This window comes from Exilibacterium tricleocarpae, from assembly GCF_007004655.1.
GTDB lineage: Bacteria > Pseudomonadota > Gammaproteobacteria > Pseudomonadales > Cellvibrionaceae > Exilibacterium > Exilibacterium tricleocarpae.
Map to the genome: position 1 here is coordinate 57672 of NZ_ML660107.1, position 57671 is coordinate 115342.

The 57671-nt window shown below is 54.5% G+C and carries 50 protein-coding genes (2 of these 50 cut by a window edge); 31 read left to right on the top strand and 19 right to left on the bottom strand.

Going from position 1 to position 57671, the window contains the following annotated elements:
* The 6 genes from FKG94_RS23970 to FKG94_RS23995 all read left to right on the top strand — a co-directional run.
* Positions 1 to 509 carry the 3' end of an MFS transporter gene (locus FKG94_RS23970; RefSeq protein ID WP_179957793.1) on the top strand. It extends 832 nt beyond the left edge of the window, so the window shows 509 of its 1341 coding nt (coding positions 833-1341); its start codon lies off the left edge, out of view; the stop codon is at positions 507 to 509.
* A 103-nt stretch (positions 510 to 612) separates the two neighbouring features.
* On the top strand, positions 613 to 1425 hold the full coding sequence (locus FKG94_RS23975) for a GntR family transcriptional regulator (protein ID WP_142929492.1): 813 nt from the start codon (positions 613 to 615) through the stop codon (positions 1423 to 1425).
* 159 nt (positions 1426 to 1584) lie between these two features.
* Entirely contained in the window at positions 1585 to 1731 is a 147-nt protein-coding gene (locus tag FKG94_RS29650; protein WP_142929493.1) for a PEP-CTERM sorting domain-containing protein, read from the top strand.
* Positions 1732 to 2033: 302 nt separating this feature from the next.
* Entirely contained in the window at positions 2034 to 2657 is a 624-nt protein-coding gene (locus FKG94_RS23985) for a hypothetical protein (RefSeq protein WP_142929494.1), read from the top strand.
* 695 nt (positions 2658 to 3352) lie between these two features.
* Positions 3353 to 4771, top strand: a complete 1419-nt coding sequence (locus tag FKG94_RS23990) for a hypothetical protein (RefSeq protein WP_142929495.1) — start codon at positions 3353 to 3355, stop codon at positions 4769 to 4771.
* 1 nt (position 4772) lies between these two features.
* Positions 4773 to 5054 (top strand): hypothetical protein, encoded by a 282-nt coding sequence (locus tag FKG94_RS23995; RefSeq protein WP_142929496.1) that lies wholly within the window; start codon positions 4773 to 4775, stop codon positions 5052 to 5054.
* A 204-nt stretch (positions 5055 to 5258) separates the two neighbouring features.
* On the opposite strand, the gene FKG94_RS24000 is transcribed toward FKG94_RS23995, so the two are convergent.
* Positions 5259 to 5843, bottom strand: coding sequence for a hypothetical protein (locus tag FKG94_RS24000; protein ID WP_142929497.1), 585 nt, complete (start codon positions 5841 to 5843; stop codon positions 5259 to 5261).
* Between the two features lie 702 nt (positions 5844 to 6545).
* Between FKG94_RS24000 and FKG94_RS24005 the strand changes: the two genes are divergently transcribed.
* Together FKG94_RS24005 and FKG94_RS24010 are read left to right on the top strand one after the other, a co-directional pair.
* A complete protein-coding gene (locus FKG94_RS24005; protein ID WP_142929498.1) occupies positions 6546 to 8054 on the top strand; it encodes an alpha/beta hydrolase domain-containing protein in 1509 nt (502 codons plus the stop codon).
* Between the two features lie 311 nt (positions 8055 to 8365).
* Positions 8366 to 9538, top strand: coding sequence for an acetyltransferase domain-containing protein (locus FKG94_RS24010; RefSeq protein WP_142929499.1), 1173 nt, complete (start codon positions 8366 to 8368; stop codon positions 9536 to 9538).
* A 1694-nt stretch (positions 9539 to 11232) separates the two neighbouring features.
* Here FKG94_RS24010 and FKG94_RS24015 read toward each other — a convergent pair.
* The gene (locus FKG94_RS24015; RefSeq protein WP_142929500.1) at positions 11233 to 13749 is read right to left on the bottom strand and encodes an esterase-like activity of phytase family protein; all 2517 of its coding nucleotides are present in this window, start codon (positions 13747 to 13749) and stop codon (positions 11233 to 11235) included.
* A 256-nt stretch (positions 13750 to 14005) separates the two neighbouring features.
* On the opposite strand from FKG94_RS24015, the gene FKG94_RS24020 reads away from it, so the two are divergent.
* From FKG94_RS24020 to FKG94_RS24030, 3 genes are all read left to right on the top strand, one after another.
* Positions 14006 to 16213 carry a 5'-nucleotidase C-terminal domain-containing protein gene (locus tag FKG94_RS24020; RefSeq protein ID WP_142929501.1) on the top strand — a complete coding sequence of 736 codons (2208 nt, stop codon included), beginning with the start codon at positions 14006 to 14008 and terminating at the stop codon, positions 16211 to 16213.
* Positions 16214 to 16330: 117 nt separating this feature from the next.
* Positions 16331 to 17146, top strand: coding sequence for an AraC family transcriptional regulator (locus FKG94_RS24025; protein WP_246125379.1), 816 nt, complete (start codon positions 16331 to 16333; stop codon positions 17144 to 17146).
* A gap of 102 nt (positions 17147 to 17248) precedes the next feature.
* Positions 17249 to 17719 (top strand): DUF3291 domain-containing protein, encoded by a 471-nt coding sequence (locus FKG94_RS24030; RefSeq protein WP_142929503.1) that lies wholly within the window; start codon positions 17249 to 17251, stop codon positions 17717 to 17719.
* A 469-nt stretch (positions 17720 to 18188) separates the two neighbouring features.
* Here the strand turns inward: FKG94_RS24030 and FKG94_RS24035 are convergent, their stop codons facing one another.
* On the bottom strand, positions 18189 to 18923 hold the full coding sequence (locus FKG94_RS24035) for an ABC transporter permease (protein WP_218943625.1): 735 nt from the start codon (positions 18921 to 18923) through the stop codon (positions 18189 to 18191).
* Between the two features lie 134 nt (positions 18924 to 19057).
* Here FKG94_RS24035 and FKG94_RS24040 point away from each other — a divergent pair, with 134 nt between their 5' ends.
* Together FKG94_RS24040 and FKG94_RS24045 are read left to right on the top strand one after the other, a co-directional pair.
* The gene (locus FKG94_RS24040) at positions 19058 to 20389 is read left to right on the top strand and encodes a DUF1800 domain-containing protein (protein ID WP_142929504.1); all 1332 of its coding nucleotides are present in this window, start codon (positions 19058 to 19060) and stop codon (positions 20387 to 20389) included.
* 2 nt (positions 20390 to 20391) lie between these two features.
* Positions 20392 to 21582 (top strand): DUF1501 domain-containing protein, encoded by a 1191-nt coding sequence (locus tag FKG94_RS24045; RefSeq protein ID WP_218943626.1) that lies wholly within the window; start codon positions 20392 to 20394, stop codon positions 21580 to 21582.
* A 175-nt stretch (positions 21583 to 21757) separates the two neighbouring features.
* Here the strand turns inward: FKG94_RS24045 and FKG94_RS24050 are convergent, their stop codons facing one another.
* Complete coding sequence (locus FKG94_RS24050; RefSeq protein ID WP_142929505.1) at positions 21758 to 22972, bottom strand: winged helix-turn-helix domain-containing protein; 1215 nt, start codon at positions 22970 to 22972, stop codon at positions 21758 to 21760.
* Between the two features lie 83 nt (positions 22973 to 23055).
* On the bottom strand, positions 23056 to 23928 hold the full coding sequence (locus tag FKG94_RS24055) for a LysR family transcriptional regulator (protein ID WP_142929506.1): 873 nt from the start codon (positions 23926 to 23928) through the stop codon (positions 23056 to 23058).
* Positions 23929 to 24245: 317 nt separating this feature from the next.
* Between FKG94_RS24055 and FKG94_RS24060 the strand changes: the two genes are divergently transcribed.
* The 3 genes from FKG94_RS24060 to FKG94_RS24070 are packed head-to-tail and all read left to right on the top strand — an operon-like array spanning position 24246 to position 26048.
* Complete coding sequence (locus FKG94_RS24060) at positions 24246 to 24524, top strand: hypothetical protein (RefSeq protein ID WP_218943628.1); 279 nt, start codon at positions 24246 to 24248, stop codon at positions 24522 to 24524.
* Between the two features lie 31 nt (positions 24525 to 24555).
* The gene (locus FKG94_RS24065) at positions 24556 to 25179 is read left to right on the top strand and encodes a 2-hydroxychromene-2-carboxylate isomerase (RefSeq protein ID WP_142929507.1); all 624 of its coding nucleotides are present in this window, start codon (positions 24556 to 24558) and stop codon (positions 25177 to 25179) included.
* Positions 25179 to 26048, top strand: coding sequence for an NAD(P)-dependent oxidoreductase (locus tag FKG94_RS24070; protein WP_218943629.1), 870 nt, complete (start codon positions 25179 to 25181; stop codon positions 26046 to 26048). The genes FKG94_RS24065 and FKG94_RS24070 overlap by 1 nt, the downstream gene beginning before the upstream one ends.
* 245 nt (positions 26049 to 26293) lie before the next feature.
* Here the strand turns inward: FKG94_RS24070 and FKG94_RS24075 are convergent, their stop codons facing one another.
* From FKG94_RS24075 to typA, 7 genes are all read right to left on the bottom strand, one after another.
* Positions 26294 to 26761, bottom strand: a complete 468-nt coding sequence (locus FKG94_RS24075) for a GNAT family N-acetyltransferase (protein ID WP_142929508.1) — start codon at positions 26759 to 26761, stop codon at positions 26294 to 26296.
* Between the two features lie 223 nt (positions 26762 to 26984).
* Positions 26985 to 27386 (bottom strand): DUF5713 family protein, encoded by a 402-nt coding sequence (locus FKG94_RS24080; RefSeq protein WP_218943630.1) that lies wholly within the window; start codon positions 27384 to 27386, stop codon positions 26985 to 26987.
* Positions 27387 to 27530: 144 nt separating this feature from the next.
* On the bottom strand, positions 27531 to 28025 hold the full coding sequence (locus FKG94_RS24085; RefSeq protein ID WP_142929509.1) for a macro domain-containing protein: 495 nt from the start codon (positions 28023 to 28025) through the stop codon (positions 27531 to 27533).
* A 104-nt stretch (positions 28026 to 28129) separates the two neighbouring features.
* The gene (locus FKG94_RS24090; protein ID WP_142929510.1) at positions 28130 to 28474 is read right to left on the bottom strand and encodes a hypothetical protein; all 345 of its coding nucleotides are present in this window, start codon (positions 28472 to 28474) and stop codon (positions 28130 to 28132) included.
* 50 nt (positions 28475 to 28524) lie between these two features.
* On the bottom strand, positions 28525 to 29505 hold the full coding sequence (locus tag FKG94_RS24095; RefSeq protein ID WP_218943631.1) for an MBL fold metallo-hydrolase: 981 nt from the start codon (positions 29503 to 29505) through the stop codon (positions 28525 to 28527).
* Between the two features lie 138 nt (positions 29506 to 29643).
* A complete protein-coding gene (locus FKG94_RS24100) occupies positions 29644 to 30276 on the bottom strand; it encodes an HD domain-containing protein (RefSeq protein WP_218943632.1) in 633 nt (210 codons plus the stop codon).
* A 67-nt stretch (positions 30277 to 30343) separates the two neighbouring features.
* Entirely contained in the window at positions 30344 to 32152 is a 1809-nt protein-coding gene (gene typA, locus FKG94_RS24105) for a translational GTPase TypA (protein ID WP_179957794.1), read from the bottom strand.
* Positions 32153 to 32449: 297 nt separating this feature from the next.
* Here typA and FKG94_RS24110 point away from each other — a divergent pair, with 297 nt between their 5' ends.
* Entirely contained in the window at positions 32450 to 32707 is a 258-nt protein-coding gene (locus FKG94_RS24110; protein WP_142929512.1) for a DUF4404 family protein, read from the top strand.
* 100 nt (positions 32708 to 32807) lie between these two features.
* Here the strand turns inward: FKG94_RS24110 and FKG94_RS24115 are convergent, their stop codons facing one another.
* The 5 genes from FKG94_RS24115 to thiI all read right to left on the bottom strand — a co-directional run bounded on the left by FKG94_RS24115 (position 32808) and on the right by thiI (position 37844).
* Positions 32808 to 33290, bottom strand: a complete 483-nt coding sequence (locus FKG94_RS24115) for a methylated-DNA--[protein]-cysteine S-methyltransferase (protein ID WP_142929513.1) — start codon at positions 33288 to 33290, stop codon at positions 32808 to 32810.
* Between the two features lie 139 nt (positions 33291 to 33429).
* On the bottom strand, positions 33430 to 34911 hold the full coding sequence (locus tag FKG94_RS24120) for a DNA-3-methyladenine glycosylase 2 family protein (RefSeq protein ID WP_142929514.1): 1482 nt from the start codon (positions 34909 to 34911) through the stop codon (positions 33430 to 33432).
* A gap of 101 nt (positions 34912 to 35012) precedes the next feature.
* Positions 35013 to 35666 carry a DUF4124 domain-containing protein gene (locus FKG94_RS24125; protein ID WP_142929515.1) on the bottom strand — a complete coding sequence of 218 codons (654 nt, stop codon included), beginning with the start codon at positions 35664 to 35666 and terminating at the stop codon, positions 35013 to 35015.
* Between the two features lie 224 nt (positions 35667 to 35890).
* Entirely contained in the window at positions 35891 to 36352 is a 462-nt protein-coding gene (locus FKG94_RS24130; protein ID WP_142929516.1) for a hypothetical protein, read from the bottom strand.
* A gap of 16 nt (positions 36353 to 36368) precedes the next feature.
* Positions 36369 to 37844 (bottom strand): tRNA uracil 4-sulfurtransferase ThiI, encoded by a 1476-nt coding sequence (gene thiI, locus FKG94_RS24135; protein WP_142929517.1) that lies wholly within the window; start codon positions 37842 to 37844, stop codon positions 36369 to 36371.
* A gap of 446 nt (positions 37845 to 38290) precedes the next feature.
* Here thiI and glnA point away from each other — a divergent pair, with 446 nt between their 5' ends.
* Positions 38291 to 39697: a glutamate--ammonia ligase gene (gene glnA / locus FKG94_RS24140; protein ID WP_142929518.1), complete on the top strand. Its 1407-nt coding sequence runs from the start codon at positions 38291 to 38293 to the stop codon at positions 39695 to 39697.
* A 104-nt stretch (positions 39698 to 39801) separates the two neighbouring features.
* On the opposite strand, the gene FKG94_RS24145 is transcribed toward glnA, so the two are convergent.
* Positions 39802 to 40998 carry a GAF domain-containing sensor histidine kinase gene (locus FKG94_RS24145; protein ID WP_142929519.1) on the bottom strand — a complete coding sequence of 399 codons (1197 nt, stop codon included), beginning with the start codon at positions 40996 to 40998 and terminating at the stop codon, positions 39802 to 39804.
* Between the two features lie 92 nt (positions 40999 to 41090).
* Between FKG94_RS24145 and FKG94_RS24150 the strand changes: the two genes are divergently transcribed.
* The 7 genes from FKG94_RS24150 to FKG94_RS24180 all read left to right on the top strand — a co-directional run bounded on the left by FKG94_RS24150 (position 41091) and on the right by FKG94_RS24180 (position 50059).
* Positions 41091 to 41651, top strand: coding sequence for a DUF4124 domain-containing protein (locus FKG94_RS24150; RefSeq protein ID WP_142929520.1), 561 nt, complete (start codon positions 41091 to 41093; stop codon positions 41649 to 41651).
* A gap of 301 nt (positions 41652 to 41952) precedes the next feature.
* Positions 41953 to 43038, top strand: coding sequence for a nitrogen regulation protein NR(II) (glnL, locus tag FKG94_RS24155; protein ID WP_142929521.1), 1086 nt, complete (start codon positions 41953 to 41955; stop codon positions 43036 to 43038).
* On the top strand, positions 43031 to 44449 hold the full coding sequence (glnG, locus tag FKG94_RS24160) for a nitrogen regulation protein NR(I) (RefSeq protein WP_142929522.1): 1419 nt from the start codon (positions 43031 to 43033) through the stop codon (positions 44447 to 44449). Before glnL ends, glnG begins: the two co-directional genes overlap by 8 nt.
* Before the next feature lie 290 nt (positions 44450 to 44739).
* Positions 44740 to 45345 carry a carbonate dehydratase gene (gene can, locus FKG94_RS24165; RefSeq protein WP_142929523.1) on the top strand — a complete coding sequence of 202 codons (606 nt, stop codon included), beginning with the start codon at positions 44740 to 44742 and terminating at the stop codon, positions 45343 to 45345.
* Positions 45346 to 45398: 53 nt separating this feature from the next.
* A complete protein-coding gene (locus tag FKG94_RS29655; RefSeq protein WP_142929524.1) occupies positions 45399 to 45794 on the top strand; it encodes a GFA family protein in 396 nt (131 codons plus the stop codon).
* 573 nt (positions 45795 to 46367) lie between these two features.
* Positions 46368 to 48056, top strand: coding sequence for an O-antigen ligase family protein (locus FKG94_RS24175; protein WP_246125381.1), 1689 nt, complete (start codon positions 46368 to 46370; stop codon positions 48054 to 48056).
* 2 nt (positions 48057 to 48058) lie between these two features.
* A complete protein-coding gene (locus tag FKG94_RS24180; protein WP_142929526.1) occupies positions 48059 to 50059 on the top strand; it encodes a hypothetical protein in 2001 nt (666 codons plus the stop codon).
* Between the two features lie 124 nt (positions 50060 to 50183).
* Here the strand turns inward: FKG94_RS24180 and FKG94_RS24185 are convergent, their stop codons facing one another.
* Positions 50184 to 51656 carry a receptor L domain-containing protein gene (locus tag FKG94_RS24185; RefSeq protein WP_142929527.1) on the bottom strand — a complete coding sequence of 491 codons (1473 nt, stop codon included), beginning with the start codon at positions 51654 to 51656 and terminating at the stop codon, positions 50184 to 50186.
* A gap of 876 nt (positions 51657 to 52532) precedes the next feature.
* Between FKG94_RS24185 and FKG94_RS24190 the strand changes: the two genes are divergently transcribed.
* The 6 genes from FKG94_RS24190 to FKG94_RS24215 form a co-directional block, all read left to right on the top strand.
* Positions 52533 to 52949 (top strand): nuclear transport factor 2 family protein, encoded by a 417-nt coding sequence (locus FKG94_RS24190; RefSeq protein WP_142929528.1) that lies wholly within the window; start codon positions 52533 to 52535, stop codon positions 52947 to 52949.
* On the top strand, positions 52927 to 53256 hold the full coding sequence (locus tag FKG94_RS24195) for a DUF6665 family protein (RefSeq protein ID WP_142929529.1): 330 nt from the start codon (positions 52927 to 52929) through the stop codon (positions 53254 to 53256). Before FKG94_RS24190 ends, FKG94_RS24195 begins: the two co-directional genes overlap by 23 nt.
* A gap of 34 nt (positions 53257 to 53290) precedes the next feature.
* Complete coding sequence (locus FKG94_RS24200; RefSeq protein ID WP_142929530.1) at positions 53291 to 53773, top strand: GNAT family N-acetyltransferase; 483 nt, start codon at positions 53291 to 53293, stop codon at positions 53771 to 53773.
* Positions 53766 to 54122, top strand: coding sequence for a hypothetical protein (locus FKG94_RS24205; RefSeq protein ID WP_142929531.1), 357 nt, complete (start codon positions 53766 to 53768; stop codon positions 54120 to 54122). Before FKG94_RS24200 ends, FKG94_RS24205 begins: the two co-directional genes overlap by 8 nt.
* A gap of 8 nt (positions 54123 to 54130) precedes the next feature.
* Positions 54131 to 54562, top strand: coding sequence for a DUF1801 domain-containing protein (locus FKG94_RS24210; RefSeq protein ID WP_179957795.1), 432 nt, complete (start codon positions 54131 to 54133; stop codon positions 54560 to 54562).
* A gap of 329 nt (positions 54563 to 54891) precedes the next feature.
* Positions 54892 to 57671: the 5' portion of an EAL domain-containing protein gene (locus tag FKG94_RS24215; protein ID WP_142929532.1), read on the top strand. 148 nt of this gene lie beyond the right edge of the window; 2780 of the gene's 2928 nt are visible here — the first part of the coding sequence; its start codon is at positions 54892 to 54894; its stop codon lies off the right edge, out of view.

Here is a 57671-nt window from a genome sequence, read left to right on the forward strand (position 1 = left end):
TCTTAAGTGGTTTGATCGCGGTGGCGGGGTGGGTAAAGTTAAGCGCCTTAACGAGTAAGCATATAGCTCTTATTATCGCTTCTTTGTACAGCGCATTGGGAACCATCTTGTATCTCCTGGTTGACAAAGAAGAGTCGCTGGCAGCACTTTTTGGACTCAGTGCCGTTTTGGGGGCCGGTTTTACTGCGCCTCAAGTCTTGGTCCGCTCAATGTTGGCTGACATAGTTGACCAAGAACAACTGCGCTCAGGCCACAACCGCTCGGGGCTGTATTTTTCCATGATGTCGACAGTTTTCAAGCTGGGTGGTGCGATGGCGGTAGGCCTGTCATATTTTGTGCTTGAGCAGGTAGGATTCGATCCGGCGGTGGCGAACTCCCCGAATGCTGTCAATGGACTCTTATTGACCTTTGTGGGCATTCCGTCCTTCATGTCGTTGTTGACGGCTGCCTGTATGTTGAAGTATCCACTGACTAAAGATGTGCATGAGCGTATTCGTGAAGTGCTGTAGCTGCCAATGGAGTTTCGAGCTCTTAACTAATAGGTTAGTTAAAAAGAAAAGTCATTAGCTGTACAAAGGCGTCCAATTTTGCACTTTGCTATTTTCGGGTACAATGGCTGTCGTGCATTCAACTATTACCCTGGGCGAGTTGTTTATGGATACTTTGGGAGCTGAACCTGGCCAGATATTTCCGCCTTTTGACGAGGGTGAGAAGCTTAAAGGATCAGAAAGTTTGACGCAATCCCAAACTGCATTGGCGAGGCTGCGCAATTTGATACTCAGTGCTAAAGTTGAAGCCGGCAGTAAATTGCGAGCAGCCGCATTGGCTGAACAACTGGGGGTTTCCCGAACGCCCATAAGAAATGCGCTGGCGGTACTTGAATCTGAAGGTTTGGTCGATTACTCAAGCAATTGCGGATATACGGCTCGAGAATTCGGATTGCGGGATGTCCTGGATGCTATCGAGGTTCGCGCCGGCTTGGAGGCAATGGGTGTTCGCATACTGGCCGAACGAGGGTTTCCCGAGGAAATGCAGAATTTTGCCTTGCAGCAAGTTAAAGCAGGGCGAGACCTCCTGGAGAGAGGTGAGTGGCCTGCTGAGGCGGAGACCGCCTGGTACAATCATAATTACAATTTTCACCGTACGCTGGTTCTCGCTACAAATAATCGCTATTTGCGCAATACCATTACGGCCACTTTGATTATTCCGACACTGGGTGACAGTTTAAAGGTTTCTGCGTTTGGTATTAAAGGCGACTTTCCCTCACAGGACTTCGAGGGAGTTCCCGGGCATATTTGGGAATCTCAAGTTCACCACGAGCGGTTGCTAAAGGCCATCGGTAATAGCGACGCAGTGCGAGCGCAGAATATTATGCGGGAGCATGTGCTACTGAGTCGAGATAGGGTTGCGGCTGGATTTGAATAGAGCCTGTAAATATCGACATCGGATCAGATGTAGTCAGGAATAGGTTTCGACAAGGTCGTGCAGGCCGAATTGTGGTGGTGATTACACTATTGCCGTGGGCGGCGATGATTTTGGCTTCGACGGCACCTGCGACTATTCGACGGCACCTGCGATTATAAGATGCAGGTGAAGATACCCGAGCCGGGTTCACTGTTGCTGCTCCTGTCCGGCGTGCCCGCGCTCGTGCTGAAACGACGCATGGGCAGGTCCGCCAGTAGTAGGGCGGCCTTCCCAATGCACTCTGCGGGCTCGGCGCCTACAGAGTGACATTTCCCACCAATCGCTATTTGCCGCCGACGTCAGGACACCAGTTTGGCGCAATCCCTGCCGGGCAATTTATCACCGGCCATGATTCTTCGCACTCCGGATACTGTACATCGCTGAAACTGTGACGGAGGTCTCACTTTTGGCACGGTGATTTTCCCGCCAATTACGGTAATGTATAGAGAATAAGAAAACACTGCCTTTATAATTTTGTGATCTAATAATTCAAAAAGGCATTACTGAATGAATGCAGGTATCGGCGCTGCGAAATGTCGAAGTAGCGTTCTTATTGCGGGGGGTTACCTATGTCGACAGTGATGAGTCCATCAACACAGCAGAATCATTCTCCGGGTCTCGCGACCCTGGTAAAAGACCTCGCCCGGGACCTGGTCGGCGAGGGCGGCAATATCCTGGACCTCGGCCCCCCAGCGTCCGGAGCTGCTCGGGCATTTCTCAATCTCAAGTGTAAGTGCCATGTGGAAGACCTGGTGGAATACCTGGAGCAGGTCTCCCGCGATGATCCCGCAGCCAATCAAAAGTTGAATGATCATCTGCTGCCAAAACCCGAGGGGCTTAAATTCGACCTGGTCCTGGGTTGGGATATTTTCAGCTTCCTGGCTTTCGACACCATAGCCTCTCTGATGGCCAGGCTCAGCCCTCACTTTAAACAGGGCACGGTGTTGTACATCCTGGCTTATACCGATACGACGGCCCCCATCAAACCTAAACGCTTCAAAATGCTCGAGGACTTCAGCTGCCGCACAGCGGGTGACGCCTACCGGGTGAACGCCATCAAGCCCCACTCCGGCGCCGAGTTGCTTGAGTATATGCAGGAATTCTCCCTGCGCGGCAAGCTGATTGAGTCAGAGACAATGGCGGACAATATTACCGAGGTATTGTTGACGTTTGACCCGTCTCTATCTCAGTGACACCTGGCGCAGCGCCCCGGCGGCAGCACTGCGAGACTTTTACACCCTGGTGTGTAATGACTTGGTTATAACAATTCATGCAAATCATTTGGATACTTTACGCAGTGATAAAACACGCCCACAAAGCCTCAAGCAACTGCAATGAGAATACAGACCTATAGTCTACCGCGTTAGGGTACAAAGGCTCACCTATGGAGACGCTAAGAACGAGCTGTCCGCCCGGCAGTAAAAAATTCAATCCAGTAATAGACAACCCACTTAGCCGAAACCCGGTAAATCTGAGACGGAGCGGCAGTCAAAACCGTCTCGCTCAAAAAGTAAGCGCCATACTTTCATTACTGCAGCTCCAGAGCGCGATTCAAACTGTTGACTCACACCATCACTTATATTTAAGCTGGGTTTTTCTGCCTGAAGTGACCCTCTAAGCCCTTCATTAACGGGCCAGAACACCATCCTATATGATTGGCAAAAGCGTCAAAAATAGGGTATAAGCAGATCGCTAGAAGCCATTCAAATCCGAACAGTGGTTCCACCTGTTTTTCAGATAGCTGTAAGACTCAAAAATCATACAGAGTGAAAAGTTGTAGTCTCCAGGTAGGTACATCTAGACAGTCAGTCTGTCAAAAACCTGCTGTTAACGTTTAGTAGAGTAATACAACAATATCGCCACTTGTGATCAGCAAAAGGAGCGTAAATTGAAAACTGGAATCACACTACTCACCGCTCTCTTGCTGTGTGCTGTCAAAACGTTTGCCAGTGGGTTTGACAACAACACAATGGTGAAAATAGGAGATTACAATAACAACGGACTAAAAGATTTTTATATTAGACAACAACCAAAAATAATTATTCTGCATGGTGAAATTGCCACTCCCATCATACTACCCACCGCAGTGAAAGACTTTGTCTTGGCGAACAATGGCAACGGCACCTTTACCATTATCGGAGATCTTTCAAATCAAGACAAACAAGCCATAAAGGATTGGCCGCTCTCTTCTGTAGATGTGTTTATAGGTGACTTTAATGTAGATGGCAGTTTTGATTTAAATCTTAGAAACATCTCCACAGATATCGCTGGAGCAATGGATCAGATTATCTACGCAGGCCCAACTAACAATTCGGCACCGATTGGCATTCGGGCGCTAGATACTGAGTTCCAAAATTATTTTAGTCAAGTCTACGAATGGATACTCGACGAAAATTACTTTGAAAATACCGCTATCGAAAATGGTTGGTACGACTACCAGGGCCAACTAAGAACCGGCTGGTGGGGAATTGAATATATTAGCTTTTACTATATATATGGTGACGGCAAACCTTTTTTGGATGACAATGATGACCCAAAAGATCCCGGTAACAGACCGGCATACTGTGAAGATTTCTCAGATTTCTGTCGCTACAATTTAGATCGCGAGATTTGGCAAGTATACGGCACATACCTTTATAATATCAGGGTTATTTTTGATTATAGTCATTTTAACCAAGACGCAAGAAACACCACCACAGTGCTTGGGAGGTTGCTGCAAAGCGACGAAGACCAAGCTAATACTGCGGATGTAGGACAACTTGAAACCACTGCCGAAACGATTTTACAAACCACTATAGAATTGCCTACGCCTGGTGAGGTTGTTGAAATACCAACAGCCATTCCTATTCCTGGCGATTCCGACCGCCCTGATAGATTCAGACGTCCCAAACTTGGGTGGTTGGGTTATTATCTATTTTTGTTGGATCTGGCGGAGTGGGCTAACAAGCGTGCAGCAGAAAACCGCATGGTCTATCATTATACTAATGCAGTAGGTCGACAAAAAATTATTGACTCGGGTGAGATTATAAACCTTAACACTCCAATTGGAGGAGATGTGTATTTTACGTACCTTGCTTATCCCAATAGTGAGGTCGCAATGGAGCTCTTAGCCTTGTGCGGTGCACCTAGAGTTGGTTTTTTTGCTGTTAAGCAAGCGAACATTCCCGACTTAAGTTTATTTACACGTGTCACGCCATTTGATTGTGAAGATGGCACTCACCCTAACGGTGGCGGCTGGGAGGCTACAGCAGCATCACCCGTTAATGCACGTCCTATTCGTTTTATACCGATTGCCGAAAGATTTTAATATGGGAAAATGTAAATTCTTGGTACTTGTCGACTATCAACACGGTGGCTGCGGGTTTATTGTTTATGCAAAGTCCCGGGACGAACTGGAGAAAGCGCTGAAAATACATAGCCCTGATCGAGGCATCATGCTCATCGATAACAATATTGATGAGCATCCATTGGTTAAATACCTTGGTAAAAATATCGATGTGTATGATTTGGACAAACCATCTGGCTTATTGCAAATTTGTATTACACAATCACAGCGCTACTTTTCCGATAGCAAAATAGTTATACCATAGTCCTGACAGGCAGCATGTTTACTTTTCTAAGATACTGAGAGATAAAAGCGGTGTTTAACGCTATCATGAAAAGGAGTCGTGGTGCTTGCTTTTGATCAGTCGGGTCTGTGAGTTTGACTGCCGAGAGTAGAGATGGTGAGGAAAAACGCAATTAAGGGAGGAAAGCGTTGTTCGTCACCGCCTAAAAAGCAAGCATTACGCCCCCTAAAAAAGCGACCACCCTGTACCGGCTTTCGAATCGATCTCCCGCCGGCGGGCATGACCGAGTTCGCGTCCCACCCGTTTTTTGCCAGCCCTGGCAAGTGAATACAAATCACCCTGCTTGAAACGCTCTGCCAACATAAAAAAACCATAGGCATGGGCGACATTGCGGATACCTTCCGGCCCCTGCTCATAGATATAGGCCAGCGCCAAAAGCGGGTAGTATTCATCCTCCTGCATCGCCCTGAGACAGTGCTTCTCCGCCCGCTTGAAGTTCTGCGCGGCGTGCATCAGCCAAAACTCACAAACCCGCAGGTGGCTGGGTTCGATAAAGTCTTTGGCCGACATAAAATAATGTCGCGCCTGTTGCACATCGGCAGCGGTTCGATCGGCATTGTAAAAAAGCCGGCGGGCCAGTGTCAGGGCAGACTCGGGATCATCTCTAATGCTGTCGGCCGACGGTTGCAATTCTCCCTCGACAGGCACTTCGTCGCTGTCGGCCATACTCGGTGCAATCCACACCATAAGCGCTATCGCGATCGCCTGGATAATAGTTGACGCAATCGTTTTCTTGTTATTCTCGACCATTTTATTGCTGCTCGTATCGGTTTATTCTGTTTGTTAAAGAGACGCTTTGTTAAAGAGGCGCTATTGAAACAACTGGAGTTAACAAGAGACAGAAAACCCACAGTATCGACAAAGTTCAAAAGGTTTGGACTTATGACTCTATCGTAACGATTCTAGCGTCCGAACTTTTTTTTCACTATGCAGTAAACGCGATTTTTCCAAGGCATTTTTCTGTAGGACGGCTACTGGATTTTAGCGTTATCGCAATCGCAAATAAGACAGTGGCAGAGCGATCGCCAGCCGACAGCATGCAGTTTGCTGCGTACCGGAGACAACATAGAACGCTCAACAAAGTGTTACGTTTTCTCAAAAGACCCGCACTAATCATCGTATGCTTTAGACATAACTTTTTGATCTGCCCAACCTCGATGCGCTGGGGTTACCATGGACGTTGAACAAACCCGGTGGCAGGGTCAAATTGATGGGTTGAACCAACCCTTCGACAATGAACCGGGTTGGCCGGAGCCCACCGCAGAACCCGTCCCGGCACTGACAATGGCACGTATTCACCGCGATAGTTACAGGGATTTTGGTATCATCCCCTAAACCTCAGTCCAGACGCGGACAGTGAACCAGTCGCCTCGCATCGACGTAACATCTGACCAGCGACTCAATAGCAATCGGACCCGCTTGCGGTAAGGGTACCGGCTTGGGGCTTCAATAATGAAAACAACGCCAGCAACCGTGCGGCCGCTGTTTCTCGCCATGGTACTCCTGATCGGCGCCATGAATTCGATCACCAGCCTTGCAGATCCGCACGACAGCGTCCGGGTCGAGGCACCGATGGCGGCACAGGGCGATATATTCTCCCCCGGCGTGAGAGGGGTACCGGCGACCTATGTGGAAGAAGAGTTTCTGTTGTCCGGCAGCGCCACCCTGTTTACCTACCGCAACAACCCGCCACTGGGTCCCACCGATCTGGTGCCGCAACAGGCAGCCGTGCCCTTTAAAACCCGCGCTATTGTCCGCCGGCCGACACAGCCCCGGCATTTCAACGGCGCCGTTGTCATCGAGTGGTGGAACTCGACCGCGGGCTTCGACACCGCCCCGGTCTGGGACGCCTCCGCCGACTACTTCACCGGTCGCGGTTTTATTTACGTCGGTATTACCAACAGCACCACGGCCATCGATTTTCTGGCCGGCGGCTGCCGCCTGCTGGGTGTGGCGCCACCGGCCTGCGGTACCCGCTACCAAACGCTGTCGCTGCCCGAGAACGGCCTCGCCTATGAGATGGTCAGCCAGATCACCAACCTGCTGAAAAGCCGTGCGGCGGAAAATCCCATTCCCCGCCGCTATACCGTGCGACGCACCTACCACGCCGGGCAGAGCCAGCAGGGCGGATCGGTGGTGACCTATGCCAGCGCCTTTCATATACCGGCCACCGACGGTTATTTTATCCAGGCGGCGGTAAACCCGCGGCCCATCAACTTCGGTATCAATTGCAACGCGCCCGGCGCACCACCTTTCCCCGCCTGTACCCCGGGACTGCAGGGTGCCGATGCCCTGGTGCGCACCGACCTGCCGGTGCCGGTGGTGCAGGCCATTACCGAAACCGACGTGGCGGTGTTGTTCGGCACCAGCGGTCGTCAACCCGACACGCCCACCTACCGTTACTACGAAATGGCGGGGGTGGCGCACCTGACCGCACACAAAAATATCGAGTTGTTGCCGGCGGGCCTGTTGGGACCCGATCCCGTATTTATCGAGGACCTGTGCGCCCGACCTATGAATACCACCGCGGACGGTCCGGTGCTCGGTTCCTATCTACTCAACGCCATGTGGAACAATCTGGAGAACCAGGTGCGCCGCGGACTGCCGCCGCCATCCGGTAAGCTGCTGGACACCCTGGATGAACGCACCATCAACAGAGACACGTTCGGCAACGCCCGCGGCGGCCTGCGCCTGCCCAACCTGGATGTTCCCGTAGCCGGCTATCTGCCCACTAACGCGGTGGCACCGAATCTACCGTCGCCGCTGCAAAACTCGGCACGTCTGGCCTGCACGCTGGCCGGCAGTTTCACACCCTTTGACGAAACGCTGCTGGCGCAGCTCTACCCAAGCCGCCGGCAATTCGCCAAACCCTTCTTCCTGAACACTCTGTCACTGCTGTATCGCCGCTTCCTGCTGCCGGAGGATGCCATCGCACTGCTGCAGGACAACCTTGAGCCCTGACTTATGGAATCTCAGCACATATCCTGTCAGGTCTGTGCAGCGGACCTGTCGGACCTCTGCGGCTGACCCGTCGAACCTCCGCATTGGCGCGACTTTTGCGCCAAACTATGACACAGTCCATAATTGGCGCCACGCTGTAGCGCCAAGCGACCGTGCAACCGTTACATTAACGGCGAACAACGACAGCACAGGTCCGCCGCAAACCCAATAATGTCGCTCGAAACAACATAACCATTCACCGGGAAAGAAAACGTTCGACGTGGCTTCCCTGTCATGCTGACAAACTGAGACAGAAAGGAATGCAACTTTAGATGACAAACCAAGGAGAAAAAACCGCGCTGAGGTTTGCATCCATCGACTGGTTACGCGGGTTTGTGATGATACTCATGGCGCTGGACCACGTCAGGGATTATTTCACTCATACCACCACCGACCCCATGAGCGATCCCAATACCGGCGCCTCGCTATTTGCCACCCGCTGGATCACCCATTTATGCGCACCGGCCTTCGTGTTGCTGTCGGGTATTTCCATCGGCCTGATGGCCAACCGTATGCCTGCGGCGCAACTTAGCGGTTTTCTGCTGACCCGTGGAATCTGGCTGATCTTTCTGGAAATGACGGTGGTGACCTTCGCCTGGGAATTCAATCTGATCAACGATCCCGCCGGTATTATCTTGCAGGTCATCTGGGCCCTGGGGGTGGCCATGATCGCCATGGCGATGCTGATTCACCTGCCGCGCCTGGCGGTGCTGGTCATCGGCCTGCTGGTGATCGTTGCCGGCCCGCAACTCGATACCGTGTTTCCCCCCGCGACCATTCCGGCAACCGATCCGCTGTGGATGGCGCTGCACCGGCAGATATTCTGGCAGCTCGGGGATGCGGTGGTAATCGTCGCCTATCCGGTTTTGAGCTGGGTCGGGGTGATGGCCTGCGGCTATGTGCTGGCAGATATTTTCACCTGGCCGGTCAAGCACCGCCAGCGGTTCCTGATCTACATGGGCTGCGGGCTGCTGATGATCTTTACCGTTTTCCGCGGCCTCAATATCTACGGCGACCCCAACCCCTGGCAGGTGCAGGCGGACTTCGGTCAAACCCTGATGAATTTCCTCAACGTCAGTAAATACCCGGCGTCGATGCTGTTTCTGTCGGTAACCCTGGGGATCAACTTGATGTTGCTGGGCTTTATCGAGACCCGGCGCTCCCCCCTGCACAACGCCGTTGTCACCATTGGGCGGGTGCCGCTGTTCTACTATGTGCTGCATATCTACCTGATTCATATGCTGGCCCTGATAACCGGTGTCGCCACGGGCGGGCAGGTGAGTGATTGGCTGGTAAGCTCGTTCAATAAACCCGCGGGGTTCGGCTACGACCTGTGGGTGACTTACCTGGTCTGGGTTGCCGTAGTGGTCATGCTGTACCCGGCGTGCAAATGGTTTGCCGCCGTCAAGGCGCGCCGGCGGGACTGGTGGCTGTCGTATCTTTAGATTATCCAAACCAACCCACCCGATCGGGTGATTGTTTTTATTCTGCTATTTATCAATATTTGTCGTTGACTATCGAAGAAAACCTTTCTCGCTTTATGTTATGGCATAGAGAGGACATTTTTCTGGTATTGGGAAAACCTCTGTCGAAGGCGGTTTGCATTTCAGCCTTTTAAAAACCACTAAGTATTGCTTCTTTGATATGGCAGGCTCCAGGCATGCACAGGCGCCTGGATTGTGCAATCAGTGCCAGGTCTGGGGAGCTGTCGGCGACCACAACTGTATTGACACGTCCAAAACCTGCTTCAGCTTTGGTGACGATGAGTGGACGTAGCAAGCCTCACTGGCGCAACTCTATCTGCAACAAACCGGCGGCACCCTCATGCAACCGGCCGCTGTGCAATCAACGCCGGTTCATTCAATGCTAAATCCTTGAGCGTGGAAACAATCAATAACTCGAGACAATGGCGCCTACCGGTACATCGGCACACCTTTGCCAGGTAGACACAACTCCCGCGGCAGGACACCATAAAATATCCGATCGGCAGCAGTGCACACGCCTGTTTTTCGAGTCAATGTAACCGGCGATACTGCAAAGGGATCGTCAGCCAGGTTGCACGCAGTTACCAGAGTCTTCTCCGGGTTCTGTCACCCCACTTTGTAAATCATGGAACTAACAAACTTCTCTAAACACCTTACTAAAAAAGATTTTAAACAAACTGTAGAGGAAGATGCATGGACCCGTATAGACCAACATCAGGTTATTACCCCCCATCCAGCAGCAGAACCAGAGCCGGCCACGACAATCGCAGCAGTGGTCCATCACGCTCACAACGTAACCGCCGTCCCAGTTCTCCGGGTTCAGCAAGACCGGAACTGTTAAGGCGTCTATCGTCCCGCACTCAAGCCCCATCCTACCCGACGACAAGCGTCAACCCTTACTATGCTCAAGGGACAGCAACCTCCAGTTACAGAGTAGATCGAGAGATGTTATTTGATAACATGGGGGACCCCAGCACCCAGACTGACTATTACCACGGCACCAGCAGTAGCAGTGCGCAAGATATTATAGAACATGGTTTCGATCCCAGCCGCGCGCAACCGGGCTTGGGCGCCGCTGCTGGTAGCACCTATTTCCAGGAGACGGCACGTGGACGTAGCCATTTCACAACATCTAAACCAGACGCAAAGAATAATGCCCTCACCGTTGCTAACTTCAGGGGCGAAGCACCAGCAACTCTAAAAGTCTCTTACAATGACCAACAAGCAGAGTTTATGAGGATGAGGCGAGACCAGTATATGCCTGACGACTTTTCATGGAGGACGGACAAAAGACTGCCTAAGTCCCATGTCATGACGGCATCGCCGGGTGGAACACCGCCGAGAGATGCACCTCCCCTTTTATCAGCAGGGGGATACGATAGCGATTCCAGTGATGAAGAGTTTGTCGACGCCCAGGGGAGGCCCTTCCGCAGGAGATAAGTGCATATTGGCCTGCATAGACCAATTTCAGCTTATTGCCCCCATACACAGTAGCAGCCAAACAACCTGGCCGCGGCGGTCGCCCACACGGCAACCGCCGTTCCAGCGCCAGAGACCACTCGAATCGGAGAGAAGGGACAACAAACCTGAGTAAAAAAACCTCGAAAGGCGCCACTGCGCCGCTTTCGAGGTAATGACTATCCGGAGGGTTGTACTTAATTCAGAATGTCGCCCAGATTAATCAACTGGGTTTCACCGCTGTTGTCATCGACACCGTCGTTGTCGTTGACGATCAGGACATCACCGTTTGCCAGCACCGCCGAGCCTTCAATTTTCTCGGCAACCAGGCCGCCGGCAGCAGTCAGGTCGTCCATCAGATCATCGACCAGGGTTTTGCTGACCGTGCTGCCGTCGGCCAGGTCCGTTACATCAAAACGGTAAAGCCTTTTTATGGCGGCATCGGGCCCGCCCTGGTTGTCCCGCTCAATGACCAGGAATTGCCCGTCGCCCAGCGACGTCAGATCGGACAGGCCCACCCAACCGCCGTTTTGCGAGGCCGCCGGCTCCAGCGGGTAAAACAGAAAACGCCAGGTCTCGGCAGTCACATCGTAGATGCCGATACGCGGATTGGCTTCACCGTTCCAGGCACGCTGGAAAGCGACATAGGCACTGCCGTTGTATTCGGCAATACCTTCGAAACCGAAACGCAATTGCACTTGGTTTAATGCGTCGGGCAGCGTCACCACCTCCTCAATCACACCGGTGCGGTCCGTTTTAATAATGAAATTCAAACTGTTGACCGGGCGACCGGCATCGCCGACCGTGCCGGCACCCTCAGAGGCAATCCAAAAGCCGCCGTCGCTGGCAACAGCAATACCCTCGGGATCGAGGTTGACGGTGCCGTCGGCATTGATCAGCGCGTCCAGGTCCGCCTCGTCGAACACGTCAATGCGGGCGGCATCGTCGGCGGCGACGGTGGGATCATCCAGGTCGGCGGCGGCAATACCGGCAAGCACATCATTGGCATCGGTGATAACGGTTTGCGCCGCCAGGCGCGCGGGCCTCCAGTTCAGGTCCAGGGTAAAGATGCGACTGCGCTGGTAGAAACTGTCCTGTACGGTGTAGACAATATTGTCGTCAGTGGCACTCGCCGCCAACCCGGACAGCGCACCCCAGGGTATCGGCGTCTGGTCGGCCCGGTCGACCGAGGCAATGGTGGGATAAGCCGGAACCGCATCGGTATAGGCATAGATATTCAGTACAGAGCGCAGCTTCTTGTCAACGCGGTCATCCTCTTCGCTGGCAGCTACCAGCAGATTGCGCGCCGGGATGGTTTTTACACCCTCGGGGGCGGCGGCGGCCGGCAGAACCTGCTTGAAAACCGGGTTGGCGGGGTCGGCAATATCGTAGACAAAAATCAAACTCGACCGCTCCGACGCGACAAACAGGTAGTGGTCGCTGCCGTAGGCGCCGAAGTCCACATTTTCCGGCTCGTTGCCCTTGTTGCCGGAACGCCCGTCCGGATAGTGCCCAAAGCGCACGGTGTAATGGTCGAGACTGTTGCCGGACTCGTGCACCACATCGCCATCGGTATTGAACACTGTAAACCCGCGGCTGCCGCCGTCGAGATCACCCTCGTCAGCGGTGGCAAACAGCACATTGGAAAGCCAGGTAACACCATCGGGTTCGCGGGGAACCGCATCCAGCGCTTCACTCAGGGAAATCAGCGCCGGGTCTTCCTCAGTGGCGTCGATAGCGGTCAGGTCCACGGTACCGGCACTGAAGTCGTTGACAATACTGCCATCGGCCATATCCACCAGTACGATGTGGTTATTCTCCTGCAGCGTTACCACGGCGATATTGGCGCTGTTGATATCGACGTATTCCGGCTCCGGGTCACCGGCAAACAGATCGGCGATACCGGTCAGAGAAACGGTGGCGGTGGTCCAGTCCGCCGGCGCGCCGGCGAGCGAGACACGCACCAGACTACCGGCCGGCAACTGCGGCGGTGCGCCGTCGCCGAGGTCTTCGTCGCGTTCGTTTTCGATCACCACGGCGGCATAGGCGCCGTCCGGACTGACGGCAATGGCGTCGGGCTGGCCGCCCAGGGCAATCGTCTCGACAATCGTGCGAGTGGCAATATCGACCACCGCCAGTTCGCCGGACACATTGACAAAGTCCGGCGATGTATTGACCGCCGCCAAGGCGTAGTCACCGACTACCGCCACTGACGTGGGCTCCCCGCCCAGCGCCAGTAAACCCATACCCTGCGGACTGGCCGGATCGGTGATATCGACAAAGCCCAACTGCCCTTCCGGGCTGTCGGTGTAAATCAAGGTCAGGCCATCGGTGCTGGCGGCGACGATTTCCGCCGCGGTTTCAGTATCCGTATTACAGTTGGCGTCGAGTTGCCGGCACACGGGGAAAGAGGCGATACGGTTGAAGAATTTTTCCGCACCGGCTGCGCAAACGTAAGACGTTTCGGTCACCTCGTCGGTATCGAGACGACCGTCACCATCGTTATCCACACCCGAGTCGATACGCACACCCCCGTAGAAGCATTGCGCGCTACCGGTAGCCAGATTGGTTTGCACCACCAGACTCGCCGGCCCATCGGCGCCATCCTGACCGTCTTGCCCGTTGCTGCCGTCGCGACCGTCATCGCCGTCACATGCGCTCAGTAACAGTGACGCTGCAATGGCCACCGCCATCCCTTGTTTCCTAAACTGCATCGATCTACCTCCCCACAAACACTCTATATGTTTAAAAACATGACAAACCAATCATGTTCGTGCCTATAGGTGACAGCCGTGTGACCGAGCCATGTCAGATTTATGAACGAATGATTAAGCTAAAGCGGTGACAGTGAGTTTTTGTCGCACGAATCTATTCATATTTCTGTCACGGCATTTTCATAACGCCTTCATACAACACCTTCATAACTTGGCCATTTTTTATCGATGGCAAAATACAGTAGAGGAGATTTACATGAACAAGTGGAAACTAGCGGCGCTGGCGGCCTCCACCAGCCTGGTCCTGGCAGGCTGCGACCTCGATGGCGACGATGGCGACGACGGTTTCAGCAGTCTGGTCAATCAGACTGCGGTAGCCGCCGGCGATAACAATTGTCCCTTCGGCGGCGTGCGTATCGACTCGGGCGTGGACACCGACCGCAGCGGCACCCTTGAAGCCGCGGAAATTACCGAAACAGAATTCGTCTGCACCACGGGCTCATTCGAACTGCAACTGCTGCACTTCGCCGACGTTGACGGCGGCCGCGGTATTATCAATAACGCCACACGCTTCTCCGCGATTGTCGATAAGTTTCGCGACCAGTACGACAACACACTGTTGCTGAGTTCCGGCGACAACTGGATTCCGGGCCCCGAATACAATGTCGCCAGCGACGCCGCGCTCGCCGACGTACTGGGTGTGACCGGCACCGGGCGCGCGCATGTCGCCTATTTAAACGCTTTAGGGGTCCAGGCTGCCGCGCTCGGTAACCACGAGTTCGACCTGGGTACCGAAGCAGTCGCCGGTGTGCTGGCCGCTGAAACCAACGATGGCCAACTCTGGCCCGGCACACAGTTTCCTTACCTTTCGGCCAACCTAGACTTTTCTACCGACCCCGAGCTTGCGGGTCTGATAGGCACCGATGGCGCCGCCAATACAGCACTTGCCAATCAACTGGCGGCGAGCACCGTTATCCATGTAAACGGCCAGCGTATCGGTGTCGTGGGCGCGACCACACCGACCCTCGACAATATCTCCTCGCCCGGCGATATCACCATTGCGCCGGCCGACGCCGGCGATATCGAGGCGCTCGCAGCGCAAATCCAGGCCGATGTCGACGCGCTGACGGCGCGGGGCATCGATAAGATTATTCTGCTGGCCCATATGCAGCAGCTCACTGTAGAGCTAGTGCTGGCGACCTTGTTACGCGATGTCGACATCATTGTCGCCGGCGGTTCCAATACCATTCTCGCCGATGGCAACGATCGGCTGCGCGACGGCGACACCGCCGCCGCAGAGTATCCGGTGCAATTGGCGAGCGCCGCCGGAGAGCCAGTGCTGGTGGTGAACACCGACGGCGACTACACCTACCTGGGGCGCCTGGTGGTTAACTTCGACACCCGCGGTGTGCTGATCACCAGTCTGCTCGACGACAGCGTCAATGGCGCCTACGCCACCGACGAGATGGGCCTGGTGGAAAACGGGTTGGCAATCAGTGACGCCATCGATGAGGTAGCGGCCATCTCCGACGCTCTCAACGGCGCCCTGGCGAGTCGGGCCGGCAACGTGTTGGGCCTGACCTCGGTTTACCTCAACGGCGAGCGCGGTTCGGTGCGCACCGAGGAAACCAATCTCGGCAACCTGAGCGCCCAGGCCAATCTCGAATACGCCCAGGACACTGACAGCAGCGCGGCGATTTCGATTAAAAACGGCGGCGGCATTCGCGCGCCCATCGGGTTTTGCAGCATCCCGCCCGGTGCCACCGGCGAGGATGCGCTGGAGTGCAACCCACCCGCCGGCATACCGGGCATTAACAATCCGGGTGAAATCTCCCAGCTCGATCTCGAGATTGCGCTGAGCTTTAACAACTCCCTCAGCCTGGTGACATTGACCGGCGCCCAGCTCAAGGAGATTCTCGAGCACGGCGTCGCGGCCACGGCCGCCGGCGCCACACCCGGGCAGTTTCCGCAGGTAGCGGGCATCCGCTTCAGTTTCGATCCGAGCCGGACCGCGCAAACCGTGGACGACTCGGTCAGGCCGCCCGTCGTGGCAAGCGCCGGCTCGCGCATTCGCAATCTGGTGGTGCTTGACGATAACGGTGCCGACGCCGGTGGCAGTGAAGTGGTAGTCGTGCAGGACGGCGTGCTCAATCCCGCCGCCGCGGCGCAGACCTTCCGCGTGGTGACACTCGGCTTTATCGCCGGCGGCGGCGACAGATATCCGTTCCCCGCCGATGCCGGCGCCAATGTGGTGGACCTCAGGCAATCGGGCGTGCAAACCGGCTTTGCCACCTTTGCCGACGACGGCACCGAGCAGGATGCACTGGCGGAATACCTGAACGCTAACTTCCCGGCCGATGCCGACGCCGGTACCCCCGCTTACGATGAGGCCGACACCGAGGCAGAGGACGACCGCATTATTCAAAACCTGTCGGTGGTAGCCGCCGACACCGTCTTGGATTGATCTGTCCAGGCGCCTTTAGCCAGACCCCGCCGGGCGGCGGGGTCACTGACGGCTTGGGTTTGATTGCCCCGGTGAGGTAAGCTTAACAGCACCCGAGGCAACCGGACCCAGCCAGTGATGATCAACAAAGTCTACCGTCCCTCGCAACTTCCCTACCTGGAAGGTCGCTACGCACTGGACAGCAACAACTGCTATCGACGTCACAGTCACCCGACATTCTCGCTGGGTGTTGTCGAGCAGGGACGGGGGCGTCACTACCAGGAACACCGCACCCAGCCGATCGGACCGGGGGCGGTAGTTGCCATCAACGCCGATGTCGTCCACAACTGCAACCCCTACGCGAACCAGAACTGGGGCTACCATATGCTCTATATCGAGTGCGACTGGCTGGCGGCGCTGGCGCGGGATATCGGCGCCGCCCATGGCAGCCACCCCTCGAGTGCGCCAATGTGGCAACCGGTGGCCTACGATGCGGACCTCTACCGTGATATTGTTGCGCTCAATTACCAGTTGAGCAGCGGCGCCGACGCGCTGGATACCCAAACCCGATTGGTAGACCTGTTAGGTCGATTGCTTCACAACCAAAACCATCGCCGCGGCCGCCCCGAGCCGCCGGCAAGCCATCCCGCCATAATGCGGGCCCGCGACTACCTGCACGACAACACCCATCGCAGTGTCACCCTGGAGGAACTGGCAGGCATTGCCCAGCTCAGTCCCTACCATCTGATCCGCCGGTTCAAGCGGGAGATCGGTTTGCCGCCCCACGCCTACCAGGTCAATGTAAGGGTCAATAGAGCCAAGCAATTGCTGCGGGAGAAGATGTCAATCGCGGAGGTGGCCGCCGCCACCGGCTTCAGCGACCAAGCCCACCTGCAGCGCAATTTTAAGAGCCACACCGCGATGACACCTGCCCAGTATCGCAACGCTCATTGAAGTCCGCACCGATCCGCCAGACTGCTACGCCCACTACACTAAGCGGCTGCAAACGCAATTTTATTCAATACGCCGGTGGCCGGCCGCCGCTATACTAGGCTCATGAATACAGCACAAAATCATTATCATCTCGCCCAAATCAACGTCGGGCAGCTACTGGCACCGCAAGATGACCCCCGGCTAGCCGAATTCGTCGACAACCTGGATCGCATCAACGCGCTGGCTGAACGGTCACCCGGTTTTATCTGGCGCCTGCAGGATGACAGTGGCAACGCCCTGTCTTACCAGGCGTTCGATGATCCCGAGCTGCTTTCCAACCTGAGCGTGTGGGCTGACGTGCAGTCGCTGCGCAGCTTTGTCTATCACACGCAGCACAAAGCGTTTGTTATGCGTCGCAAAGAGTGGTTCCACTTGCTGGGTAAACCGTATCTGGCACTGTGGTGGATTCCGGCGGGCCATATCCCCACACTGCAGGAAGGCGTGGAAAGATTGAAACTGCTGCGCGAAGCCGGCGCCACACCAAAGGCGTTTAATTTTTCGAAAATATTCTCGCCTGAAGAAGAAATGAGTTAATCAGTGCACAAAAAAGTGTATGAAATTCGACTTCGCCAGAGGGTCCCGACAAAAACATTAACCCTGTTCAAGGCACAATTCTGATTCGTAGGTTTCCGATAGTCTTTTTTTAACTTGCACTATTGGTCGGTTACTCCGGAGAGGGAGAAGCACGCTATCCCGGCCGGTTCACGCCGGGGGTAACTGTGTCAGACCTCTCGATAGCGGTACATCTGCGGCCTGGAGCTGCTTGCCACAACCCCAGTTGAGGGACGCCTGCAACTTAGCAACTTAAGCCCATGTCGTCGGGTTTATACAACGCAGCAAATTTTATTAAGTTGCTAAGTTGCAGGCGTCCCTCGAGGCGCACACTGAAGTCCCGTGTCAGCGGTAGAGTGTAGTAGCAAGCAGTGTCCGACGGCAAAGGTCTTTGTTTCGGAAAGCTGAAAATACCCCGTGCCGAGTGGCGCTGAGCATCCAACAGCAAAACTCAACCACTGGCCTCACCGGCTTTCTCAATTTCATTACCCCGCCCCAACCACCAGAGATACAAAGCAGCCCCGATACCGGCGCTGCCAAGCAGCATACACATCACCATTATCTGGTAGCGCACGGCGATCAGCGGCGATACGCCGCTCAGTATCTGCCCGGTCATCATGCCCGGCAGCGATACCAGTCCTACGGCCAGCAGACTGTTGATCTGCGGCAGCATGGCAGAGTTAAACGCCTGCCGGCGCGCCCCGATATAGACCTCGCCGCGGTCGATTTCAGCACTGAAACGCTCGGCGGCCAGGCTCACCGCGTTCATACCGCTGGCATACACCATTCCCGCCAGCGGAATCAAGGTGCTGGGTAAATGCCAGTCCGCAGTGCCGAGCACCAACCCCATAACCAACGCCAGGTTGAGACTGCCACCACCGCCGATACCCAACAGCGCCGCCTGCCAGTGGCGTTTGCCGCGTTCGGACACAGGGCGCAGTGCTATGGCCGTCGATACCGTAATCATCAACAGCAATACCGCCAGTGACAGGGGCCTGGCATCCTGCGCAAACACATACTGCAAGGCGTAACCCACCAGTAGCAGTTGCAATACCATGCGCGCACTGGCCACAGCCACCTGGCCGGCGCCGCCGAGCCAGCGGGCGTAGATCATCGCCACCACCACCACCGGAATCAGCGCAAAACTCAAGTCAAACAGCGTCAAAGTCTGCAGCGAAGAGCCCATCGGGTTCACCGTCTTTCCACCAAATCGACGGGCACAATGGCGCCCGGGCAGAGCCCTGTCAACCATCGGCGCAGCCGTGCGTTAGGATAGTGAAAGCCACCTTAGCAATCTCTGCGAGCGGGGACCCTCGCCTTATGACATATCTGGCCACTATCGCCGCCAACCGCTTTGGTCTGGGCGCCCGGCCCGGGGAAATAGCCGCCGCTCAAACCGACCCCCGGGGCTGGCTGCTGCGACAAATCGGCAAACCGCCACTCGATCCTAACCAGCCGGGCGCAGCCGCCGCGCTGGCACAACTGGCGCTGTTTCGGCAGGCTAAACAGGCGATAAAAAAAGACGGTAACAAACCCGATACCCCCCCGCGTCGCCCCCTGGCCCGGTCCTTCGCGGCGCAGGTGGGCAACACACTGGAAAGCGCTATCGGCAGCGGTGACAGCCTGGCCTGGCGCCTGCGGGAATTTTTCTCGAATCACTTTAGTGTCAGCAGCCGCGGTGCGGCGCTGCTGGCCCTGGCGCCCACCCTGGAACACGAAGCGATCGCCCCACATGTGTTCGGCAAATTCGAGGACATGCTACTGGCCGTCAGCAGTCACCCGGCGATGCTGGTTTACCTCAACAACGAACGCTCCTTCGGCCCGGATTCGATGATCGGCCGGCGCAACAGGCAACGCGGTCTCAACGAAAACCTGGCCCGGGAAATCCTGGAGTTACACACCCTCGGGGTGAACGGCGGCTACGACCAGCAGGATGTGATCGAACTGGCCCTGGCCATTAGCGGCTGGAGTATTACCCGCCCCCGGGAACCAGAGCCCAGGGGCTTCGTCTTTCGCACCCAGGGCCATCAACCGGGCGCCAGGAGAGTATTGGGCAAGACCTATGCTGAAGCCGGCCTGGCGCAGGGAAAAGCCGTTCTCACGGACCTCGCCCGCCACCCTGCCACCGCCCGTTTTCTGTCGCGTAAACTGGCGCAACACTTTGTCAGCGACAAACCGGCACCGGCGCTGGTCGAACAGATGACGCGGCGCTGGCAGGCCAGCGGCGGCGATCTGGGCGCCGTCATCACCGAACTGATCAACCACCCGGCCGCCTGGGAACCCGAGCCGCAAAAATTCAAGACACCGCGGGAATTCCTTATCTCCGCCTGCCGCGCCACCGGTGCCGCCGGCTGGCAGGCCCGGGAATTGATCGGCGCGCTGGAGCTGCTGGGTCAACGCCCGTTCAATGCCGGCTCACCGGCCGGCTACGGCGACAGCGAGAGCGCCTGGGACGGCGCCGATGCACTGTTGGCACGCATCGACTGGGCGGCCCGCTTCAGCGGTCGCCTGGGGCTGGATGCTGAGCGACTGGCACACAACAGCCTGGGCGCGGCACTGACCCCGGCCACCCGCACCGCCATCGAGCGCGCCGAGAGCCGCACCCAGGGTATCGCCCTGCTGTTGATGAGTCCGGAATTTCAAAGGAGATAAGTGTGAAAAACATCGCCGATTATCCGTCACTGAAAAGGCGCGGCTTCGTGAAACTGGCCGGTAGCGGGCTGGCGCTGTGGCAGTTGCCGGCACTGGGCCTGGCGGCAACCAAAGCGCCGGCCCCGAGGCCGAAAATTGTCTGGCTGTTGTTGCGCGGCGGGCTGGACTCGCTGCACGCAGTGGTGCCGGCATTCGACGCCGGGCTGATGCAGCAGCGCCGCAGCCTGGCAGAGCCCTTGGTCGATAAGTTACTGCCGCTCGAACGCGGTTTCGGTCTGCACCCGGATCTGAAATTCCTGCACGGCCTGTATGTAAAACGCCAACTGGCCCCGGTGGTAGCGGTGGCGACACCCTATCGCTCCCGCTCGCATTTTGAAGGCCAGGATGTGTTGGAAAGCGGGCTCGCCCCGGCTGATCACGACAGCGGCTGGCTCGCCCGCGCCCTGTCGGCCTATCGCGGTGAGGGTCTGGCTATTGCCCGCTCGCTGCCGATCGCGCTGCGCGGAGAAGCGGCGGCAAGCACCTGGTACCCCGACCACCTGCCGGGCGCCGATAGCGACCTCTACGCCCGCCTACTCAAGCTGTATGAAAACGACGTGCGCCTGCACCAACGCCTGCAGGAGGCGCTGGAGACCCGCGCCAAGGTCGGCGATCTCGCCGGCAGACGGCGACCGCGCTTGCAACACCTCGCCAAAGCCTGCGCCACCCTGTTGGCCGCCCCCGGCGGCCCCGACTGCGCCATGCTCGAGATGGGCGGTTGGGACACTCACAACAACCAGCCCGGACGCCTCAGCCAGCAGTTCGGGCAGCTCGATGCCGGGTTACAAATCCTGTGTGAACACCTGGGCCAAACCTGGCAGCAGACCCTGGTGGTGATCGCCACCGAATTCGGCCGCACCGTAAAAAACAACGGCACCCGCGGCACCGACCACGGCACGGCTTCGGCCCTGCTATTGGCCGGCGGGGCGCTGCGCGGCGGCCGGGTACTGGGGGAGTGGCCGGGACTGGGAGAGAAGGATCTTTACGAGGGACGCGACCTGATGCCCACCTCAGATATGCGCGCCTGGACCGCCGCCTTGTTGCAACAACACTGGCAGATTCCACAGACGCAACTGGCAGCGGTCTTCCCCGGAGCCAAGCCGGTGGGCCTGACTCTGACGGAGGGTGTGTTGAAGCCGAAGGTAAAAGTTTAATAGCATGGTATTAATGGGTTTATCGGCTATATCTGTGCAAGTTTTCCCAAGCAAATGGCTTGAAAGGACAAGTAGTGAAAAAACCCCGCACATTGGCTTAGCCGGATTTCCACTGAAGCAAAAACAACTGGCAGCCGCTAAGATCAAAGGTCCTGGTTGCCTCAACACCTTGGTATCACCCTAAAGACCTCAGCGCACTGCACAAATGTTGGGTTAGATATTTTGGATGGACGTTAGTCACAGACACTGTATCACATTGTTGAAAATGACAGAACTGTGTGACGGCGTTTATAAATGCAGTAGTAACTGCGTCCTCATCAAAACTGTGTTGTTCAAAATATAATGATTTGATCTCTAACTGACGACTTTTTCGATGGGCCTTACAATCCATTCGCCCAATAAACTCATCACGATAAAGTAGTGGCAGGCAAAAGTAACCATACCGGCGTTTAGCTGCGGGCACATAACATTCTATCTGATAATCGTAGTGAAACAGCGCTTTGAGCCGTTCGCGCTGGATGACGCTGTTGTCAAATGGCGAAAGAATCAACATCCGGCTGTTCAACCGGGGAAAAGGTCGTTCAAGCGCACCCGTTTGCAATACAAATACTTCGCCGTTGCTCACTCGCACTTGTTCTAAATCTCGCTGCACCAACCTCTCGTTTACCAGGGCTTTAACCGCTTTGCGCAGCTCAGCATTGCGGCGTCGATAGGTCAAGCCTTTGAGTGAAACAAGCCCATGGCAGCGCAACTGTTGGTCTACAATATACGCCGCAAATTCTTCCACGCTGGGCGGTTGTGAATTTATATGGGATGGTAACACCCGCTCGGTTAGATCATACGTTTTTTGGAAACCTTCGCGATCGCTAACCATTAAATCGCCTTCCATATACAACTGTTCGAGTGCCTTTTTGGCAGGCTTCCAGTTCCACCAGCCAGCACGTTTTGCGCCACTAGTTTCTATATCCCGGGATCGTATTGGGCCATCAGAGCGTATGCGGGCCAATAGTTCACGCATAAGCTTCTTATCAGGGGTTCTGTACCAATGGGTTTGGCCGCTTTTAATGGCGTGTTTGTAGGGTAAGGAAAAGCGAAAATCTGCGCTGGGTAGAAAAGCCGCCGCGTGTGCCCAATACTCAAAAATATCTCCATCGAGCAACATCTGATTTGTCATGGCTGGTTCGAACTTAGGCACTCTGGAGTGAAAAACATGATGGTGCGCTCGCTCCACCACCGATATGGTGTCGATTTGCACATAGCCTATATGGTTAATCGCTTTACGTGCGCCCGGCAAACCACGTCCATAGGGCTGGGTCTGCAGCAGACCTTGTGCAGCCAAGGCCAAGCGGCGTAAACGCGCCAGCTCTTTTGGATGTTTAATTTCAATCATGACCATATCTGCCTGATGCTTTGCCCGTCGGAAAATTGTGCGCGGAAAGTTGGCTCGATCCAAATAAGGAAGTTAACGGTTGGTCATTCTCCCCGAAGTTGTTCACTGGCGACTGACTTTACTATTCGGGAAAGATCGCAAGCCGCGGGGGTTAGCGCTGAATGTTCGATTTGAGCGACAAACATCTTTGGCAAACTTGGTAGATCGACGATTTCATTCAGCTTAAGAAATGGTTTTGGCGTTTGATACTCTGTTCTCACAGTCACTCCCAGGCCAGCCGAAATGGCTGCCCAGATACCCGCTAAACTCGGTGTTGTGAGTGCGAAACGCCACAACCGATCAGCTTTTTCAAGTGCCTCTATCGTATGTTTACGAAATTCGCATGGAAAGTTAAAAGCCACTATTGGAACAGGTGCGCCATCTTTTACCAGATCCGGGTCGGCAGGACCTGCCCAAACCATATCCATCTCAGCGATAAGATCGCCACAATCATTGTTGTACTCCGGTGTAAACAGTAGCGCAATATCCAACTGCGCTAATCTGACTTCTTCCGCCAGTGCATAGTTTCGGCCAATATGTGCTTCAACATGGACATTGGGATGTTCTTGCACAAACAGTTGCAGAACACGCGGTAGAATTTGATCTGCAAAATCCTGCGGCATTCCCAGCCGCACAGTGGCTGCATAAGCACTGGCCCCGAGAGAAGCGACCGCCTCATCATTGAGAGCAATCATGCGCTCGGCATAAGTCAATAGCTTTTGACCTGCTTCTGTCGGCACCAGCCTGCTGCCATTGCGTACAAATAATGGGACGCCGGCCTGCTCCTCCAGCTTTTTTAATTGCATACTGATCGCCGACTGCGACCGACCAAGATGTCGAGCTGCGCGGGCAAAGCTTCCATATTTTGCTCCGGCAACCACGGTCCGCAAGGCGTTCAAGTCAAAGGTCGTATTCATACTTCAACAAATCGAAAGTAAAACTTCAATACTATTCATTATGCACAACAACCCCTTTTTGATAAAGTGGAATTATAGGCGGCAAGGCATTTAAATTAGTTCACTACCGTTGTAGCCAAGCGGGTATTTGTCGATCTGGCAATCCGCGCTCATCAAAAATGGCGGCGAGGAGATACAGGGCACACTTTTGCAAAGCCGGGTATTGAGAACACGGATACTAAATCCCGATGAGGAAAATTCTGAAAACACTGGGGGCCCTAAAGTCCCCAAGCTAGTACGTGCGTGCCGGCAAAGCGCGACACAAAAATGGGGACAGAATGACAACACTGACAAACACAGCAAAGGATAGCGCTTTGTTCACGCCTGTTCTGGTAGCAGTATGCATCATTATACTGGTTAGTTTCGCAGTTCGTTCTTCATTCGGCCTTTTTCAGAGTCCAATAGAAGAAGAATTTAGCTGGTTGAGGGCCGATTTTTCCTTCGCTATTGCCATTCAAAATCTCTTTTGGGGAATTGGTCAACCTCTTTTCGGTGCACAGGCAGAAAAGTTCGGTGATCGCAAAGTCATTATCGCTGATACGCGGTTTAGTATATAGTATTTCCAAACTATACAGGACGACCAGTAAGATGGCCCGATTGGAATTTTGGTATGACCTCGCTTCAAACTACTCCTATCTATCGGCAATGCGTATTGATCAGTTGGCGGCAACCGCAAAAGTAGATATCGAATGGAGGCCTTTTCTGCTGGGCCCGGTGTTTAAAGAACAAGGTTGGAATACCTCCCCTTTTAATATCTATCCGGCGAAGGGGGCGTATATGAAGCGCGATATGCAACGTATCGCCGTACAGCGTGGCCTTCGTTTTCAGTTACCAGAGCCTTTCCCTGCCCGGAGTTTGCTTGCAACACGTTTAGCCCTCTTAGAAGAAGCCGATGATTGGACACGAAATTTCTGCAAATCGGTCTTCATTGCCGAATTTGCACTGGGGGAAGATATTTCAAATCCGGATATTTTAAGCAATATTCTGGTAAAACTTGGCGTAGAGACAGCAGAGGCACTTGCCACAGCACAAAGCCCGGCCTTAAAGAAAAGATTAAGGGAACATACCGCCGAGGCGATAAAAAAGGGGGTTTTTGGAGCGCCCAGTTTTATTACAGAAGATGGTGAGCTGTTTTGGGGAGACGATCGGCTGGAGCAGGCCCTGGCCTGGCAAAGCAATCAATCAACTTATTCACTAAAGGAAAAAGAGTAGTGAAAGAACACATTGGCTTTATAGGGCTTGGGAGCATGGGAGAACCCATGGCCACAAACTTAGTGAAAGCGGGGTGCAAGCTTACAGTTTGGAACCGAAGTATTGAAAAATCCGAAAATTTGGCGAAATACGGGGCAAGCGTTGCTCGAGATTCAGATGAAGTGTTCAGCTCTTGCTCAATCATACTCATGATGCTGGCCAACGATCGAGTAATCGACACCATTCTCCACCGCCCTTCAGAGCGTTTTAAACGCCTGGTAAAAAATAAAGTTATAGTCCATATGGGAACCACTTTGCCCAACTATTCCGCAGACCTTGCCAGGGATATCAAAAACGCCGCAGGACATTATCTGGAAGCCCCCGTTTCTGGCTCTCGGCTTCCAGCAGAACAGGGGAAGCTTGTTGCAATGATCGCAGGAGAAAAAAGCCTTCGTATAAAGCTTACCTCGTTGTTGGCTCCAATAACTGCCTCTATTGTTGAATGTGGCGCCGTCCCAAAAGCAATGCAAACAAAGCTGGCTGTAAATACTTATTTAATTGGACTGGTGACATCGCTCACTGAAGCGGTCAACTTCGCAAAACATGCGGGCATCGATATGGATATTTTTAAACAGGTTCTTTGCTCGGGCCCTATGGCTAACGATGTCATGCGGGTTAAGCTTGCAAAGCTATTAACGAAAGACTACCACACCCAGGCCTCAATATCGGATGTCCTGTACAACAATCAACTAATAACAAAATCCGCCAGGCTTATGGGTGCCATCACACCGCTGGCCGACACCAGTGAACTATTGTATAAGCAAGTTGCAATGAACGGATACGGAAGTGATGATATGATAGCAGTCGTTGAAGCTTTTAATAAACAATAAATTGATAGCTAAAGCGAAATATTTCAACACCTGTCCCTGCAGCCAAGATTTATCGCCGATTACGAATGCCTTCACTCCATGACTTAATAGCAAATGAAGCCCGATAATAACGGTGGTGAATATCTAACTTGCAAGTGAATATAGACCTTTTCATGTTATTTGAACCTCGATCTTATTACATAACAGCCCAGTGGGAGGGAAAGAACAGAAGCAAAGCGGGGTTTTACTTCTCCCTGGTTGGCTTTTTATACATTATTAGCAAGATCTAACGACATGAAGACACTATGTGGATCTTCCTTATAATCTGAAAAAGGGGCACAGTACCTGAACCCAAAGCTTTCATAGAGTTTACGAGCCGGATTAAAGAAAGGCATCGAACCAGTCTCCAAGCTTAACCTGCCATAACCCATTAATGTCGCCTCATTCAATATATGCTTTAACAACTTTGAGGCATATCCCCGCCCTCTATGTTTAGTCGACACACGCATGGATTTAATTTCAGCGTGTGTACCGTCCAACCCTTTAAGCGCGCTACAACCAATTAATACGCCTTTTTCCCACGCAGACCAAAATGTGACGCTGGGCTCCTTCAGCCCTTCCAGATCGAGGGCGTGTTTGCTCTCAGGCGGTGACACCGACTTCATATCCTCTATATGCTCATTGAGGAATTCCTCAATTCTGGGATCTGATAAATCGTCTATTTTTATTTCCATCTACATTACCATCCCGAGTATTTTTGATCCATAACACGACGCATACTGGCCGGGGTAAATAGCGCTTGCGGTGGTTCAGTAAATTTTCTGGCGTTTGTACATAGAGCACTACTGAAACAACAGCAATACTCTAAATTGTCTAAGCTGCACGTAATGTTATTTTCTCTGCTGCAATTATCTGCATTGCGCCACCAGCAAAACCTTATCTGTGATTGTTATGGAGTTACCAGTTACGTGGCGCAATGGCCTCTTCAAGATCGAGGTCATATCCGTATGCCTTCAGAATAAACTCTATGTCCATACCTATATTCTCTCTTGCGGCTGTTTCGATCTCGCTCCCTTGCGCCTCAAACTCCAAGGCCAGCCTATTAAACTTTTCTGTTGCAGTGTGAGTTAGTTTGTACACCTCTGCAGGGGAAACGGGTCTCTTCTTCTCGATTTCAAGACAAAGCTCAAGAAGAATACCTCGGCCTTTATCAACTAGATTATTGGGAAAATATCCATCCCGGTACATTTCATCGAGAAATTTATAAGAACTAATTTTCTCGTTAGCAACTCTCACATTAGCGTTATCACACCCTATAAATATAAAGACCAGAGGAATTAAAATTATAAGTCTGTTCATCAGCACTGCCTCACATAACACCCTAATAACCGACAACCGATGCACAGCAGAATATCAAGTTGCGATGTCCGGTCAAGCGACTTGAAGCCGTTTAAGGCCCAACGGGCTATACCATATAATCTTTGCAGCACTTTCTCACTTGATCTAAGTCAGGTTAACTTCGCTTGCCTGCTTACCCGCATGATAGTCGGTGTATAAATAAACGGGTATATCCATTTCACCCAATACGCCCTCAATGACCGGAAGTACATCATCCCAGATCAACCCCCCAACGCCGGTAGCCAGCTTAGGCAAGGCAACGGATTTGAAGTTTTCTTTTTGAATAATTTTCTTTAACGCTTTCAAGCTATCTCGAACATGCTTTAGCGTTGCCTTTCCAGGCCGTGCGCCTTTACCAAAGCCGCCTTCTTGGGTGATCAGGTTCACTACACGTACACTATCCGCACCGCCCCACAACCAGGCAGTTCCCGCTTTGGGGTGGCTCTGGTGACACCAGTGATGAAAGTCTTTGTGCATAGCAGGATACTTCCGGTGGAGCGAGAGTGCCAAACCCTGACTCATCGGATCGTTGGCGGCTATACCATGCGCGATCACCTGCGCCTGGCTAAGCAAGATATCACCTGAAACTTGATAAATCATATATTTTCCTCACAAATAGTCTAAATTTCTATTTTTTAGGCTGAACCCCCCAATCAAAAGCATGCGCCGGTGTGTTCAGCCAAAGGGCATTCTGACTTAAATTGCTATGAACTACGATACTCACCGATAACGTTGATTTTTCCAACTATATTTCTGTTTAATTCATCCAGATCTCGAGCAGGAATCCACCATTCAGTGTGATGCTCGCCACCCACGCACTCAATTTTATACCTACACATAAAGTCTTTATATACTTCAAATTGGGTGACGTAGCCCACACCGAAATCAGTGATATTCCATTGCGTCAATTCAATAGCGTATCTCTCATTTGTTACTGGATAGAATATAGGTTGTTCCGGGAGGCGGGGGGGCCATTCTTTGTATCCAGACTCCACAACTAAATCCAATTCTTTTTGGCCCACAGGCCTATAACAGATTACAGTTTCCATAATTCGTTAAGGCTCATATAGCTGGCAATTCGACTGTTGCTTGCTTTTAGCTATTGAACAAACCATTTCGCCACGCTACTGAAAAATTTTTGAAATATATTCATTGGCACTATTATAAACTTATCAAACACAATTTTTTTGGGTTTATCTAAATTTTTTAGCTGTGAATTCAAAGCCACAAGATCCTCTATTTGTAGTGCGAGGCCGGCTTCATTTGGCTGATACACCGTTCCTATTGGGTAGTATTCCCCCGCCTTTGTTGTCATTTCAATATGTGCACCTAATATAGCGGTTATCTCATGCGCTTTAGAGAATGAAACCAAACGCGCAATACTTTTTTTGTACGCTTGCCAATCTCTAACGTATATATAACCAGGGTAAAGCGTATCCCCGGTAAGCAACCATTTCGTTTTTGAATCGTAAACCGCAATCGCGTCTTCTTGATGGCCCGGCGTTGGAATGATTGTCAGCTTTCGAGCACCCAAATCAATCTGCGCCTCATCATCGGGCCACTTGCTAAAGCCAAAAAAATGCTGCACAGCAGCACCCGTTGGTTCTACCACCGTGATATGAGGTTTCCCCTCAAACTGAGAGTCACCGGCATAGTGGTCGCTATGGCTGTGGGAATGAATAACTAACAGGGCTCTCTCAATTGTCTCTCCTCGTTGTGCATGCTCCCCGATCAATGACTCCACCGTTTTATACAGTGGAAAATCCAATGCACTTTCGGTGGCACCGGTATCCAAAACAAGCGCCTTGTCCTCGCCAAATAATACATAGATAAAAGGCGCTTCAAAGCTAAGGCACTTATTTTGACGAAGTACATAGCTCGAATGGTCGTAACGAAACACTTCAATTGCCGGATCTGCATTTGACTTGCAATCAATGGCGCCATGAATCCATTTCTTTTTATGCAGCACTGACGTCAAAGGTATTGGTTGTTCATTCGAGTTAGCTCTGGCATCCACCGTCGGGACAGTGCTACAACCCCCTAATAAAAGAAAAAAGCCCACCGTCGATAGGATTCTCACTGGTCCCCCTGGAAATAGCTAATGCCCTGCAAACGAGCGCACGAAGCAACGTGGTGCACTTCCCACGGAGGCCGCGCTTTTTGGGGCCATGGAAAACTGAGCAACTTGTATGACTCAATCTCTAAATTTCCCACCTTTTCACAACTCCCGCTTCAACTGTGCAATATACAAGTGCATAAAACCAATGCGGTTGGCAGCCTCACGCCGGGCCGCACCGGTATGCAATGTCTCGGCAATGGGAAATAGTTTTTGGTAAAAGTGATCGATACAGAACTCGCTGTCATCGGGCTGGCGCTGCTCGCAGAAAGGGTCGCTCAGGTGGTAGAGAGGGTTACCCAAAGCGCCCCCAACCAAACAACAGCGGGCCACGCCGATGGCACCCAACGCATCAATGCGGTCGGCATCCTGCACCACCCGGGCCTCAAGTGTCTCGGGGGCGATTCCGGCACTGTGGCTATGGGCCTCGATGGCATGCCGGATCGGTGCCAGCAGCGCATCCTCGCAGCCCAACCGGCGCAGCAAATCCACAGCTGTGGCGGCCGCCTGTTGCGAAGCCGTATTTTTGTCGGGGGCATCCTTGGGCAGGGTGACACAATCGTGCAGCCAGGCGGCCGGTATCACGACGGCCAGATCGGCATGTTCTTGCAGCGCGAATCTTTTAGCATTGCCCACCACCCGCAGGGTGTGGCTGAGGTCGTGGGCCGGATCGGTGGCCGCAAGACCCGACACGAATTCGAACAGGGAGGACTCCAATTGATCCGGTGTTATCACAGCACTACCACATGGCCGGGCGACCTCTACAGTTTAGGCGCCTATCGCTGCGGTGTTAATAGTTAGCTCATTTTTTCGCGCGCTTGCGCTCGGTCTCCGTCAACAGCTTCTTGCGCAGGCGGATGCTCTGCGGGGTCACCTCGACCAGTTCGTCGTCTTCGATAAACTCCAGCGCCTGCTCGAGGGAGTGCCTGATCGGCGGGGTCAGGGTCAGGGCCTCGTCGGTGCCCGAGGCCCGTACATTGGTCAGTTGCTTGCCCTTGGTGGGATTTACCGCAAGATCGTTGTTGCGCGAGTGCAGCCCGACAATCTGGCCCTCGTAGACATCGACCGCGTGACCGACAAACAGCCGGCCCCGGTCCTGCAGGTTAAACAACGAATAAGCCAGGGTCTTACCCTTTACCATGGAGACCAGCACGCCGTTCTGGCGCGAGGTCACCTCGCCCTGTTTGACTTCGCCGTAGTGATCGAAGATGCTGGTCATAATGCCCGAGCCGGAGGTGAGCGTCAGGAAAGTGCCGCGAAAACCGATCAGGCCCCGCGAAGGCACTACGAACTCCAGCTTCACCCGACCCTTACCGTCGGGTTCCATATTGGTCAGTTCTGCTTTGCGCAGCCCCAGCTCTTCCATGACCGCGCCCTGGTGCTGCTCCTCGACGTCGATCACCACCTGCTCGAAGGGTTCCTGAATAACGCCGTCCACTTCTTTCTGGATTACCTCGGGGCGCGACACCCCCATTTCAAACCCCTCCCGGCGCATGGTCTCGATCAGCACCGACAGATGCAGTTCGCCGCGACCGGACACGATAAACTTGTCGGCGCTGTCACCCTGCTCGACCCGCAACGCCACATTGTGAATCAACTCCTGCTCCAGACGCTCCTTGATATTGCGGGAGGTGACGTACTTACCCTCTTTGCCGGCAAACGGTGAGTCGTTGACCTGGAACGTCATACTCACTGTCGGCTCGTCCACCGACAGCGGCGGCAGCGCTTCGACAGCGTCCGGAGCGCACAGCGTATCGGAAATATTGAGCCCCTCGATACCGGTAATACAGACAATATCGCCCGCCTCGGCCCGCTGCACATCCACCCGCTCCAACCCCAGATGCCCCATTACTTGCAACACTTTGCCCTTGCGCTGGCTGCCGTCGGCGCTGGCGATCACGACCTGGGTATTGGGGGCGACACTGCCGCGGGTAACCCGCCCGACACCGATCACCCCCACGTAGCTGCTGTAGTCGAGGGCGCTGATCTGCATCTGAAACGGGCCGTCGCGATCCACCGCCGGCGGCTCGACTTTCTCAGTAATCATCTCGAACAACGGCGTCATATCGGCCGCCAGATGATCGACCTCGAGCCCCGCCACGCCGTTGATTGCCGAGGCAAAAATAATGGGAAAATCCAGTTGTTCGTCGGTAGCGCCCAGGCGGTCGAACAGATCGAACACCTGATCGACCACCCAGTCCGGGCGCGCGCCGGGGCGATCGACTTTGTTGACCACCAGGATCGGATGCAGGCCCTGTTCGAACGCCTTGGCGGTGACAAAACGGGTCTGGGGCATGGGGCCGTCGACGGCGTCCACCAGCAGCAGCACCGAGTCCACCATCGACAGCACCCGCTCGACTTCGCCGCCGAAGTCGGCATGTCCCGGGGTGTCGACGATATTGATATGGAAGTCATTCCACTCGATGGCGGTATTTTTCGCGAGAATGGTAATCCCGCGTTCTTTTTCCTGGTCGTTGGAGTCCATGATGCGCTCGACGCCCTGATCCTTGCGGTCGAGGGTGCCAGACTGTTGCAACAGCTTGTCGACCAGGGTGGTTTTGCCGTGGTCAACATGGGCGATAATGGCGATATTGCGCAGCTTTTCTAACACATCGGGCCTCTCAGGCAGGGGGACACAGGATTTGAGGGCGCGCATTATAGCGTGGCTGTTGTTACGGGGATAGGTACGGGGATAGGTACGGGGATAGACACGGCGATAGGCACGGGATTGTTAAGGGGACAATGGCAGAGATAGTCACAGGTCGACCGCTCGCGAGGCCGCGGAAAAACCTGATTAAGCGCAAGCTTTGAGCGCCACTTCTGGGCTAGAATTGAGCCTGGCGCCTTGGGTTTCTCTCCACAGGCAGGACTGTAGTGGTTTAAAACAACAGCATCAGGGGACAGCGCTATGCGGGACCAACTCAACGATCTCCTCACCAAGCTCAACCGGGAAATCGACGCCCACGATCAACTCGACGACGAGCAGCGCGAACAGTTGCGGGCTCTGTCAAACCATATCGACGCACTGCTTTACGCCGAAGAGCAGCCCGGCGACAGCGAGCACGAACCGATCCAGGAATCCATTGTTATGCTCGAGGACAAGTTTCCCCGGGTCACTGCGCTGCTCAGGGAAGTGCAACAGGTTTTAATCAACATAGGCGTATAGATACAACGTTTTAAACCAGGAGTTTTAAACCAGGGGTAAGCAGGGGTTTGAAAGCAGCGGTTTCAAACCGGAATACAGGCTGCGCAAGCCGTGCACTCACTCAACACAGGCGCCGCAGGGCGCTTTCATGGTCCAACAGCCACTGCTTGATAGGCACACCGCCGGCAAAACCGGTCAACGAGCCATTGCTGCCGATAACCCGGTGACAGGGGATCACCACCGGCAGCCGATTGCGGCCGTTGGCGGCACCCACCGCCCGCACCGCCTTGGGTTTGCCGATACGTTGCGCCAGGGTTTGATAACTGATGGTTTCGCCGTAGGGAATTGCCTGCAACGCCTCCCATACCTGGCGCTGAAATTCCGTACCCAGTAATGCCAGCGGCAGGTCAAACTGCTTGAGTTCCCCCTTGAAGTAAGCGGCCAGTTGTTTTTTGGCCTCACGCAGCGGTTTCTCCTGTTGCTCCCAATCGGCCTGGATCGGCCGCGGGCGCTCGCCGTCCTGGAACTCGACAAAGTGCAACCCGTCATCGCCACCCGCTATCAAAAGGGGTCCGCAAGGGGTTTCGAGGTAGTCGTAGTGCATAAACCTGGCTCCTTAAATAACTATCGTGATCATGGGTCCGCAGGTCCGCAGGTCCGCAGGTCCGCAGGTCCGCAGGTCCGCAGGTCCGCAGGTCCGCAGGTCCGCAGGTCCGCAGGTCCGCAGGTCCACAGCGGCGAGCTTACGCCAGCGTCTGCCACAGGTACATAACTGCATAGGCGCGCCAGGGCCGCCAGGCCTCGGCCCGCTGCGACAACTCCCTGACACCGGCCTGCGGCTCGACTCGCTGCAGCGCTTTCAACAACCCCAGGTCCCCTTCGGGAAACGCGTCCGGCTCACTCAGTCCGCGCATGGCGATATAGTGCGCGGTCCAGGGACCGATGCCCGGCAGGGCCTGCAACTGCGCCAGGCAGGTCGCCAGATCCATGCCGCGCTCCAGTTGCAGATCGCCGGCGGCCATGGCGGCCCCTATCTGCTGCAGCGTGCGGATGCGCCGCCCGGTGATCCCAAGACCATTCAGGTCGGCCTGCGCCAATTGTGAAGGTGTCGGAAACGCATGGGTCAGGCCGACATCACTGGCGGCGTCGGCAGCCAGCGGTTGTCCGCAGCGCTCGACAATACGCGCCGCAAAGGTGCGTGCCGCCTTTACCGAGACCTGCTGTCCCAGCACGGCCCGCACCACCAGTTCAAACGGCTCCCAGGCGCCGGGCAGGCGCAGCCCCGGTACGGCGGCCACAGTCTCTGCCAGCAGCGGGTCCTGTGCCAGCACCTCGGCGACGGCGGCTGGGCTGGCATCCAGGTCGAACAACAGGCGCACCCTGTTCACCACCTGGGTCAACAGCGCACTGTCGATACCCTCTATGGCCAGTTGCAGGCAGTGTTTGCCGGGCACCTGGCTGACGGCGATCGTGCCCAGGCTCGTCCCCACTCTGATCACTCGCCGGTAACTGTCATCATCCACCGATTCCACCCCGGGAATGGCCCGGGTAGTGAAAAAATCCAGCAGTTGCCGCCAGGCATAGGGCGGCCGGTAGTGCAGCAACAGCCGCAAACCAGCCTGCGCCCGCGGGCCGGCCTGGGCACGGCGATAGTCTCCCGGCGTCATCTCAAACGCCCGGCGAAACCCGGTGTTGAATTGGCGCACACTCTTAAAACCCGCCGCCAGTGCCAATTCACCGATCGGCAGCCTGGTTTCGCGCAACAGTTGCCGCGCAAAAGCCAGCCGCTGGGTGGTCGCGACCACTTTCGGCGCCGCGCCCAAATGGCGGGCAAACAGACGTCGCAGGTGCCTGTCGGTAATCCCCAGGCGTTGTGCCAGGGCCTCAGTGGAGTTGTCGTTGAGGGCCCCGGCCCGAATCAGCTTTAAGGCGCGCCTGACGCAGGCTTCAGTGCCACTCCAGGCAGCACTGTCCGGCGCCACCTCGGGGCGGCAGCGCAGGCAGGGACGCAGGCCCGCCGCCGCAGCCGCGGCGGCGGAGTGAAAATACACCACATTGCGGGCCTTGGGGGCCGGCGCCGGACAGATCGGCCGGCAGTAGATACCGGTGGACAACACACCGGTGAAAAAGCGCCCGTCGAAGCGCGGGTCGCGCGACAATCGCGCCCGCTCGTACTGCGCGATCTGGTCGGCGTCGTGGATGGGGGGTTCCGGTGCGGCAGACATAGCGATATCCCTGAAAAATCGGGGTTATCTTACCGCCTGTCCGGGCATAATACTCGCCGTTTCCGGACCTGTTTAGCCGCCTACCGGCGGCGCAATCGCAGCTAGCGTATCAGTTGGCGCGACAGTATCGGCTTGGCAGGTTCGCAGTTTTGGCGGCACACCGGCCGGCGCCCGGCGCTGTCAAAGCCCACGGGTTTGATATGGCCGTAGCGTTGTTGTAGAGAGTTGCGTTGTTGTAGAGAGTTGCGTTGTTGGTGAGAAGCGTTGCGCTGGCGGGCGGCAGCATGCTGTTTGCGCTGGTGGGGATACTTATACTTCTCCGGTATCCGGGGCTTGAGCCGGCAGTGCCCGCCGCTGCAGCGGACCCGCCGCTGGTAGCGCGCCGGCAAATAGCTATAGCTCACCGGTGTATACAACAGCGGCACCTCGGTCGATACCGCGTCGGCTGCCGCCGAACCACCGCCGTCGGGATTCAACAAAATGGCTGTGGGCTGTGACTTGACCTTGGTACGCTGCAACTGCGGGGGGAAATTCTCCAGCCCGTCGCTGGACAGCAGATTGAGTTCGGGCAGCGCCTTCATCTGCTCAACCACCCGGTCGACCGGCGCGGTGTCACTGTAATGGGTGCGTCCTTTCTCATCCACCCATTTGAACACCGGCTGAGCCTGGGCAAGCGCTGCCAGCGCCAGGCCGGCCAACAGTGCAATACCACGTCCAAGCCCCGGACCCGGTGCTATCAAACTTGTGTTTTGCATCGCTTTACCCCCTTGGCGCCGCTACTTAGGATTCTGATCCCGCCGCGCTCTGTGAGTTCAACCGGGGCCGGGTCGCTCAGTCTGAGCCGCTGGGGCCCAGTCGCTTAAGCCACTTCACTTGAGCCGCACAATTTAAACCACACCAGTCAAACCAAATCACTCGCCCAGTAGTGACTGAAACCCGGCCCGCTTAGCTTGTGCCACTGCTCGAGCCAGCACAGCGGTTACAGAGGCCACCCAAACACGCCCCCCTCCTCGCGCTGAATCGCCTTGGTTTTTTGCTCCTTATCCTCCGCTATGCTGAATTGCGCCACTGTGGCGCGCTCACCGCGGGTGAGACAGTTGACGTGGAAAGACTTAGTCACGCCCTTACGATCCCCACTGTCGTACAACTCGGCGATAAAGAAGACCTTGTAGCGCTTGTCCATACTATCAAAACGCGTCGAGTGTGTATCGACAGCCAGCGCCTTGATACGGCTACCCAACTCTGCGCGGGCATATTTTTCGCACTCCACCTGCGCATCCGTCAAGGTCACCGTCTGGTAGCCCAGTCCCGGCTCGTCGCCCGAGGCGGTAGCGCTCGTCAGTGAACCGCTGAAATATAGAGTGGCACCACTGGAGACAAGCAGGATACCGAGCACGGCGGCGACCAGGAAGATCGTTTCAGTTCGCGTTGATTTTGCCATTGGATCTGCTCAGCCTCTAGTTGCCGGCTCCGGGTCGGTATACGCCCACATTATCAAAGCCCTCTTCGCGCAGGTGCGCGGCGTGCAATTGACTCATGACGCCTCTATCACAGTATAGTAAATACTCACGCCGGGTACTGAGGTCGGGAAATACCGTGTTCAGCCGGTAAAACGGCACCTTTTCCACCGCCGCCCCGTCGATCCTGAGCGGCTTGAGTTCTTCTTCGTCAGGATGGCGGATATCGATAACCACGGTATCGCCCCGGCTGCGGGCAGCCAGGTCCGTCACCACCTCGATGTCAACGCCTCTCGAGAGGTCATCGACCACCTGATCGATAGTTTTAATGTTGCGCTGCGCCAGTGCCGCCTCCAATACGGCGAAGTCAAACCTGGACTCCTCCTGCTCGATCCGATCGCGCCGGGCGCGGGTTGTCGGTCTGGCCGAAATAACACCACAGTACTCCGGCATATTGGCAGCAAATTCTTCGGTGCCGATCTGCCGCGCGATGGTGATAATGTCATTTTTGTCGGTGGCTATCAGCGGGCGCAGTACCAGCGTGTCGGTAACGCTGTCGATAACACTGAGGTTGGGCAGCGTCTGGCTCGATACCTGGGCAATCGCCTCACCGGTAACCAGCGCCCCCACCCCCATCTCCCGAGCCATGCGGCTGGCGGCGCGCAGCATCATCCGTTTCAGCACCACCCCCATCTGGGCATTGTCCACCTGCTGTAAGATTTCGCCGACAACGCCCTCGAAAGGTATGGTCACAAATTTCACCCGATGGGAGGCGCCAAACTTGCGCCAGAGGTAGAACGCCACCTCCTTGACCCCGACTTCGTGGGCCCGACCGCCGATATTGAAAAAACAAAAATGGGTGCGAATGCCCCGCTTCATCATCAGGTAGCTGGCGACGGTGGAGTCGAAACCGCCGGACACCAGCGACAGCACCGGCTCCTGGGTACCCAGGGGAAAACCGCCGAGACCGGGCCGCTGGCGCCGCACCACATAGAGCCGGTCGTCGCGAATCTCCAGCCTCACGACAATATCGGGGTTTTTGAGCTTGACGCCCGCGGCCCGGGTCTGCTCCCTGAGACCACCACCGATGTAGCGCTCCACATCGATCGAGGAAAATTCGTGGCGGCCGTTGCGCTTGACCCGCACGGAGAACGTCTTATGCGCCAGCGCCTCCCCCCAGACCGCCATGGTCTTGGCGAGAATATCCTCCATATCCCCCAGTGGATGCACCTCGACCCGGGCAAAATTGGCAATACCCGGGGTGTGAGAAAGAACGTCCTCTACCTGCCCGCAGAGGTCGTTATCGGCCCGCTCGGTACTGATCTCGATTTTCTCCCAGTCCCGCTGCACCCTGATGCCCGGGTCCAGGGGCCGCAGTAAATGGCGCAGATTATCGCGTAACTGTTTAGTGAACCGCCGGCGCACCGGCGCACTTTTGATAGTAATTTCCGGAAATAATTTGACGATGAAGTGCATAAAAAGGTCTGATCTTGTGCTCGTACAGCCCGCCGGGGGATGGCCCCGGGCGGCCCCGGCAGCAAAAACGCCGGGATCGTGAATTAGAGTTGTGCAGTATATTCTCTTCTGCCGGGGGCGCGATTATAATGCACGCTCGCAATTTGCACACAAATTCGACACAGATCTTGCCTGCTCTCCGGTTACAACCTCTGTCTGCTTTTTTTTGGTGCATGCAGCCCTGCAAAGCCCTGTTTTGGTGCGCGCCTTTGGTGCACCTCGCCGCGGACCGCAGTCGGCAGTTAGCGAAACCCTTGCTTTATCAAGCGAGTTTAGTAAGCACGAGGGCATAGCGGTAAGTGGCACATATTTTGCCCCTACTGATAGCTCTAAGTTGTTAACGCTGAGTTCTGAACACTCTAGATTCAATAACCCATATTTTGTCCCGGCCACTGTGGAGGACCGCAATGTCAGAGAAGACTCTGAACCTGATAAAAGAAAGTGAAGCCCGCTGGGTGGACCTGCGATTTACCGACACCAAGGGTAAGGAGCAGCACGTCTCTATTCCCATCTCTGAAGTCAGCGAGGACTTCTTCGAAGAAGGCAAGATGTTCGATGGCTCTTCCATCGCCGGCTGGAAAGGTATTAACGAATCGGACATGATCCTGATGCCCGACGACAGCACTGCCGTACTCGACCCTTTTACCGACGAGCCGACCGTCATTCTGCGCTGCGACATCGTCGAACCGGCCACCGGCCAGGGCTACGAGCGCGACCCCCGCTCCATCGCCGAACGCGCCGAGGAATACCTGAAGGCCTCGGGTCTGGGCGATGCCGCCTATTTTGGCCCGGAGCCTGAGTTTTTCGTCTTCGACGACATCAAGTGGGGCTCGGATATGTCCGGCGCCTTTTACAAGATCAACTCTGAAGAAGCCGCCTGGGCCTCAGAGCACAGCTTTGACGACGGCAATATGGGTCACCGCCCCGGCGTCAAAGGCGGCTACTTTCCGGTGCCCCCGGTAGACTCCCTGCACGACATCCGCGCCGCCATGTGTGCGGCCATGGAGCAAATGGGGCTGGACGTGGAAGTGCACCACCACGAAGTGGGCACCGCCGGCCAGTGTGAGATCGGGGTCAAGTTCAACACCCTGGTGAAAAAAGCCGACGAGGTGCAAATCCTCAAATATTGCGTCCACAATGTGGCCCATGCCTACGGCAAAACCGCGACGTTTATGCCCAAGCCCCTGGTCGGTGACAACGGCAACGGCATGCACTGCCACCAGTCGTTCTGGAAAGACGGTGAAAACCAGTTCGCCGGCGACGGTTACTCGGGACTGTCGGAAACCGCACTCCACTACGTCGGCGGTATCATCAAGCACGCCAAGGCCATCAATGCGTTTTCCAACGCCTCCACCAACTCCTACAAGCGCCTGATTCCGGGCTTCGAAGCGCCGGTGATGCTGGCCTACTCGGCCCGCAACCGCTCCGCCTCCATTCGCATACCCTACGTCTCGTCACCCAAGGGCAAGCGGATCGAGGTGCGTTTCGGCGATCCCACCGCCAATCCTTACCTGATGTTTGCCGCCATGTTGATGGCCGGTATCGACGGTGTCAAAAACAAGCTTCACCCCGGCGATGCCGCCGACAAGGACCTCTACGACCTGCCGGCAGAGGAAGCGGCGGAAATCCCGCAGGTCTCCGGCAGCCTGCGCGAGGCGCTGGCGGCACTGGATGAGGACCGCGCCTTCCTGACCGCCGGCGGCGTTTTCAGCGACGATATGATCGACGCCTATATCGCGCTGAAAATGGATGAAGTCTATGCGGTAGAGCACACCACTCACCCGATTGAGTTCGACCTGTACTACTCCGTGTAAGCGCCGCTCACCCGGCGACAAAAAACCCGATGCGGCTCCCGCATCGGGTTTTTTATGTCGGGTGGCAACACTGCATCTCTGCGGAACCGGCCGCCGGGCAATGTTTACGCTTTGTCAGGCAAAGTGAAATAAAAGCTCGAACCGACCCCCGGCTCCGACTCCACCTCCATTTCGCCGCCGTGGCGGGTCACGATCTCATGGCACAGGATGATGCCGAGACCCGTGCCTTTTTCGCCTGCCGTGCCGGGGGTGGAGGCATAGTTGTCAATGTCGAACAGCCGCGCCTGCCGGGCGGCCGGGATACCGAGACCTCTATCGCTGACGGCGACGCGCGCGGCAGCGTCGTCTCTTTCACACGCCACGGTTACCTCGCCGCCGCTGCTGGAGAATTTAATGCCGTTGAGCACCAGGTTGTAGAGCAGCGACTGCAACAGCGGCGGATCGGCATAAACCGGTGTGCCCGTTTTTACCAGTGAGCGCAGCGCGACACCTTTTTCCACCGATTGTTGATCCAGCAAGGCGAACACCCGCTCGACGGCGACGTTGAGATCGACGTCCTCAGGGGTGTAAACCATACCGCCAAGCTGAAACCGGGACCAGTCCAGCAGGTTGGCCAACAGGTCGTGGGCCTGGGTGGAAGCGCGGTGCAGGCCATCGACAATCGCGACGATTTTCGCCGGCGCCAAGGTGGCGGCCTGGGCTTGCAGCCGCTCGGTAAAGCCGAGCAACACATTGAACGGGCTCTTCAAATCGTGGGCCAGCAACGAAAAGAAGCGGTCCTTGCGGGCGTTTATATCCTGCATCTGCATGGCGTAGAGGCGCAGCTCAAGCTGACTGACCACCTGTCGCGACAGCGCCTGCAGGGCGCTGTACTGCCCCGGTTCGAAATCGCGGGGCTCGCGGTCAATAACACACAGGGTACCCAGCGCATAGCCGTCACTGGTAATCAAGGGCGCGCCCGCGTAAAAGCGAATGTCCGGTGCCGAGGTGACCAGCGGGTTATCGTGAAACCGTTTGTCTTTGCGGGCATCGGGCACCACAAACACTTCATCATGCAAGATAGCGTGGGTACAAAATGCCACATCCCGATGGGTCTCCTCGGCGTCCAGACCCACTTTCGCTTTAAACCACTGCCGCTCGCCGTCCACCAGGCTGATCAGGGCGATCGGCGTGCCGTAAATATGGGCGGCGATTTCCACCAGATCGTCGTAGGCCGTCTCCGCTTCGGTGTCCAGTATGTTGTAGCGAAGCAGTGCTTCCAGCCGCCGCGGCTCATCCGGCGACATCGGTGCGACGAACATGACACACTCCTTTGGTTTTGCGCGGCGAAAAGTATAGACTTTATCCTCAACTCAACTCCAGCCTGGCTGCGAGTGACCCAACGGAGCTCTCCATGCGTTATTCCATGCGTTATATTGTGCTTGCAGTGCTGTCATGGTTGCCGTTACCCGGCCAGGCACAGGTCTATAAAACCGTAGACGAAAACGGCAATGTGGTCTACACCGACAACCCCAGAGCGGTGGAGGGCGAGCAGCCGAAACCCGTCAAACTGCCCGCCATTAACACGCAACCACCACCTGCGGTGATCCCGCGTACCGGGGCCGGGACGGGCGATGCGGAGGATGAGTCACAACTGCCGACCCGCTACCAATTGTCGGTTAGCAGCCCGACGGACGGTACCTTCGTGCCGCCGGGCCAGCGCGATCTCACCGTCACCGCCACCCTGGAGCCGCCGCTGTCATCGGAACATCGCCTGGAGGTGATGCTCAATGGCAAAACCGTCGCGCAGGAGGCCGCCGCCACCATCACCCTGAAGGAGATCACCCGTGGCAGCCACAGCCTGCAGGTGCGGGTAGTAAACAGACAGGGCAAGGTGCTGGGCATTTCAAAGCCGGTCACGGTCCATGTGCGGCGGGCCACGGTGGCCAAACCTGCCGGTAAGGGCAAAAAGTAGCAACAGCCGCAGCTCTCATCAGCACGCCGCCCGGGAAGCCGCGGCGGGTGGCTCCAAAAGCCAGTAGAGAAAAGTCTCGATTTAATGCACCAACACCATGCATGCACAAAAATGGTGCAGCCGTTTGCACCGCTGCGTAGAATAATCCTCTCCAGATCACAGTTATAGGTCGTCCGGCAGGTTGGTTTGGTTTTTGCAGACTTCCCGCAAGATGCCCGGCCCGATTGGTGCCAGCTTTAATTCCCGAGATTTTACTCTCGAGACCTCGGCACGACTAAACTCGAGACCCCGGAACCCGGCTATGGCCAGCGACGCCAATTTCAAACAGCTTCTCGACAGCCTCAATACCGCCGTGCTGGTGGTCGATGGCGGGCTGTGCCTGCGCCATTTGAACTCGGCGGCGGAGATGTTGCTGGAGGTGAGCAGCGCCCAGGTGACCGGCACCCCGATAGAACGCAGCTTCTACGAATCGGATGCCGCGCTGGAGACACTGCGGGAGGCCGCCGCGGCAATGCGCACCTACACCAAGCGCCGGACCCAGTGGCAACTTCACAACGGCCACACATTGACCGTTGACTACTCGGTGACCCCCATTTCCGACCAGGGCGGCCTGTTGATAGAGGTACAACCACTTGACCGCCTGCTGCGTATAAGTCGGGAAGAGGCCCTCAGTTCGGCCCAGGAAACCACTCGCAACCTGGTGCGCAGCATGGCTCACGAGATCAAGAACCCCCTCGGTGGCATCCGCGGCGCGGCCCAGTTGCTGGCGCGGGAGCTACCCAATCAGGCACTGGAGGAATACACCCGCATTATCATCGACGAGGCCGACCGGCTGCGCAAACTGGTGGACAAAATGCTGGGACCGCGCCAGCCGTTGCAATGGGAGCCGGTAAATGTGCACGAGGTGCTGGAGCGGGTGGCGACGGTCGTAAATGCGGAATGTGCCGGCAACCTGCGCCTGGAACGGGACTACGACCCCAGTATTCCCGACCTGCCGGGCGACAAGGAGCAACTGATACAAGCGGTATTGAATATCGTGCGCAACGCCCTCCAGGCGCTGCGTGAAGCGGACATGCTGGAAGACGGCTGTATTACGCTGCAAACCCGGGTGCAGCGCCAGTTTACCATCGGTCGCCACCACCATCCGCTGGTGGGGCGGATCACCGTTATCGATAACGGCCCGGGCATTCCCGCCAAGTTGGTGAAAGATATTTTCTACCCGATGATCTCCGGCCGCGCCGAGGGCACCGGCCTGGGACTGGCCATTTCGCAACAACTGGTGAATCAGCACTGCGGCCTGATCGAGTGCGAGAGCCGCCCCGGGTGCACAGCGTTTTCTATTTACCTACCCCTGGAACACTTACAATCGGAACAGCAAGATGCATAAGACCAATCGAGTCTGGATTATCGACGACGACCGCTCCATTCGCTGGGTGTTGGAAAAAGCCCTGCAACAGGCCGGTATCGCCACCAACAGTTTCGAAAACGGCGACAGCGCCCTCACCCAATTGTCCCGGGAGCGTCCCGACGCCATTATCAGCGATATCCGCATGCCCGGTATCGATGGCCTGTCGCTGCTGAACAATATCCAGGTGGACCACCCGTCCATGCCGATCATTATCATGACCGCCCACTCGGACCTGGACAGCGCCGTGGCCGCCTACCAGAGCGGCGCCTTCGAGTATCTGCCGAAGCCCTTCGATGTCGATGAAGCGGTAGCCGTGACCCAACGGGCCCTGGCCCATGCCCAGGAGCAGTTGTCGGATGAGACCGACACGGAAATTCCCGATATGGGCACCGAAATTATCGGCGAAGCACCGGCCATGCAGGAGGTTTTTCGAGCCATCGGCCGACTTTCACAATCCAATATCACGGTGTTGATCAACGGCGAATCGGGTACCGGCAAAGAGCTGGTGGCCCAAGCCCTGCATCGCCACAGCCCACGTCGCCAGGGGCCTTTTATCGCCCTCAATATGGCGGCGATTCCCCGCGACCTGATCGAGTCGGAGCTGTTCGGCCATGAGAAAGGCGCCTTTACCGGCGCCGCCGCCCAACGCCAGGGTCGCTTCGAGCAGGCTGACGGCGGCACCCTGTTTCTCGATGAAATCGGCGATATGCCCGCCGAAACCCAGACTCGGCTGCTGCGGGTGCTGGCCGACGGCGAATTCTATCGGGTCGGCGGCCACACGCCGATCAAAGTGGATGTGCGGATTATCGCCGCCACGCACCAGAACCTGGAGACGCTGGTGGAGGATAACCGTTTTCGCGAGGACCTGTTTCACCGCCTCAACGTCATTCGCATCCATATTCCCAAGCTGAGCGACCGCCGCGAGGACATCCCCAAGCTGGCCCAGCACTTTTTCCACAAAGCCGCCAGCGAACTGGGGGTTGAACCCAAGGTGTTGCTACCGGAGACAGAGACCTATCTGTGCAGTCTCGACTGGCCGGGCAATGTGCGCCAGATCGAAAACACCTGCCGCTGGATCACGGTCATGGCCAGCGGCCGCGAAGTACACATAGAGGACTTGCCGCCGGAACTGATGGATGCCAAGGAGGTGAGTGCGCCCTCCGGTGACTGGGACAAGGCCTTGCGCCACTGGGCCGATCAGGCCCTGTCCCGGGGTCAGCGGGATATTCTCTCCGAAGCGGTACCGGTATTTGAACGCGCGCTGATCGAGACCGCCCTCAAGCACACCGCCGGGCGCAAGCGCGACGCCGCCAACCTGTTGGGCTGGGGGCGCAATACCCTGACGCGCAAATTAAAAGAACTCGGTATGTCCGATAACGGCGACGACTAGTTCCCATAACACCCCTCCGGCACTACGCCCCCGGCGACGGCCCCCTAGCCGACATTGATTTAGCCCCCCAAAATCAATACATTAGGCGGTGCCGTCACGGGGTGCGAAAAAGGTCACATTCTACCCGCCCCGCCGATCCGCTCTCATGGTTAAATCGATCCTGTAGTTACATCGATCCTGTAGTTACATCGATCCTGTAGTTACATCGATCCCTGTCGCTAAATCGATCGCTGTAGATGAATCGACCGGTCTGTCAGTCGACAAAGACAACGATAAAGGAGTAATCCGGCTTGAAAACACTGCAACACCTGCTCGATAAAAATCGGGCCTGGGCCGATGCCATAACCGAACAAGACCCCGATTTTTTCTCCAGACTCTCTCGCCAGCAGACCCCCGAGTATTTATGGATCGGCTGCTCCGACAGCCGCGTGCCGGCCAACCAGATTGTCGATCTGCCGCCGGGCGAAGTCTTCGTACACCGCAATATCGCCAATATCGTGGCCCATACCGATTTGAACTGCCTCTCCGTTATTCAGTATGCGGTAGAAGTGTTGAAAGTGAGGCATATTATCGTCTGTGGCCACTATGGCTGCGGCGGTATCAAAACGGCGATGAGCAACGAGGACCACGGGCTTATCGACAACTGGCTGCACCAGGTCAAAGATGTGAGTCGCTTCAATGCCGAGCTTCTGGACGGCGTGCACGAGGATGAAAAAGCCGATCGGCTATGCGAGCTAAATGTCATCGAACAGGTAAAAAATGTCTGTGAGACCACCGTCGTGCAAAACGCCTGGAAAAGCGGCGTCACCCTGTCGGTGCACGGGTGGATTTACAATATTGAGAACGGTATTTTAAAAGCGCTGCAACACAGCAAAAAGTCGTGCGAACAGCTATAGAAGTAAACGGGCATGCCCGACCGCTTTGGTAGCCGCCAATTGAGGAGACACCCTTGCCAATAACCGGAGAATGCTTTTGCGGTGCCGTAAAATATCAAATTAGCGGAAAACTGTATGACGCGAGATCGTGTCATTGCTCCCGGTGCAGAAAGGCGTTCAGCGCCCAGGCATCGGCATATGCCCTGGTGGACCCGGAGCAGTTTACCTGGGTATTCGGACAGGAACTATTGACATCTTATGTGAACACACAGGGTGCGGGAAAACAGTTTTGCAGCCGGTGTGGTTCCATGCTGTGCGGCGTCTATGGTGGGAAAATCCACGGCGTGGCTCTGGGCTGTGTCGACGGCGACCCGGACGTTAGGTTAGAGCGGCATATTTTCGTCGGTTCCAAGGCGAAGTGGGAAACTATTGCTGAGGGTGTTCCGCAGTATCAGGAATTTCCGCCTTAAGAATCCCGGTGTCGCCAATCTATCGACAACATAAACAAGACTTTTAAAAAAGCCTTTAGAGCTCAAGCGGTGTTAGCATACCGATTGTTTCCTGATGATATTGCAAGCGTTTGTAATGGTGTGAGATTTGACCAGCTTGGCGAGCCATTCATTAGCATTGCGACCTGTGCCTACTTGCCTCTCTTCTGTTTCTCTGGCTGAGTAAAATCCGGAAATCACCTGCTCTCTCAATGGTAATCCCATGCCAACCAAATCGCGATAGCTTTGCCTTATAAAACTTTGGTCCGAACGGTTAGGGGTCACCTTACAGATCATTTTATATATAAATTATTACCGCAGCTATCAGCGCAACAGACCTGATCAAGAAGTGGTTAGTGTCAAGCATCAAACTGTTGTATTTGTAACTACAGCCTCTGCAAAAACCTGAGTACGTTAAAAGACATAAATTGCATTACCAACCCTTGCGCTTAACAACAATCAGCATATTTTCCAAATATAGGGTATTGTTACTCTGCTCACAGACAATCACTATAAGACTGACTTCATGTTCGAGAAACGGGTTAGCCTTTGGGGATGCTCAGACAATGGAACTATATCGCCGATTATGTCTTTAAACGGCAGTTGGGCCTGTTTGCCATTATTGGCGGACTGATGTCGACCGTTCACTTTTCAGGCGTTTACTACAGCCACGACACTCCGAAATGGTTTATCTTCGATTGCTTTACATCCCTGTATATTTTCCTGTTTTTCTTTAAAAAACAGCGCGCTCTTAAGCTGTCTCCGCTGAGCGGTTTAGTTTTTACTCTAGTGGTCCTGTCGGTGGCGAGCCTCTGGTGGGCGCCCCATACCGTCGCTGGCCTCGAGTTCATATTACGTCTCTTCAACGCCTCCCTGCTGGCCTACTGCCTGATCAACAGTTTCTCCGGTCGATCGCTCGCGAACTTATTCATTACTACCGCCTTCTGGTCAGCTTTAGTGTTTTGCCTGGTGTTTTTTCTGGAAAGATACGCCCTGCAACGCCCTTACAATGTGGGTACTTTCTCTCCTATCGGATTTATTAACAATGCCGGACATGTGTTTAATATATGGATACCCTGCCTGCTTATCTTCGCATTTCAGCATAGGCACCAGAAGGCACTGTTCTGGTCAGCCATAATTACACTACTTTTGATAGTCAGCATTCTGATGGAGGCAGGCACAAGAGGCACCATTATTGGCTTAACCCTTGGGGAGCTGATAATTTTTGCACTTATTGCCCGCAAAAGCGTTAAGCGAGCTTTGATATTTCTCTCAGTAACTACCTTGATGCTGTTGGGAATCGGCATCTATCAATTTGTTGACACAAACCAAAGTGGGCGTCTAAGTGGCAAAATCGCCGTTTTCAAAAACAGTATCTCCGCAGCCGCCGGGCAGCGCATCCAACTGTTTGAGAATACCGCATCAATGTCCAGAGAGGAGTTCTTTGGCGTAGGCGCAAACAATTTTGAATATATACATCCGAAGTATGCACTTCCAGGCACATCCCAAGCTTCACCCTTTATCAACGAGCGTCAAATACTGAGAACGCCTCACAATATTATTCTCAAGCTATACAGTGAGCTGGGACTTATTGGCGGTTCGGTTTTTGTAGCCTTTCTATCGTATATATTCTTCTCGGCGCTGGCCAATGCTGTGCGCGGAGAATATATAGACAAATGGTTGTTTGTTGCCGTTTTCGCAACCTTGTTCCACTCTCTTTTTAGTGCCGTTTTCTTGACGCCTGCAAGCCTGTTTTTTTCTACGATCTTATTTGCAACTGTTATTCGTCGATCGGGGTTTTCCGGTTTTATAGAGATACCTGTCAGAAAGCCTTTTGCAACAGCCTTTTTACTTATCCCTTTACTTTCCGGACTCCTGTTGTTTTCGGAATATTTCGCATTTCAAGGACGCCAGTATTTTGACAAGGATTTACTGGAAAAATCTTTGGTCCTCAACCCACAAAATGACCGGGCCCTGTACAACCTGTCCCAGGTCGAGCTGCGCCGGCAGCGGGACCTGGAAGCGAGCCTGGAGGCTCTGAACCGGTTTGTGGAGCTATACCCTTACCATATAGCAGGCTTGTTTTCCAAAGCGGAACGGCACTACCAACTCGGCCAGTTGGATCGCGCGCAAAACACCCTGGACAAAGTATTGAACTTTTACCCGAGTTACCAAAAAGCACGCCGGCTACAACATGAAATACAGAAACGAAAACTGCTAGCTCGTAGAACCAGAGGATATTAACCATGGAAAAGAAACGAACCTACCACCTGGCATTTTACTGTGCTTTGCTGCTGTCATTTTTCTGCACCAAAGCAATGTCGCAGGGCGTCGATATTTCCCAGTGTTACCTGGATATTGCCGTGGGCACTACAGTGACCAATACATGGGTGCAGAGCTGCACTTCGGTAAACCGCATAAACAATCAGGACCCTTACAATCCCCGTCCCGTTCCGGCAAAGTATTTCACTTTTCAACTTGACCGGGATGCCGATATCAGGGTATCCATAACCGGTGGCTTCAATCGGCATTTATTCCTGATAGAGGGCCCCACCCCCAATACGACGCCATTGCTGAGCTTCCAGGAAAGTCTTATTGAAACCTGGCTGCCCAGCGGCACCTATACTATCGAAGCGACCAGCACCAGCTTGTCTAACTTTGAATTGGAGCTGGTGTTTAACGACCTGGGTAATCCCGAGTGTGTGCAACCCCTCGAATTGGGCACCAGTATCGCCGATGGCTGGACCCCCAACTGTGAATCCCAACACCGCGATGTCTTCGACCCTTACGGTCCAAATCCGGGCGCGCCCTTCAGGGCGAAATACTTCACCTTCAGCCTGGCCGAGGCGACTGATATCAGCATCGATATCGATTCCACGGTTTCAACTTATCTTTATATACTCGACGGCACCGGCGAATTTGCCCCGCCCATTCAGGAATTCAACGGTAACTATTATGTCACTAACCTCAGCGCGGGCGACTACACCATTGAACTCACCACGGTGAGTCGCTATGCGCCGGGCCAGTTTGTTATAGACGTGCAGCCGCGCGGCCTGCAAACCGTATGTGAAAAGGAACTGGTGCCCAACAGCACAATTGTCGATGAATGGTCGGCGGGATGTCCCATTCTCTCCTGGATGCCCGATCCCAATGACCCTTACGCAGGCATCAATCCGGAACGGGCGAACTACTACACATTTTCATCACAGGAACCCCAGGACTTCAACTTTATCCGCTTGTTTGGGGACTCGGCCGTACTGCTGAATCTTTATGAAGCCGGCAATTTCAACCAGACCATTGCCTCGACACGAACAACCCACGGCTCACCCAGCAACGGTTTTGATATTCGATTGGACCCGGGCAGCTATGCGCTGGAGGTAACGGCTTACGACGAACTGGCTATCGGCCAGTACTCTTTCCGCGCCAATCGTTACAACACCAGTGCCTGCCAATCGAATATCGCCCTGGGAGATACGTTTATCCAGGGGCTAATCGCCGAGGGCTGCGACTCATTGTTCAGGTTCTACAGCGGCAACGGCGATCCCTACGGGCCGCAGCCGGGTAACTATTATGCCAAGCAATTCGCCTTCACTTTGACCGAGCCGAGGATAGTCAGAGCTTTCACATTTCTACAGTCACAGCCCTCCTACCTCTACCTGGCCAAGCAGGAGTCCCCGGCACCGCTGTTGCTCACTGAATCCTTCCCCGAAAATGACTTCGATGTCAGCCGGAGCCAGACTATCGTAAGAGAGCTGGATGCCGGCGATTATCTGCTCGAAATCACAACTCAGTACCCGCAGCGTGAATCGCGCTTCCGGCTTGATTTGGGCCAGTCGACAGTTGCCTGCGACCGTTTTATCAGGCTTTCGCAACCTCGTACAGGCACACTATCGGGTTTTGGGTCAGGGCCATGCTTATCGATGTTTAAAGCGCCCATTTTCAATAATGACCCTTACGGGCCCAATCACGGCTTACAGTATTTTTATGCACAGTCTTACACCTTCGAGGTAGATACCAGCGGCGACTACCAGATCAAGACAACCTCAACCAATCTAGAAAGTCACCTCTTCCTTGTCGAAGGCCCCAATATCTATGGCGACCCGTTGGTAGATCAAGCCCAGGTGCTAAATGGGGAAAACACTGTCAATATCTGGTTGGAGCCGGGTTACTACACCGTCGAAGTCACCAGCAAGGAGGTGCAGGATACCGGCGCTTTTGTACTCAGTGTCACACCGGCTAACCCCTAACAGGTATCGGCGCATTACCTGACACCTGGCCGGCTTTTATGTCGACCGGGCGTCGGGCTGGCACGCCGGGAAAGCGTTGGAAAAGGACCGAAACCGCTCTCCACATTGCATCAGTGAATGTCCATCACCGACACGCCTCAATGATATCCTCCGCCGAACCGGAGTTGGCGCCGTTGCCGGCAATAGTTGTCACTCCCCCAACACCCTGGTTGGTTAACAGGCTGGAGACTGCGCAGGGGTTTTGCAGACCTTTGTGATCAACAAGTGTAAAATCGCCATCGACGGTGATAACGTTCTGCAAGCCATTCAAGGTCAATAACCGGGGGTTTTTAACCAATAGCATATCTGCAGGAAGGGTGGTTAACTCACTTAGTGCGCTGATATCGTTTAACCGGTTATTGTGGCTGACAAGAAGGTAGTCACCTATATCCGCGACCTCATCCATGAACCCCAGATGCTCCAGGCTCGCATTAAATTGAATGTGTACCCAACCTCCTATACGCGTTAGCGCCTGGACAAACACTTCCTGTAAAGAAGAATTCGTCTTCAGTGTCAAATAATCACCTATCTCTGTTAACTGACCCAGCTCTATAGATTCCAAAGCCAGGTTATGGTAAGCGCTGATACCACCGGTCAGTGTGGTGAGGTTCTCGAAGCGCATACTTGTCAATGCTGAGTTGCGGCTGAGGTTGATATTCCCTTCAACGGCGGCGAGCTCCGGCAGGTCTACTGTATGCATGGAGAGATTTCTGACCATTCTGAGCGCTTTGTCGGTGACTCTACTCAAAGAATAATTTAAACCATTGGTCGAATACAGTTCCCTATTTGAGAGAATACTCAAGCCACCTACTTCCCGGAGACCAGAGAGGCCGATTAAATGACCGATGTCACCGGGTATACTCTCCTGAACTATTAACTCGCCAGTAACCTTGCAGTAATTGAAGCTATCCAACTCCGCTTGCGAGGTCAGGGTGACATCACCTTCGTAGACAGCATTGCAGCTCTTACAGTTTTCAACAATCGCAGTCACATTTTTCGTCGAGGCCGTATTATTCTCAACATAAACCGGACCCAGGCCATCGACATTGGTCCAGATGTCGGCCAGACCACAGGCGCTCTCGAGTGCTGTATTGTCTTTTACAAATATCACTTTATCTTCAAAGGCGGAACTGTATCCGGTGTTAGCCAGACCATCCAGGTTTTTCAACGATGGGTTACCGGTAATAATGACTGACCCGAGTAAACTGTTCAGTCGCAATAAGCCGTCCACATTCTGTAAAGCATCGTTATTCTGTATGACAACTCTACCGCCGTGCTTTACCGACTCGAGGTTCGACAGGCCGTCGACGCTGGTTAACGCCTGGTTATTTTGAATAGATAAGCTCCTGCCTCCAATCCGGTTAAGTTCGGACAAACCGTCGAGATTCACTATCTCACCCTCAACGCTTTCCTCGATAATCAAACTGCCTGTAACTTCCGTGTAACGAAAACTGTCTATTTCCGTTTGGGTGCTCAGCCTCAACGAACCTTCAAAGGTTTCAGCCGACAGATGTAAACTCAACAGCACTGCAGTCGTGCCCATTATTAACCTTTTCATAAAAAAACCTGTTTTTAAAGCATTTGATTTGAGCGTAAGATTCTAGATATAAGTTGTGTTGAAATATGTATTATTTTGTAACCACGGGTATTAATCAAAACCTCAACGCATTGTCGAAAAAGTTTACGCCGGAGAAATTTACATCGAGAGTTTTTGCAGAACTTAATATTGGTGACAAAAATTCGCAGCCGGACCGATGAGTCCTCCGGTGACCAACGAGGACTAACAATTTGGCTCTCCATTCCTGCTTTTTAGAATCCGTCTTTAAACAATACATTGCCGCTGCGACACGACCGCGTCCTATTCCCCAGGCGGCGGCATACCTGTAGATGGAATACGGCAGCCTTTTGACAAACCCTTTGTGCCGGAATCTCCGCGGCTTCAGAATATCTTTACCGGTGATGCCACTGCCTTCCCATAAACACACGCTGGTTTGCGTGAGGAGCGAGCGACGCCCGACTGGACGCCGTTCAAGCCTAGACTTACCCCGGCAAGGACTGCAGTTATGTTATCGCCGACCTGATATGCTAATATCAGTTCCCACAGCACACGCTACTCAGACTAGTGTCGGCCCTGAACACTGGCAGCGTTTGCACAAACTGCCAGATGTAGCGAGGCGAGTGATAAGTTGTACAGACAGTATTTTGACACCAATAGGGGTGCTATTTTTCGAAGACAAACCGATTATCAAAGCAACCGAGTGCCACCGCACTAGCTTAGCAATTGTAAAGTAGCTGTGAGTGAAGCCGTTCAGGCGGCCACTTCGAACAGCACCCGGCGAGCGGCTACATATGTTAGTGACTTATTTGGAATCGATCCGGCATATTGTATGGACCTGTGAGGTTCTATAGGGTCAATATGATCTAGGGGGAGTTCATGAAACCATCAACCACAGCGCTTATCTGCTTCACTCTATTTTCACTTTTTGGCTGTACCCATTTATCCGATGCTAACCGCTTATACAGCTCGAGCACAGAAGCCTCTCTTAATAATGACGGATTCGAACGACTTCTCAATAGAGTGGCGGATGACTGGAACCGTGGTGACGCCCGCGCAGCTGCGGATTGTTTTACACCTGACGCCGTTTATATAGAACCACCCGATCGTCAGTTGTATGAAGGCAGACAGGCACTGTTTGAGTTCTTTGGCGGCGAAGAAGGCAGAACCAGCCCGATGACAATAGCCCTTTACTGTAATATGTCACGTTATTTAAAAGAGTTGACTGCAACAACCAACACTCGGTCAACACAGAACCAAGCTGGAGCAGAAAATGCAAAAGTTCGGTCTGGATAGTCTGCGAACGGAGAAGTTAAGCGCCCTGGAACTCGAAATAGTAGAGGAACAGGCCGGCGCCCTCGGCAGGGCCGGAAAGAAACTGCGCATGTCTCTGGAAAGATATGAAAGCGCCCAAAAGAACGGAGCTACTGAGGCAGAGCAGGCCGATTTGATCAACCAAATTTCAAGCTGCGCTTGGGAGTTGCTGCTGCAAAGGGAATTCGTGGGTTTTGTCCAGGGAAATATGACGTGGATTACCAAACACTACAAGATACCGAGGGAAGCTATCCGCAATTTGGGGAAAACCATCAAGCCTGAACAGTAAAGAACTAAAGGAGGCAGATAGACAATAACTGCGAATGTATCAAAACAGCGTGGAAGAACCATTGAAAGTAGACTTGCGGCCGGTAACGAAAGATAACTACGAGAAAGTTTGCGATCTGGAGGTGCTGGAACAGCAGCGAGACTATGTGGCATGCAATATGTGGTCACTGGTTGAATCGATGTTCAACCCTCACTATCAAACACGGGCCATATATCGCGGTTCAGAACCGGTCGGCTTTCTTATGTGGGTAGCTGATGAACCGGAAAAAGTTTCCATCTGGCGGTTTATGGTTGATAAAAATTACCAGCAACAAGGTATTGGACGGCGGGCACTACAACAGGCAATCGATGAGATAAAGCAGACAAAAGCACTACAAAAAATCGAAATCTGTTACGATCCGGCAAACCCGGTAGCCAAAGGCTTCTATGCGAGTTTCGGCTTCACTGAAGTCGGCATGGATGCGGGCGGAGAGGATATGCTGGCTGTGATGCAAATAAAGGGGAGGTTGCATGAGTGATGAAAATCGTAGAGATACGGCACAGGACCTGGAGAGCAGGCGAATAGCCAGAAACTCTTCAAGACAAGCTGAAACCAATAACGCACGCATTGAAGAGCTGGAACGAAAACTAGGCAAGCTGTCTCTCATTACCGAGGCGCTATGGGAGATAGTGGCCAGCGAAGCGAACTACGGCGAACCCGAGCTTTTGCAGAAAATAGAGATGGTAGTGTCGGATCGAGAACAACGCCTTGGTAAAAAGCTGTCTTGTAGTCGCTGTAATATGCTCGTCGCCGCCAGTAAGGAGAAATGCATCTATTGTGGTGCTGCGCTTGCAGACAAAACGAGAAGCTCGCCATTTGACGAATGACCCCAGTGATGACGACGTCAATCTCCGATATCAAAAACCCACAAGTAGGTAGAAAGTTCCAATCCTATCCAAATAATATCCAGGAGGAATTGCTGCTTCTGCGCCAGCTGATATTCGAAACGGCTGCCGAAACCGAGGCAATCGGCCAAGTAGAAGAAACATTGAAGTGGGGAGAACCCAGCTACCTGGCAGACGGCGGCAGCACAATAAGGATCAATTGGAAAGCCGCTAGTCCCCATCAGTACGCCATGTACTTTCACTGCAAAACGAGGCTGGTGGAAACCTTCAGGGAATGCTACCGCGACAAATTCAACTTCGAAGGCAACCGCGCCATTTTGTTCGATGCCGGCCAGGTTATCCCGATTGCCGCCTTGAAACACTGCATTGCCATGTCACTGATGTACCACAAGGTAAAGCACTTGCCGATGCTGGGCGCATAGCCACCTGCCGCGACCAGACAGTCCCGGCGACAGTATCACCACAACTGATATTCGAGATGGGGGACTGTCAGTTGCGGATGGTTTTTGCCGGCGCATCGCTCCTCAGCTCTATCGGAATCAGCCCTTGGTTATCCTCGTGCCAAGGCAACCGACATAGCGTCCCTGGGGCCGGGGTTCACTCAGATTGGCATGGAAATGGACATTCTGTCCGACAGGAGCACAACACGGGCTGTTGACTATACTTACGCCAGGGCATTGCTTACCCTGTATACACCCAAACCAAGTATACGGCAGTGCCCGGACACTGCCTCCGATGGATATTGGCCTTGATGGGAAATTACGCGGGACGCCTGATACTCTTGGTCGGACTCTTTTCAGCATTGCCAATATTGCTGCAGGCGGCAACCGTGTGGGCGGAACCCCAGCCACTGCTGCTGGGACCGACCACCCAGCAGCTCTGGGGTGGCCGGGCAATTCGCTACACCGAAGACCCGGCCGGCGAGCTGACACTCCAGCAGGTGCGGGCGTTGACCGCCAGCGCCTGGCGCAAAAATAACGCACAGGTACCCAGCTTCGGTTTCAGTCATAGCAGCTATTGGTTCAACCTGCGATTGCATAACGACGCCGGGACCGAAACCACCGACTTTGTCCTGCTGTGTGGCTACACGGCGCTGGATGAGGTGGACTTCTACCTGATCGACAGCGGCACCGGCGAGCTGCTGGAGGCGGTACGTACCGGTGATCACCGCCCGTTTCACTCCCGCCCGATAGACCACGCCTCGTTCGCCTTTCCATTTGCGCTTGAGCCGAACCAAGGTGTCGACGTTTTCCTGCGGGTGCGCTCCGAGGGCAATATTGCCGTCCCCCTGTCGGTATGGGAGTCCTCGCAATTCTACAAATATCAAAATGTGTTCTACGCCATCTATGGTGCGGTGGCCGGCGTCATGGCAATTGTCGGTGTTTTTAACCTGTTTATTTTCTTTAGAACCGGCGAACAGCTATTCCTCCGGTTTTCCGCATTTGCCTTGGCCACAGTGCTCCTGTTCACCTCTCAAGCGGGCCTGGGTTTCCAGTTATTGTGGCCCAATGCTGTTTGGTGGAATCAAAAATGCGTCATATTTACCGTTAGCCTCATCATCTGTACACATTTGCTTTTTTCGATCAATTTCCTGGCTCTACGAGGTCGTCAGAAACAGTTATTCAACACGCTGCTGGCGGTGAGTGTAGTGATTTTCCTGAGCGCATTTTTACTACCCTACCAGGTATCATTGCGCGCCGTCCTGGCCTGCGCCATGCTGGCCAGTATACTCAGTATCTCTATCAGTATTTATCTATGGGCGAAGGGCTCCGGCACCGCCAGAATCTACACACTCGCCTGGAGCGCCTTTATACTCGGCACCTTTATCGCCGCCTCTATTCGTTTTGGTATCACTCCTTACAGCATAGTTACCGAGTTCGCCGGACTGTTCGGCGCACTGACAACTGTTATCGTGTTGTCGATGGGCATCGCCGACCGCATTAACAAAGAAAAGCAAGATCGCATCCAGGCGCAGAATCAAGCGATCCAAAACCTGGAGAAGTTCGAAATGCTATTTGAAAATTCCGTCGAAGGCATTTGTATCTCCACGCTCAGCGGCAGGCTCAGCAACGCCAATCCGGCCTTTGTTAGTATGCTCGGCTACACAAGTCTCGACGACATGCTGCAAGCGTTAAAAAATGATGCTTCAAAGATTTACAAAGACCCCGCACAACGCAACGAGTTGATAATCGAACTGCAGGCCCAGGGACGGGTGGTCAACCGTGAACTGGAGCTTGTGCACCGCGATGGCGATTGTTTTTGGGCCTCTATGTCGATGTGGATAGGCAAGCGCCACGAGCACGGCGACCACCTAATCGAAGGCGCCATGGTCGATATTACCGACCGCAAGGAATCAGAGCAGCGCCTGGCGTTCCTCGCCACTCACGATCCGCTCACCAACTTATACAACCGCCGCCTGTTCGAACAGCGCCTGGCGCAGGCACTCGAGGAATCCCACAGTTCGGAGAAAGACTACTGCGTACTTTATATGGACTTGGACCAGTTCAAGGTAGTCAACGATACCTGCGGACACAGTGCCGGCGATATTCTGTTGCGGGAATTGTCCCTGCTGATGATGAAAACCCTCGGTGAACGCGGGATTCTGGCCCGTCTCGGCGGCGACGAATTCGGCGTTATCCTGCAGGAGACCAAGCAGATGCAGGCCGTGAAAATTGCCGAGGAATTTCGAACGCTGATCCAAAACTATCGTTTCAACTTTAACGATCGGGTGTTCAATCTGGGCATCAGCATCGGCGTCGTGGCGCTCACACCGGCCAGCGAGTCTACCGAACAGATTATGATACTGGCGGACACCGCCTGCTACACCGCCAAGGACTCAGGGCGCAACCGCGTTCATGTGTATTCGGCCAATAACGTGGAACTGCAAAAGCGCCGCACTGAGATGGAGTTGGTATCGGCCATCAACCACGCCCTGGAGGCGGATCTTTTCTTTTTAAAGCGACAAGCCATCATCGAAAATAATGACACGGGTGCAGTGTTTGGTTACGAGATTCTCGTCCATATGCATGACGAACAGGGGAATATGGTCACACCCGACATATTTATCCCGGCCGCCGAGCGGTACAACCTCATGCCACAAGTCGACCGCTGGATCATCGAAAACTGTTTCCGCTGGTTGCAGCGTAACCCCCAGGACCTCAAACGCATAAAGCACTGCGCCATCAATATCAGCGGCCATTCACTGGGCGACGAAGATATGCTGGAATTTATATTGAGCAGTTTTCACAAATATCAGATACCGCCGGAAAAAATATGTTTCGAGCTGACCGAGTCGGCCGCAATACACAATCTCTCGCATACCTTGCAGCTGGTCGACGCCTTTCGGGAGCTGGGCTGCCATTTGTCACTGGACGATTTTGGCACAGGTTTTTCCTCCTACAGCTATTTAAAGCACCTGCCGGTGGACTATCTGAAAATAGACGGCGCTTTCATTGCCAATCTGGCCAAAGACCCGGTCGACTACGCCATGGTAAAATCCATCAACGACGTAGCCGCCGCCATGGGTATGAA

Excerpts from the sequence above, each read along its gene's own strand:
- FKG94_RS23975 (WP_142929492.1), top strand. The coding sequence starts at position 613 with ATGGCTGTCGTGCATTCAACTATTACCCTGGGCGAGTTGTTTATGGAT.
- FKG94_RS29650 (WP_142929493.1), top strand. The coding sequence starts at position 1,585 with ATGCAGGTGAAGATACCCGAGCCGGGTTCACTGTTGCTGCTCCTGTCC.
- FKG94_RS23985 (WP_142929494.1), top strand. The coding sequence starts at position 2,034 with ATGTCGACAGTGATGAGTCCATCAACACAGCAGAATCATTCTCCGGGT.
- FKG94_RS23995 (WP_142929496.1), top strand. The coding sequence starts at position 4,773 with ATGGGAAAATGTAAATTCTTGGTACTTGTCGACTATCAACACGGTGGC.
- FKG94_RS24000 (WP_142929497.1), bottom strand. The coding sequence starts at position 5,843 with ATGGTCGAGAATAACAAGAAAACGATTGCGTCAACTATTATCCAGGCG.
- FKG94_RS24005 (WP_142929498.1), top strand. The coding sequence starts at position 6,546 with ATGAAAACAACGCCAGCAACCGTGCGGCCGCTGTTTCTCGCCATGGTA.
- FKG94_RS24010 (WP_142929499.1), top strand. The coding sequence starts at position 8,366 with ATGACAAACCAAGGAGAAAAAACCGCGCTGAGGTTTGCATCCATCGAC.
- FKG94_RS24015 (WP_142929500.1), bottom strand. The coding sequence starts at position 13,749 with ATGCAGTTTAGGAAACAAGGGATGGCGGTGGCCATTGCAGCGTCACTG.
- FKG94_RS24020 (WP_142929501.1), top strand. The coding sequence starts at position 14,006 with ATGAACAAGTGGAAACTAGCGGCGCTGGCGGCCTCCACCAGCCTGGTC.
- FKG94_RS24025 (WP_246125379.1), top strand. The coding sequence starts at position 16,331 with ATGATCAACAAAGTCTACCGTCCCTCGCAACTTCCCTACCTGGAAGGT.
- FKG94_RS24030 (WP_142929503.1), top strand. The coding sequence starts at position 17,249 with ATGAATACAGCACAAAATCATTATCATCTCGCCCAAATCAACGTCGGG.
- FKG94_RS24035 (WP_218943625.1), bottom strand. The coding sequence starts at position 18,923 with ATGGGCTCTTCGCTGCAGACTTTGACGCTGTTTGACTTGAGTTTTGCG.
- FKG94_RS24040 (WP_142929504.1), top strand. The coding sequence starts at position 19,058 with ATGACATATCTGGCCACTATCGCCGCCAACCGCTTTGGTCTGGGCGCC.
- FKG94_RS24050 (WP_142929505.1), bottom strand. The coding sequence starts at position 22,972 with ATGATTGAAATTAAACATCCAAAAGAGCTGGCGCGTTTACGCCGCTTG.
- FKG94_RS24055 (WP_142929506.1), bottom strand. The coding sequence starts at position 23,928 with ATGAATACGACCTTTGACTTGAACGCCTTGCGGACCGTGGTTGCCGGA.
- FKG94_RS24060 (WP_218943628.1), top strand. The coding sequence starts at position 24,246 with ATGACAACACTGACAAACACAGCAAAGGATAGCGCTTTGTTCACGCCT.
- FKG94_RS24065 (WP_142929507.1), top strand. The coding sequence starts at position 24,556 with ATGGCCCGATTGGAATTTTGGTATGACCTCGCTTCAAACTACTCCTAT.
- FKG94_RS24075 (WP_142929508.1), bottom strand. The coding sequence starts at position 26,761 with ATGGAAATAAAAATAGACGATTTATCAGATCCCAGAATTGAGGAATTC.
- FKG94_RS24080 (WP_218943630.1), bottom strand. The coding sequence starts at position 27,386 with ATGAACAGACTTATAATTTTAATTCCTCTGGTCTTTATATTTATAGGG.
- FKG94_RS24085 (WP_142929509.1), bottom strand. The coding sequence starts at position 28,025 with ATGATTTATCAAGTTTCAGGTGATATCTTGCTTAGCCAGGCGCAGGTG.
- FKG94_RS24090 (WP_142929510.1), bottom strand. The coding sequence starts at position 28,474 with ATGGAAACTGTAATCTGTTATAGGCCTGTGGGCCAAAAAGAATTGGAT.
- FKG94_RS24110 (WP_142929512.1), top strand. The coding sequence starts at position 32,450 with ATGCGGGACCAACTCAACGATCTCCTCACCAAGCTCAACCGGGAAATC.
- FKG94_RS24115 (WP_142929513.1), bottom strand. The coding sequence starts at position 33,290 with ATGCACTACGACTACCTCGAAACCCCTTGCGGACCCCTTTTGATAGCG.
- FKG94_RS24120 (WP_142929514.1), bottom strand. The coding sequence starts at position 34,911 with ATGTCTGCCGCACCGGAACCCCCCATCCACGACGCCGACCAGATCGCG.
- FKG94_RS24125 (WP_142929515.1), bottom strand. The coding sequence starts at position 35,666 with ATGCAAAACACAAGTTTGATAGCACCGGGTCCGGGGCTTGGACGTGGT.
- FKG94_RS24130 (WP_142929516.1), bottom strand. The coding sequence starts at position 36,352 with ATGGCAAAATCAACGCGAACTGAAACGATCTTCCTGGTCGCCGCCGTG.
- thiI (WP_142929517.1), bottom strand. The coding sequence starts at position 37,844 with ATGCACTTCATCGTCAAATTATTTCCGGAAATTACTATCAAAAGTGCG.
- glnA (WP_142929518.1), top strand. The coding sequence starts at position 38,291 with ATGTCAGAGAAGACTCTGAACCTGATAAAAGAAAGTGAAGCCCGCTGG.
- FKG94_RS24145 (WP_142929519.1), bottom strand. The coding sequence starts at position 40,998 with ATGTTCGTCGCACCGATGTCGCCGGATGAGCCGCGGCGGCTGGAAGCA.
- FKG94_RS24150 (WP_142929520.1), top strand. The coding sequence starts at position 41,091 with ATGCGTTATTCCATGCGTTATATTGTGCTTGCAGTGCTGTCATGGTTG.
- glnL (WP_142929521.1), top strand. The coding sequence starts at position 41,953 with ATGGCCAGCGACGCCAATTTCAAACAGCTTCTCGACAGCCTCAATACC.
- glnG (WP_142929522.1), top strand. The coding sequence starts at position 43,031 with ATGCATAAGACCAATCGAGTCTGGATTATCGACGACGACCGCTCCATT.
- FKG94_RS24175 (WP_246125381.1), top strand. The coding sequence starts at position 46,368 with ATGCTCAGACAATGGAACTATATCGCCGATTATGTCTTTAAACGGCAG.
- FKG94_RS24180 (WP_142929526.1), top strand. The coding sequence starts at position 48,059 with ATGGAAAAGAAACGAACCTACCACCTGGCATTTTACTGTGCTTTGCTG.
- FKG94_RS24185 (WP_142929527.1), bottom strand. The coding sequence starts at position 51,656 with ATGAAAAGGTTAATAATGGGCACGACTGCAGTGCTGTTGAGTTTACAT.
- FKG94_RS24190 (WP_142929528.1), top strand. The coding sequence starts at position 52,533 with ATGAAACCATCAACCACAGCGCTTATCTGCTTCACTCTATTTTCACTT.
- FKG94_RS24195 (WP_142929529.1), top strand. The coding sequence starts at position 52,927 with ATGCAAAAGTTCGGTCTGGATAGTCTGCGAACGGAGAAGTTAAGCGCC.
- FKG94_RS24200 (WP_142929530.1), top strand. The coding sequence starts at position 53,291 with ATGTATCAAAACAGCGTGGAAGAACCATTGAAAGTAGACTTGCGGCCG.
- FKG94_RS24205 (WP_142929531.1), top strand. The coding sequence starts at position 53,766 with ATGAGTGATGAAAATCGTAGAGATACGGCACAGGACCTGGAGAGCAGG.
- FKG94_RS24210 (WP_179957795.1), top strand. The coding sequence starts at position 54,131 with ATGACGACGTCAATCTCCGATATCAAAAACCCACAAGTAGGTAGAAAG.